Annotated in this window: 44 protein-coding genes (2 of these 44 cut by a window edge); 18 read left to right on the top strand and 26 right to left on the bottom strand. The window is 65.5% G+C overall.

Annotation, left to right across the window (positions count from 1 at the left end; translation table 11 throughout):
* Positions 1–3,135, bottom strand: partial view of a vitamin B12-dependent ribonucleotide reductase gene (locus ABIA90_RS39995; RefSeq protein ID WP_354121597.1) — the 5' portion only. Its footprint begins 633 nt before the window's first position; only the first 3,135 of its 3,768 coding nucleotides appear in the window; the start codon lies at positions 3,133–3,135; its stop codon lies beyond the left edge, outside the window.
* 745 nt (positions 3,136–3,880) lie between these two features.
* On the opposite strand from ABIA90_RS39995, the gene ABIA90_RS39990 reads away from it, so the two are divergent.
* Complete coding sequence (locus tag ABIA90_RS39990; RefSeq protein WP_063983567.1) at positions 3,881–4,777, top strand: DMT family transporter; 897 nt, start codon at positions 3,881–3,883, stop codon at positions 4,775–4,777.
* 15 nt (positions 4,778–4,792) lie between these two features.
* Here ABIA90_RS39990 and ABIA90_RS39985 read toward each other — a convergent pair whose 3' ends face one another.
* The 4 genes from ABIA90_RS39985 to ABIA90_RS39970 all read right to left on the bottom strand — a co-directional run bounded on the left by ABIA90_RS39985 (position 4,793) and on the right by ABIA90_RS39970 (position 13,026).
* Entirely contained in the window at positions 4,793–9,154 is a 4,362-nt protein-coding gene (locus ABIA90_RS39985; RefSeq protein WP_354121598.1) for an autotransporter family protein, read from the bottom strand.
* A 336-nt stretch (positions 9,155–9,490) separates the two neighbouring features.
* Positions 9,491–11,749: a CHASE3 domain-containing protein gene (locus ABIA90_RS39980; RefSeq protein WP_354121599.1), complete on the bottom strand. Its 2,259-nt coding sequence runs from the start codon at positions 11,747–11,749 to the stop codon at positions 9,491–9,493.
* A complete protein-coding gene (locus ABIA90_RS39975) occupies positions 11,746–12,159 on the bottom strand; it encodes a response regulator (RefSeq protein WP_028148724.1) in 414 nt (137 codons plus the stop codon). Before ABIA90_RS39975 ends, ABIA90_RS39980 begins: the two co-directional genes overlap by 4 nt.
* 246 nt (positions 12,160–12,405) lie before the next feature.
* Positions 12,406–13,026: a BA14K family protein gene (locus ABIA90_RS39970; RefSeq protein ID WP_354121600.1), complete on the bottom strand. Its 621-nt coding sequence runs from the start codon at positions 13,024–13,026 to the stop codon at positions 12,406–12,408.
* A 247-nt stretch (positions 13,027–13,273) separates the two neighbouring features.
* Here ABIA90_RS39970 and ABIA90_RS39965 point away from each other — a divergent pair, with 247 nt between their 5' ends.
* A complete protein-coding gene (locus tag ABIA90_RS39965) occupies positions 13,274–13,681 on the top strand; it encodes an NADH:ubiquinone oxidoreductase subunit NDUFA12 (RefSeq protein ID WP_135216159.1) in 408 nt (135 codons plus the stop codon).
* 355 nt (positions 13,682–14,036) lie between these two features.
* Here the strand turns inward: ABIA90_RS39965 and ABIA90_RS39960 are convergent, their stop codons facing one another.
* On the bottom strand, positions 14,037–14,684 hold the full coding sequence (locus ABIA90_RS39960) for a glutathione S-transferase family protein (protein WP_354121601.1): 648 nt from the start codon (positions 14,682–14,684) through the stop codon (positions 14,037–14,039).
* A gap of 178 nt (positions 14,685–14,862) precedes the next feature.
* Positions 14,863–15,546: a DJ-1/PfpI family protein gene (locus ABIA90_RS39955; RefSeq protein WP_085401104.1), complete on the bottom strand. Its 684-nt coding sequence runs from the start codon at positions 15,544–15,546 to the stop codon at positions 14,863–14,865.
* A gap of 94 nt (positions 15,547–15,640) precedes the next feature.
* Here ABIA90_RS39955 and ABIA90_RS39950 point away from each other — a divergent pair, with 94 nt between their 5' ends.
* A complete protein-coding gene (locus ABIA90_RS39950) occupies positions 15,641–16,582 on the top strand; it encodes a GlxA family transcriptional regulator (protein WP_085401111.1) in 942 nt (313 codons plus the stop codon).
* A 35-nt stretch (positions 16,583–16,617) separates the two neighbouring features.
* Positions 16,618–17,412 carry a methyltransferase domain-containing protein gene (locus ABIA90_RS39945; RefSeq protein WP_354121602.1) on the top strand — a complete coding sequence of 265 codons (795 nt, stop codon included), beginning with the start codon at positions 16,618–16,620 and terminating at the stop codon, positions 17,410–17,412.
* A 7-nt stretch (positions 17,413–17,419) separates the two neighbouring features.
* Here ABIA90_RS39945 and ABIA90_RS39940 read toward each other — a convergent pair whose 3' ends face one another.
* Both ABIA90_RS39940 and lipP1 read right to left on the bottom strand, forming a co-directional pair.
* Positions 17,420–18,427 (bottom strand): Na+-dependent transporter, encoded by a 1,008-nt coding sequence (locus ABIA90_RS39940; RefSeq protein WP_166096383.1) that lies wholly within the window; start codon positions 18,425–18,427, stop codon positions 17,420–17,422.
* 8 nt (positions 18,428–18,435) lie between these two features.
* Positions 18,436–19,383: a LipP1 family hormone-sensitive lipase gene (gene lipP1, locus ABIA90_RS39935; protein WP_354121603.1), complete on the bottom strand. Its 948-nt coding sequence runs from the start codon at positions 19,381–19,383 to the stop codon at positions 18,436–18,438.
* Between the two features lie 203 nt (positions 19,384–19,586).
* On the opposite strand from lipP1, the gene ABIA90_RS39930 reads away from it, so the two are divergent.
* A complete protein-coding gene (locus tag ABIA90_RS39930) occupies positions 19,587–20,648 on the top strand; it encodes a DUF2155 domain-containing protein (RefSeq protein ID WP_354121604.1) in 1,062 nt (353 codons plus the stop codon).
* A gap of 40 nt (positions 20,649–20,688) precedes the next feature.
* Here the strand turns inward: ABIA90_RS39930 and aat are convergent, their stop codons facing one another.
* The 10 genes from aat to ABIA90_RS39880 form a co-directional block, all read right to left on the bottom strand.
* Positions 20,689–21,369, bottom strand: a complete 681-nt coding sequence (aat, locus tag ABIA90_RS39925; protein WP_085401100.1) for a leucyl/phenylalanyl-tRNA--protein transferase — start codon at positions 21,367–21,369, stop codon at positions 20,689–20,691.
* A gap of 47 nt (positions 21,370–21,416) precedes the next feature.
* Complete coding sequence (locus ABIA90_RS39920; protein WP_085401099.1) at positions 21,417–22,532, bottom strand: sensor histidine kinase; 1,116 nt, start codon at positions 22,530–22,532, stop codon at positions 21,417–21,419.
* Complete coding sequence (locus tag ABIA90_RS39915) at positions 22,529–22,969, bottom strand: response regulator (protein ID WP_063983554.1); 441 nt, start codon at positions 22,967–22,969, stop codon at positions 22,529–22,531. Before ABIA90_RS39915 ends, ABIA90_RS39920 begins: the two co-directional genes overlap by 4 nt.
* The gene (locus tag ABIA90_RS39910; RefSeq protein WP_094184055.1) at positions 22,966–24,483 is read right to left on the bottom strand and encodes a sensor histidine kinase; all 1,518 of its coding nucleotides are present in this window, start codon (positions 24,481–24,483) and stop codon (positions 22,966–22,968) included. The genes ABIA90_RS39915 and ABIA90_RS39910 overlap by 4 nt, the downstream gene beginning before the upstream one ends.
* A 103-nt stretch (positions 24,484–24,586) precedes the next feature.
* Positions 24,587–25,942, bottom strand: coding sequence for an acetyl-CoA carboxylase biotin carboxylase subunit (gene accC / locus ABIA90_RS39905; RefSeq protein WP_135213476.1), 1,356 nt, complete (start codon positions 25,940–25,942; stop codon positions 24,587–24,589).
* Between the two features lie 59 nt (positions 25,943–26,001).
* Positions 26,002–26,490, bottom strand: a complete 489-nt coding sequence (gene accB / locus ABIA90_RS39900; RefSeq protein ID WP_354121605.1) for an acetyl-CoA carboxylase biotin carboxyl carrier protein — start codon at positions 26,488–26,490, stop codon at positions 26,002–26,004.
* A 35-nt stretch (positions 26,491–26,525) separates the two neighbouring features.
* Positions 26,526–26,993: a type II 3-dehydroquinate dehydratase gene (gene aroQ / locus ABIA90_RS39895; RefSeq protein WP_354121606.1), complete on the bottom strand. Its 468-nt coding sequence runs from the start codon at positions 26,991–26,993 to the stop codon at positions 26,526–26,528.
* A 257-nt stretch (positions 26,994–27,250) separates the two neighbouring features.
* Positions 27,251–28,045, bottom strand: coding sequence for a DUF1236 domain-containing protein (locus ABIA90_RS39890; protein WP_063983551.1), 795 nt, complete (start codon positions 28,043–28,045; stop codon positions 27,251–27,253).
* 237 nt (positions 28,046–28,282) lie between these two features.
* Positions 28,283–29,050 (bottom strand): DsbA family protein, encoded by a 768-nt coding sequence (locus ABIA90_RS39885; protein ID WP_063983550.1) that lies wholly within the window; start codon positions 29,048–29,050, stop codon positions 28,283–28,285.
* 98 nt (positions 29,051–29,148) lie between these two features.
* The gene (locus tag ABIA90_RS39880; protein WP_071914367.1) at positions 29,149–30,552 is read right to left on the bottom strand and encodes a M48 family metalloprotease; all 1,404 of its coding nucleotides are present in this window, start codon (positions 30,550–30,552) and stop codon (positions 29,149–29,151) included.
* A gap of 178 nt (positions 30,553–30,730) precedes the next feature.
* Here ABIA90_RS39880 and ABIA90_RS39875 point away from each other — a divergent pair, with 178 nt between their 5' ends.
* The 3 genes from ABIA90_RS39875 to ABIA90_RS39865 all read left to right on the top strand — a co-directional run bounded on the left by ABIA90_RS39875 (position 30,731) and on the right by ABIA90_RS39865 (position 34,000).
* Positions 30,731–31,918, top strand: a complete 1,188-nt coding sequence (locus ABIA90_RS39875; protein WP_354121607.1) for a pyridoxal phosphate-dependent aminotransferase — start codon at positions 30,731–30,733, stop codon at positions 31,916–31,918.
* 106 nt (positions 31,919–32,024) lie between these two features.
* Entirely contained in the window at positions 32,025–32,582 is a 558-nt protein-coding gene (locus ABIA90_RS39870; protein ID WP_063983547.1) for a biotin transporter BioY, read from the top strand.
* An 83-nt stretch (positions 32,583–32,665) separates the two neighbouring features.
* On the top strand, positions 32,666–34,000 hold the full coding sequence (locus tag ABIA90_RS39865; RefSeq protein WP_135213481.1) for a dicarboxylate/amino acid:cation symporter: 1,335 nt from the start codon (positions 32,666–32,668) through the stop codon (positions 33,998–34,000).
* A gap of 26 nt (positions 34,001–34,026) precedes the next feature.
* On the opposite strand, the gene ABIA90_RS39860 is transcribed toward ABIA90_RS39865, so the two are convergent.
* Positions 34,027–34,911 carry an SDR family oxidoreductase gene (locus ABIA90_RS39860; RefSeq protein ID WP_354121608.1) on the bottom strand — a complete coding sequence of 295 codons (885 nt, stop codon included), beginning with the start codon at positions 34,909–34,911 and terminating at the stop codon, positions 34,027–34,029.
* A 91-nt stretch (positions 34,912–35,002) separates the two neighbouring features.
* Between ABIA90_RS39860 and ABIA90_RS39855 the strand changes: the two genes are divergently transcribed.
* Positions 35,003–35,839: a helix-turn-helix transcriptional regulator gene (locus tag ABIA90_RS39855; protein WP_354121609.1), complete on the top strand. Its 837-nt coding sequence runs from the start codon at positions 35,003–35,005 to the stop codon at positions 35,837–35,839.
* A 61-nt stretch (positions 35,840–35,900) separates the two neighbouring features.
* Here ABIA90_RS39855 and ABIA90_RS39850 read toward each other — a convergent pair whose 3' ends face one another.
* Together ABIA90_RS39850 and ABIA90_RS39845 are read right to left on the bottom strand one after the other, a co-directional pair.
* Positions 35,901–37,133 carry an NAD(P)/FAD-dependent oxidoreductase gene (locus ABIA90_RS39850; RefSeq protein WP_354121610.1) on the bottom strand — a complete coding sequence of 411 codons (1,233 nt, stop codon included), beginning with the start codon at positions 37,131–37,133 and terminating at the stop codon, positions 35,901–35,903.
* Between the two features lie 64 nt (positions 37,134–37,197).
* Positions 37,198–40,305: an Rne/Rng family ribonuclease gene (locus ABIA90_RS39845; RefSeq protein WP_502916676.1), complete on the bottom strand. Its 3,108-nt coding sequence runs from the start codon at positions 40,303–40,305 to the stop codon at positions 37,198–37,200.
* A gap of 705 nt (positions 40,306–41,010) precedes the next feature.
* Here ABIA90_RS39845 and ABIA90_RS39835 point away from each other — a divergent pair.
* The 9 genes from ABIA90_RS39835 to ABIA90_RS39795 all read left to right on the top strand — a co-directional run bounded on the left by ABIA90_RS39835 (position 41,011) and on the right by ABIA90_RS39795 (position 53,328).
* Complete coding sequence (locus ABIA90_RS39835; RefSeq protein WP_283018753.1) at positions 41,011–42,306, top strand: N-acetylmuramoyl-L-alanine amidase; 1,296 nt, start codon at positions 41,011–41,013, stop codon at positions 42,304–42,306.
* 262 nt (positions 42,307–42,568) lie between these two features.
* Entirely contained in the window at positions 42,569–45,079 is a 2,511-nt protein-coding gene (locus ABIA90_RS39830; protein ID WP_071914354.1) for a penicillin-binding protein 1A, read from the top strand.
* 103 nt (positions 45,080–45,182) lie between these two features.
* A protein-coding gene (prfB, locus tag ABIA90_RS39825; protein ID WP_100213929.1) for a peptide chain release factor 2 occupies positions 45,183–46,314 on the top strand; the annotation gives its coding sequence in 2 pieces (ribosomal slippage) (positions 45,183–45,251 and positions 45,253–46,314; 1,131 coding nt in all).
* The gene (locus tag ABIA90_RS39820; RefSeq protein WP_283018754.1) at positions 46,314–47,195 is read left to right on the top strand and encodes an NAD(P)-dependent oxidoreductase; all 882 of its coding nucleotides are present in this window, start codon (positions 46,314–46,316) and stop codon (positions 47,193–47,195) included. The genes prfB and ABIA90_RS39820 overlap by 1 nt, the downstream gene beginning before the upstream one ends.
* 14 nt (positions 47,196–47,209) lie before the next feature.
* Complete coding sequence (locus ABIA90_RS39815; RefSeq protein ID WP_354121613.1) at positions 47,210–48,085, top strand: DMT family transporter; 876 nt, start codon at positions 47,210–47,212, stop codon at positions 48,083–48,085.
* Positions 48,086–48,094: 9 nt separating this feature from the next.
* Entirely contained in the window at positions 48,095–48,550 is a 456-nt protein-coding gene (locus ABIA90_RS39810) for a hypothetical protein (RefSeq protein ID WP_354121614.1), read from the top strand.
* Positions 48,551–48,641: 91 nt separating this feature from the next.
* Complete coding sequence (locus ABIA90_RS39805) at positions 48,642–49,553, top strand: DMT family transporter (RefSeq protein WP_354121615.1); 912 nt, start codon at positions 48,642–48,644, stop codon at positions 49,551–49,553.
* 109 nt (positions 49,554–49,662) lie between these two features.
* Positions 49,663–50,898, top strand: coding sequence for an ABC transporter substrate-binding protein (locus tag ABIA90_RS39800; protein ID WP_354121616.1), 1,236 nt, complete (start codon positions 49,663–49,665; stop codon positions 50,896–50,898).
* A gap of 246 nt (positions 50,899–51,144) precedes the next feature.
* Positions 51,145–53,328 carry a hypothetical protein gene (locus ABIA90_RS39795; RefSeq protein WP_354121617.1) on the top strand — a complete coding sequence of 728 codons (2,184 nt, stop codon included), beginning with the start codon at positions 51,145–51,147 and terminating at the stop codon, positions 53,326–53,328.
* A 5-nt stretch (positions 53,329–53,333) separates the two neighbouring features.
* On the opposite strand, the gene ABIA90_RS39790 is transcribed toward ABIA90_RS39795, so the two are convergent.
* The 4 genes in view from ABIA90_RS39790 to ABIA90_RS39775 are tightly spaced (at most 12 nt apart) and all read right to left on the bottom strand, a layout consistent with a single transcriptional unit that may run on beyond the window.
* Positions 53,334–54,692, bottom strand: a complete 1,359-nt coding sequence (locus tag ABIA90_RS39790) for an O-antigen ligase family protein (RefSeq protein ID WP_354121618.1) — start codon at positions 54,690–54,692, stop codon at positions 53,334–53,336.
* Positions 54,693–54,704: 12 nt separating this feature from the next.
* The gene (locus ABIA90_RS39785; protein WP_354121619.1) at positions 54,705–56,084 is read right to left on the bottom strand and encodes a glycosyltransferase family 4 protein; all 1,380 of its coding nucleotides are present in this window, start codon (positions 56,082–56,084) and stop codon (positions 54,705–54,707) included.
* Positions 56,081–56,821 (bottom strand): ABC transporter ATP-binding protein, encoded by a 741-nt coding sequence (locus ABIA90_RS39780; protein ID WP_354121620.1) that lies wholly within the window; start codon positions 56,819–56,821, stop codon positions 56,081–56,083. The genes ABIA90_RS39785 and ABIA90_RS39780 overlap by 4 nt, the downstream gene beginning before the upstream one ends.
* 3 nt (positions 56,822–56,824) lie before the next feature.
* Positions 56,825–57,671, bottom strand: the 3' end of a protein-coding gene (locus ABIA90_RS39775) for a glycosyltransferase (protein ID WP_354121621.1). It continues 1,082 nt past the right edge of the window; the window shows 847 of its 1,929 coding nt (coding positions 1,083–1,929); the start codon falls outside the window, past its right edge; the stop codon is at positions 56,825–56,827.

Below are 57,671 nucleotides of genomic sequence, written 5' to 3'. Positions count from 1 at the left end.
GGCGTCGACATATTCGTCGAGCGGCACGCCGTACTGGAGGCCCAGCGACACCGCGATGGCGAAGTTGTTGATGAAGGAGCGCAGCGCCGCACCTTCCTTGTGCATGTCGATGAAGATCTCGCCGAGACGGCCGTCGTCATATTCGCCGGTTCGGAGATAGACCTTGTGGCCGCCGACGACCGCCTTCTGGGTGTAGCCCTTGCGGCGATCCGGCATCTTCTCGCGCTCGCGCATCACGATGATGCGCTCGACCAGCTTCTCGACGATCTTTTCCGAGACCTGGGTGGCACGCGCCGCCATCGGCTTCTCGTAGAGGCTCTCGACCGCATCCTCCTCGTCCTCATCGTCGGCGATGAGCTGCGAGTTGAGCGGCTGGGAGAGCTTGGAGCCGTCGCGATAGAGCGCGTTGGCCTTCAGCGCGAGTTTCCACGACAGCATGTAGGCGGACTTGCAGTCCTCCACCGTGGCGTCGTTCGGCATGTTGATGGTCTTGGAGATCGCACCCGAGATGAAGGGCTGCGCCGCCGCCATCATGCGGATGTGGCTCTCGACCGACAGATAGCGCTTGCCGATCTTGCCGCAGGGATTGGCGCAGTCGAACACCGAATAGTGCTCGGCCTTCAGGTGCGGAGCACCTTCCACCGTCATCGCGCCGCAGATGTGGACGTTGGCCGCCTCGATCTCGCGCTTGGTGAAGCCCACGGCCTGGAGCAGGTCGAAGCCGGGGGCCGCGATCGCCTCGGCACCGATGCCGAGCTGGTCGCGGATGAAGTCCTCGCCAAAGGTCCACTTGTTGAAGGCGAACTTGATGTCGAAGGCGGTCGGCAGGGCCTTTTCGACCTTGGCGATGGCTTCATCGGTAAAGCCCTTGGCCTTCAGCGTCGAGGCGTTGATGGCCGGCGCGTTGGAGAGCGAGCCGTGGCCGACGGCGTAGGCCTCGATCTCCGCGATCTCGCTCTCGCGATAGCCGAGCGCGCGCAGCGCCGCGGGGACCGCGCGGTTGATGATCTTGAAGTAGCCGCCGCCGGCGAGCTTCTTGAACTTCACCAGCGCGAAGTCGGGCTCGATGCCGGTGGTGTCGCAATCCATCACGAGGCCGATCGTGCCGGTGGGCGCGATCACCGTGGTCTGGGCGTTGCGATAGCCGTGCTTCTCGCCGAGCTCGAGCGCCGCATCCCAGGCGGCCTGCGCGTGGCTGACGATGTCAGCCTGCGGGCAGGAGACGAGGTCCATCGGCACCGGGTTCACCGAGAGCGCCTCGTAGCCGTTGGACTGGCCGTGGGCGGCGCGGCGGTGGTTGCGGATCACGCGCAGCATGTGCGCGGCGTTCTTCTTGTAGCCGGGGAAGGTGCCGAGCTCGGCCGCCATCTCCGCTGAGGTCTTGTAGGTGATGCCGGTCATCACAGCGGTCAGGGCACCGCAGAGCGCGCGGCCTTCCTTGCTGTCATAGGAGAGACCCATGGTCATCAGCAGGCCGCCGATGTTGGCATAGCCGAGGCCGAGCGTGCGGAACTCGTAGGAGAGCTCGGCGATCGCGCGCGACGGGAACTGCGCCATCATCACGGAGATTTCGAGCACGATGGTCCAGAGCTGGCAGAGGTGCTCGTAGCCCGCGACGTCGAACTGCTTCGTGGTGGTGTTGTAGAACGTCAGCAGGTTGGCGGAGGCGAGGTTGCACGCCGTGTCGTCCAGGAACATGTATTCCGAGCACGGATTGGACGCGCGGATGTCGCCGGACGCCTTGCAGGTGTGCCAGTCGTTCATGGTGGTGTTGAAGTGCAGGCCCGGGTCGGCCGACGCCCAGGCGGCGTAGCCGATCTTTTCCCAGAGGTCGCGCGCCTTCAGTGTCTTGGTGATCTTCTTCGTGGTGCGGCCGACGAGATTCCAGTCGCCATCCGTTTCCACGGCGCGGAGGAAGTCGTCCTTCAGCGAGACCGAGTTGTTGGAGTTCTGGCCTGATACCGTGAGGTAGGCTTCCGAATCCCAGTCGGTGTCGTAGACGTCGAACTGGATGTCCTTGTAGCCCTGCTTGGCGAACTGCATCACGCGCTTGATGTAATTGTCGGGCACGAGGCTGCGGCGCGCGAGCTTGATCTCGCGGCGGAGCGCCGGGTTCTTCTCAGGGTCGAAGCAGTCGTCGCCCGAACCTTCGCAGTTCACGCAGGCCTTCAGCACCGCCTTGAGGTGCTTCTGGTTGATCTTGGATCCGGTGACGAGAGCGGCGACCTTCTGCTCCTCCTTCACCTTCCAGTCGATATAGGTCTCGATATCGGGGTGATCGACGTCGACCACGACCATCTTGGCCGCGCGGCGCGTGGTGCCGCCCGACTTGATCGCGCCGGCTGCGCGGTCGCCGATCTTGAGGAAGCTCATCAGGCCGGACGAGCGGCCGCCGCCCGAGAGCTTTTCGCCTTCGCCGCGCAGGCGGGAGAAGTTGGAGCCGGTGCCGGAGCCGTATTTGAACAGGCGGGCTTCGCGGACCCAGAGGTCCATGATGCCGCCCTCGTTGACGAGGTCGTCACCGACGCCCTGGATGAAGCAGGCGTGCGGCTGCGGGTGCTCGTAGGCCGACTTGGACTTGGTCAGCTTGCCGGTGAAGGGGTCGACGTAATAGTGGCCCTGGCCGGGGCCGTCGATGCCATAGGCCCAGTGCAGACCGGTGTTGAACCATTGCGGCGAGTTCGGCGCGACCATCTGCATGGCGAGCATGTAGCGGATCTCGTCGTAGAAGGTCTGGGCGTCCTCGTCGGAGGAGAAGTAGTTGCCCTTCCAGCCCCAATAGGTCCAGCAGCCGGCCAGCCGGTCGAACACCTGCTTTGCGCTGAGCTCGCTGACGAAGCGCTCTTTCTCAGGGAGACCGGCGAGCGCCTCGGTGTCGGGCACGGAGCGCCACAGGAAGGAGGGGACGGACTCCTCCTCGACCTTCTTCAGGCGCGCGGCGACGCCGGCCTTGCGGAAATACTTCTGGGCGAGCACGTCGGAGGCGACCTGCGACCACTCGGTCGGCACCTCGACGTTCTCAAGCTTGAACACGACCGAGCCGTCGGGATTCCGGATCTCCGACGTGGTCAGCCGGAAATCGATCCCGGCGTAAGGTGACTGTCCCGAAGTGGTGTGGCGCCGCTCAATCCGCATGGTCTTGCCCCGTCCTTTTATCTGCCGGACTGCCTCCGCAAGGCGCCCGGGTCGCTATTTCGGTTCGCGATTCCTCCAAGGGCCTCATCGGCCCAAAGGCTTCGCAGTTCAGCCGGTGGATCCGGCCCAGTTTCTCCCGGCGCGATGGTTTTCATCCGCCGGCATGTCCACACCCATCCGCCCCCAAGGGGATGTGCGCGACATGCGTTCAACGCCCCACACGCCACTTCAACCAATGCCATCCGAGCCTGTTGCCGGCCCGTTCTGGCGCCCGAAGGTCTGCATTTCGAGGGCAGACAAGCCCTCATCCGCGGCCTTTGGCTGGCTTGGCGGAGTGGCGATTTGCGAGACCCTTTGGGGGAGTGCCGGCGGGACGCAAACTCACTCGCGCCGAACGGACCGAAAGCTAGGACTCTCCGTTGCGCCCGTCAAGAACTAGTGCGAGTTCCTGAATCAAATACTAAATATGGTGGATTGCGGGGGATAACAGGGGGCAAGCCCGCGCCTGTTGTTGAGCCAAGTATCAGTGAGTCCTCAGGGATTCCCAACCAAAAAAATTTGCATCCCGTGACGATACGGACCCTTCACCCCGCTGTTCACAGGGCAGGTATATTTTTCGGGACCGGGGTTGCCTCAGCGGGACTCACGTAGGGCTACGGAAGGTGAGGGCAGGCATGCCCGCCGGGGTGGTGGTGGCGCGTGCGAATCCGCGCCAAGCTGACCGCGATTTCGCCGGGTACCCCACATGCTTGATTCGACTCGCCGGGATGCGCGACCGCGCATCGCCCCGGCCGGCCTGATGTTCCTCGCCATTACCTCGATCGGCTGGGGCTTCAACTGGCCGGTGACGAAGTTCCTGCTGTCCGAGCTGCCGCCGCTGACGCTGCGCGGGGTGACCGGCGTGCTGGGCGCGGTGCTGCTCGCCGCCCTCGCGCTGATCCGCCGGCAGAGCCTCAAGGTGGGGCCGGGGATCTGGCCGCGCTTACTGACCGCCGCCGTCCTCAACGTCACCGGCTGGATGGTGCTGATGGGCCTGGCGCTGCTCTGGCTGCCGGCCAGCGAGGCGGCGCTGATCGCCTACACCATGCCGGTCTGGGCCTCGCTGATCGCCTGGCCGGTGCTGGGCGAGCGGCCGACCGTGCTGCGCACGCTGGGGCTGGTGATGGCCTTCGTGGGCCTGGCCTCGATCATGGGCGGCAACGGCTTTGCGGCGAGCGTGGAGAAGCTGCCTGGAATCATCATGGCCCTGGGCGGCGCGCTCGGCTTCGCCGTCGGCACGGTGTTCTCGAAGAAGTACCCGATCCATCTGCCGCCGATCACGGCTGCGGCCTGGCAGATCGGGATCGGCTGCCTGCCGATCTCGATCATCGGCCTCTTGGTCGAGACCACGCATCTTTCGCTGGTGACGCCGGTCGGCTGGTGGCTGCTGGTCTATTCCACCGTGGTGCAGTTCTGCATTGCCTATGTCAGCTGGTTCGCAGCACTTGCGCGGCTGCCGGCCTCGGTCGCCGCGATCGGCACCATGGCGGTGCCTGTCATTGGCGTGGTCGCCTCCGCGCTGGCGCTGGGCGAGCCGCTTGGGCCGGGCCAGATCGCCGCGCTGATCTTTACGCTTGCGGCCGTGGTGCTGGCGACGCGCTAGCTCGAGAACCAGGCATTACCATGCGTAGCGGATCGCGCCCTTGCCGGCATAGCTTTGCGTGACATTCGAGAACTCGCCCTCGAACGTCGCGGCGGCAGACCAGCCGTTGGTCCACTGCCATTCGGCCGAGGCCGTGGTCAGCGCGGAGTCGGGCGCCTGCGCCGCACCGTTGACGACGAAGCTTGCGCCCGGCAGCGACTGGAAGGTCGGGGCAATCGAACGATCCGGATTAAAATCATGCGCCCATGCAAGGCGGCCGCGCAGCGTGACGATGCCATTCTGCATGGCGAATGATCTGTCGGTGCGAATGCCGAGCTCGCTGCGCGTGTCGGTCACGCTCTTCGCGGCATAGGTCTGTGCAAACAACAGCGAACCGGCGACGACATTTTCGGCATAGGCCGGCAGGTCGAATGTGGTGAATTGCCCTGCGGCGTAAGGGGTGATGCCGAGACCGCCCAGCGTCGGCATGACGAAGCGGTAGCCACTCTCCAGGCGACCCGAATACGCGTTCGCATTGAACTCGGCGCGCAGGTGGTCGATGCCGGCGACCGTGACGATGCGGTTGGTCGTGATGTCCTGCCAGCCATAAGCCAGCGCAGCAGTGATGTAGGCCGCACCGATATTATGGCGAACGAAGGCGCCGGCCTGGAACAGGTCGGAGCTGCCATAGCCGAGGCCGTTGACGTTGAAGCCGGTGCGGCCGCCCGCCAGCGCAAATCCCACGAGCGTGTCCGGCGAGACCCGATAGTCCGCACCGACCGCGATGCCGTAGATGCTGCTCGCGCTGTTGTTCGAGCCGATGATGGCGTTGCCGGCCGTGGTCTGCGACCCGCCGAAGCCGGCGGCCCACACGCTCCAACGTTGTTCGAAGGTCGGAGCTGCCAGCGCCTTGGTGGACATCGCCGCATAAGCGTCGCGCTCGCCAACAGTTCGACCGCGTGCCGCGTAGGCCGAGCTGTCCTCGGCATACGCATTCGGCGGGCCGCCGGCGCTGACGGGACCTCCGCGACCGGAGATGAATGGATCCGTCATCAGGCCCATGAACTGGTTCATCGCGTTGAACGTCGTCTGCTGAGAGCCGGTGGCGCTCTCGCCGGAGACCTGGGTCAAGCCGGCGGGATCGAGCCCGAAGAAGCCCATCGGAAGGCCGCCGTTATTGTTGAATGCGTAGGTCAGCGCGTTGGCGACGTTCTGCTGGTTGACGTTGAGGCCGGTGTAATTGGTGAAGGCGGCCGTCAGGTTCAGATAGGCGTTGTTGGCGTCATAGCTCAGCGTATCGCTCGCGCCCGTCGGCAGTCCGACATTGGTGATGCCCGCGAACGTCGTGCCGCCACGTCCGCCGGCTGCGGTCAGGATCGTGTATGTCTTCGAGACATAGCTCCCGGGCAGGAAATTCGCGACCACGGTCGCGCCCGTCAACGTCGCCGCGCCGGTGACATTGGCGAAGCTCGACGTCGATGGATTGACCGCAACGACGTAGAGCGCGCCCGATTGGAAGGCCAGATTGCCGGCGACCATCGTCGACGTCCCGGGCGTGTTGACGGCTCCAGGCATGAACGTGCCACCGGCATTGATCGTCGCTGCGCCGATAGTGCCCGTGCCGCCAAGCGTGCCGCCGGCGTTCACGGTCATGGTCGAATTGGCCAGCGAGCCGTTCACCAGCAGCGTGCCGGCGGCGATCGACCACGGCAATGCAGCGCTATTGGTGCCGCTTAGCGTCCAGGTCGAAGCGCCCGTCTTCTCGAAGCTCGCGAAGCCCCGATACTGCGCAGCGGCGCCGATCAGCGAAACGTCGAAAGAAGCAGTGGGGTTGGTGTTGCCGCCGAACTGCAAGGCGCCGTTGCCCGTCTGATCGACGACGTTGCCGCTGAAGCTGTAGCCGGCCTGAAGCTGTAGCGTGTTCGCGCCGCCGGTGAAGGTGATGGCGTTGGCACGCGTGACGCCGTCGCCGGCGAGACCGCCTGAAATCGATCCGCTGTTGATGATGCTGAGATTGGTGCCGATGACGCCGGCGCCGCCTGCACCGACCGCGCCGGAGACCCCGGCGGTGACGGTGCTGCTGCCGGAGCTACCGCTCGCGCCGGCGCTGCCGCTCACGCCGGAGAAGCCGTTCGTCCCTGTGGTGCCGTTCGTGCCGCCGCTGGCGGCCAAGGCCCCGGCACCGCCGACGCCGCCGGAGCCGCCGACACCACCGCTGCCGGCGCTGCCCGCGGTGCCGCCGAGGCCACCCATGCCCGCGGCCCCGGCGATGCCGCCATTGCCGCCGGTGATCGTGCCGCGATTGATCAGCGTGCCGCCGTTGGAGAAGGCGGCGCCAACGCCGCCGGTGCCACCATAGCCGCCATCGCCGCCGCGGCTCGAGGCGCTGCCACCGGTGCCGGCATTGCCGCCGGCACCGCCAAATCCGCCGGTCCCGCCGTTGCCGCCATTGCCGCCATCGGTCGAGCCGACCACGTTGACGCCAGCGGTGCCGTTGCCGCCAGCGCCGCCAACGCCGCCGACACCGCCGTTGCCCGCATTGCCACCGGCGCCGCCGTTGCCGCCACTGCCTGCGGTGCCGCCGCGGCCGCCATCGCCGCCGGTGATGATGCCTTGATTGGTCAGCGTGCCACCGTTTGAAATGGTCGCGCCGGCGCCGCCGGCGCCGCCATGACCACCTACGCCGGCATCGCCGGCGCTTCCTCCGCTCCCGCCGTTGCCACCCATTCCGCCGGCGGCGCCGCTGCCGCCGCTGCCGCCAGCGACGGCCGGGAGAAGGGCACTCGCGCCAGCACCGCCGGTGCCCGCTGTGCCGGCGTCACTGCCGTTGCCCCCGGCGGCGCCGTTGCCGGCATTGCCGCCGGAGCCGCCAATCCCGCCGGCGCCACCAGCGATGTTGCCCGAAACTGTAACGGTCCCGCCGTTCGTGAGCTGGACACCATCGCCGCCGCTGGATCCGCTACCGCCAATGCCGCCATTTCCGCCGGCGCCACCATTCCCGCCGTTGCCGCCAGCGCCACCAACCAGACCGTTGTTGCCATTGAGAAAGCCGGAGCCGGAGGACCCGTTGGCGCCATTGTCGCCTGTGCCGCCGGCGCCGCCGATCCCGCTTGCGCCGCCATTGGCGCCGTTGCCGCCAGCGCCGCCATTGCCACCGGCGCCTCCCATGATCGTTTGGGAAATTGAGAGCGTGCCACCGCTCGTCACCTGCAGACCAACGCCACCGCCGGCACCATTGGCGCCATCGCCTGCGTGGGCGCTGGCGCTCCCGCCGGTGCCACCATTGCCACCGCGCCCGCCGGCTACGCCGAGCCCGATGCTGGATCCCGCGTTGCCGCCGTTGCCGGCCATGCCGCCGGCGCTGCCTGCACCGCCAGCGCCACCGCTGCCGCCGGTACCTGCCGTGACGCTTTGCAAAATCGTCACGGTGCCGCCACCCGTGACCTGGATGCCGTCGCCACCGCTGCCGCCGATCGCACCATTGCCGCCGGCACCAACCCCGCTATTGCCGCCGTTTCCACCGGTCCCGCCATCGAGCGCGCCGAGAACATTGGCGCCGGAAGCGCCCGCACCACCGCTCCCGCCGTGACCCGCTGTACCGCCGCGCCCGCCGCTGCCGCCATCGCCGCCGGCGACCGTTTGCTGGACCGTCGTGGTGCCTGCGCTGGTGACCTGCACGGCGGTGCCGCCATTGCCGCCGCCGCCGGCAGCGCCCCCGCTGCCGAGGACGTTGCCACCGGTCCCGCCGGTCACACCAGCGACGCCCAGGGAGAGAGCACTGGCTCCATTGCCGCCGCTCCCGCCGGCGCCGCCACTGCCACCAACCCCACCCGCGCCGCCGGTCACCGCTATCGAAAGCGTGCTGCCGCCGACGCTGACCTCTACGCCGGTGCCACCCCCACCGCCGCCGCCACCGATGCCGCCGCTGCCCCCTCCCGCGCTCGCATCAAGGCCGCCAATGACAGCAGAACCATCGGCGCCGCTCGCACTGGCGCCGCCGTGACCGCCGGCGCCACCCGCTCCACCGGAGCCGGCACCGAGCGCACCTTCGCCGCCACCGCCGCCGCCACCGCCACTACCCGCAGTGAGGGCTGAGTTGCCGTTGCCGCCGTTTCCGCCGTTGCCACCGACAACGCTGCCGCCGTCACCGCCCAGTCCGCCGTTGCCGCCTGAGGTGGCCGTGCCCCCGGAGCCTCCGGTGCCGCCTGCGGCAGCGCCGCCGCCGCCGCCCGCGCCTTGTCCGGTCGCGTTGTCACGGCCATTCCCACCGTTAGGAGAGGCGCTGGTACCGGCCGCGCCACCGCCGCCGCCCGTGCCATTGCCACCGGCTCCGCCAGCGCCGCCGTCGGCGCGCACCGACACGATCGTCAGCGCCAGTGCGACAGCCGTGCTCGCCAACAATGTGGGGAGCCTGAAACGGCGCCGGGTCGGACAAGAACCAATTCTCGATTCAATTATCAATTGTATTACCGGCAGACTTGGCACCGACCCGCAGGCCATTCCGAGGTGAAATCCTCAGAAACAGACCGCAACATATTCGCTCGCCGAAACGGCTCAACGAGAATGGTCTTGCCTGCCAGAAATACCGCTTGATTTCGGTCGCCTGTCACCCGGAAACAACATCGACACCCGCCGCGAGACCGCGGATGACGTCAGTGAGCATTCGTCATTCAGTGCAGTTCTCAGCCGAGCGCACAGACAATCCGCGCGCTTTCGAAGCCGTGAGAAAATGCTCTAGCCCGCCGTCATCCCGCCGCCGTTCAGCGCCTTCCTGATCATCTCGGCGAGCTGGTTGCGGCGGTAGGGTTTTGTCAGCAGCAGCACGCCGTCGTCGAGCTTGCCGTGGTGGACGATGGCGTTGTCGGTGTAGCCGGAGGTGTAGAGCACCCTCACGCCCGGCCGGCGCTTGGCCACCTCTTCGGCGAGCTCACGCCCGCTCATGCCGCCGGGGATGACGACGTCGGTGAACAGGAGGTCGAAGTCCTGGCCGGCCTCGATCATGTCCAGCGCGGCCCGGCTGTCGGGCGCGGCGACCGTGTCGTAGCCGAGGCTCTGCAGCTGCGCGGTGACGAAGTTGCGCACCAGCGTGTCGTCCTCGACCACGAAAATGGTCTCGGCGCCGCCTTCGGCCTGGGGCGCCACTGGGGCCGCCGCATCCGTCATGCCGTCGCCTGGCGGCAGATAGAGCTTGATCGTGGTGCCGTGGCCTTCCTCACTGTAGATCTTGATGTGGCCGCCGGACTGCTTGACGAAGCCGTAGACCATGGAGAGGCCGAGGCCCGAGCCCTTGCCGACCTCCTTGGTGGTGAAGAACGGCTCGAAGGCCTTCTGCTGGATGTCCGCCGTCATGCCGGTGCCGGTGTCGCTGACCGCGAGCATCACGTAGGGGCCGGGCTGCACCTCCGCGTGGGCCTGCGCATAGGCCTCGTCGAGCACGACATGGTGGGTCTCGAGCAACAGCTTGCCGCCGTTCGGCATGGCGTCGCGGGCGTTGATCGCCATGTTGAGCACGGCATTGGTGAGGCGGGACGGATCGATGTGCGCGGTCATCGGTCCCTGTTCCAGCACGGTCTCGATCTGGATCTGCTCGCCGAGGGTGGGGCGCAGCAGCTTGGCGATATCGGCGATCGCGCCGTTGATCTCGACATTGCGCGGCTGGAGCGGCTGCCTTCGTGCAAAGGCGAGCAGATGCTGGATCAGCTCGGCGCACCGCTCGGCGGCATCGTCGATCAGCCGCGCCACGCGCTGGAGCTCAGGCTGCTGCTTCAGGCTCGCCACCAGCGTCTCGGTATTGCCTGATATCACCGTGAGCATGTTGTTGAAGTCGTGCGCGACGCCGCCCGTCAGCTTGCCGATCGCATCCAGCTTCTGCGACTGGTGCAGCTGCCGCTCGGTTTCGCGCGACGTGGTCGCGTCGTGATAGACCAGCACGGCGCCGGAGACGTTGCCTTGTCCGTCGCGCATCGGCCGGCCGCTGATCATCAGATGGCGGGGATCGTTGCCGTTATGCGGGCGGACGATCATCTCCAGATTCTCGAACTGCTCGCCGCGCAGCACGCGCGTCGAGGGCAGTTCGTCCGCCCTGAGCGGCGTGACGCCGTCGCCGTGAAACACGTCGGACAGGGCGCGCAGATTGCGCAGGCTCATGCCGGCGCGATGCAGCAAGATGCGCTCCGCGGCCGGATTGGACAGAAGGACAGTGCCCTCGGCGTCGATCACCAGCACAGCCTCGGCCATGCTGTGGAACGTGCTCTGGAGCACGTTCACCGACAGCCGCAGCTCGTCATGCGCGTTGACGAGATGCTCGGTGCGCTCGGCGACGGCCGCCTCGAGTTGCTCCTTCGCCGCCGTGGTCTCCAGCAGGGTGCTCTTCAGCGCGACCGTGGTGCGCTGGCTCTCGCGCATCAGCATCGCGACCAGCAGCAGGATCACCAGCGCGCCGATCACGTCGATGCCGAGCAGGACGATGCCGGTGCGGCGGGAACTTAGGGCGCGGGCGGCGAGCAATCGCTCTTCCTCCGCGCTCAGCTGATCGAGATTGCCCATCACCGTGTCCATCAGGCCGCGGCCCTCGCCCTTGCCCTGGAGCGCGGCAACGCCGGCCTGGTCGTTCTCGGCGCGCAGGCGCATCACCTCTGCGGCGATCTCGACCCGTCGCAGCGCCAGCGGCTCGGTGCCATCGATGAGCGCGACCTGATCCGGATTGTCACGCAGGCTGCGCTTGAGGTCGGCGAGCGCCGGCGCGAGCTGGGCGTGCACCGCCTGAAACTCGTCGCTGAAGCTCGGGTTGCGATAGATCTCGTAGCCGCGCGCGGCGCTCTCGGCGTGGCGCATCAGCACGCGCAGATCGGAGATCTTCTTCTGCGTCTCGATAGTGTGATTGACCCAGGCGGCATCGTACCGCGACTTGACGTCGAGTCCGATCGAGGCGGCGGTGATGATCAGGAGGATTGCAAGTCCAGCACCGAGAATGACGCGCTGCGTTGGGATCAAGGGGCTTCTTTCTTGTCCTTCGGCTGCGCGGCCTCGCCGAGGCATTCCCGGATCGTGGTCAGGAGCGCGTCCGGCGTGAACGGCTTGCGCAGGCAGCGTGTCGCGCCGAGTTCCAGTGCCATGCGGAGGAAATCGGGGGAGGGCGACGCAGACGAGGCGAAGGCGTAGCCGGACATCGCGATGAGAGGGATCGCCGGGGCGCGCTCGTGAAAGATGCGGATGGATTCGAAGCCGCGCATGTGCGGCATGAAGATGTCGACCAGCATCACGTCAAACGTCTGCGCTTCGAGCGCAGCCAGTCCCGTTTCGCCGCCGTCAGCCATCGTGACATCGAAGCCCTGACGCTGGAGCAGAACCTCGATGGTCGCGCCGACCATCGGATCGTCATCTACCACGAGGATACGCGGCATGACATTTCCCAGTAGATCGAAGTCCCAACATTCATCGGTGATATAGGCGAATCGCGGGACGGGTCAATTTGGGATTGGATCATTGTAGATATGCACGGTGCGGTGAATAAAGGTCCCTCGCGCTCGCGTGCATAGATCCTCCCGCGCGATGCGCGGGCTGCGCGCGAAACAGGCGATGAGCGCGCGACAAACGAAAGAGGCGCCGCACCGATGCGACGCCTCTTCCGTCAAGCGTTGTCGATCTGCTTACGGGCAGGGATGACGCTGGCCGTCATAGCCAAGATACGTGCCCGAGGCCGGATCGTAGGACTTGTAGCGCTGCGCGCAATAAGCCGACGAGTCACCACCGCTGTCCGGCACCACCGCGACCGACGGTTCGTCATAATAGCTGTCGTCGCCATAGTAGTAGGGATCGTTGTAGTACCCGCCACCGTAGTAGGCGTAGGAGCCGAGCCCGCCGATCGCAGCACCGGCTGCGACGCCGGGCCAGAAACCGCCACCGTGACGACGCCAGCCGCCACCGTGCCAGTTGCCACCGCCACCGCGCCAGTTGTTACCCGCGACTGCGAGGGGACGGCCGCCGCCACCACTAAACGTGGCTCCTGCGGTCGGACGCATGGCTAGGCCGGCGCTCGGGCGCATGGCTCCGGCTGCGAAATTGCCGCCGCCGCCACCGAAACGCGCGCCGCCAAAGCTGCCGCCGCCCATGCGGGCGCCGCCACCGCCGAAATGGGCGCCGCCACCACCGCCAAAATGACCACCGCCGCCACCGCCGTGGCCGCCACGGCCCTGGGCGAAGCTCGGCGTCGCCAACGGAAGGACCAACGCGACCGCTGCCGCGACGCTCAAAATTCTCAGACTTTTCATGTTCAAACTCCTTATTCCCTGAAGCAAACCTCTTGAAGGGCCCGCGGTTCCAGGGTTCACGCCGGTGTGCGCGTGTGGCGCAGATTTCCATGTGGCCGCTGTACCCGGCATGAACGGATCGCGTCCGATTTGCGGCAGTGCTTGCGCCGGGCACCACATTTTGCGGGGGGCACCGCCGCCCCCCGCGGAACTGGACATTTCGCCGCCCGGATGGCATCAGGGCCTCACGAAGCAGGGCCCTAGCCGTATGAAACAGTTCTTCCTCAAGTTCTTCACCTGGTGGAGTGGCCAGACCTTTGGCACCCAGCTATGGACCAAGCGGTACGGCGAGCTGGTCGGCCAGGACGAGCAGGGAAACCGCTATTATCGGACCCGCGGCGGCGTGATCGATCCGACGCTCGGATTCGAGCGGCGCTGGGTCATCTATAACGGCTACGCCGAAGCGAGCCGCATTCCGACGGGTTGGCACGGCTGGATGCATCACGTCGTCGATGTGCCGCCGACTGAAGAGAACTACCAGCCGCGCGAATGGCAAAAGCCGCACCAGCCGAACCCCACCGGCACGCCGAACGCCTATCGGCCCTCCGGCTCGACGCTTGCCAGCGGCAAGCGTCCCAAGGCGACCGGCGACTACCAGCCCTGGACGCCCGGCTAGCTTTCCGATCTCAGTCCGAATCCTTGCCGTGGGGGTGGATGCACCAGCATCCGCCTCACCTTGCTGTGGACAACGGGAACAGCGGGGACAGCGCCTGCGCGGGCGTTGCAGCTACGCGAGAGATGCGGCTCAATGGTCCCATCTTACGGAGATGGGAGACCATCGCGTTCGGTTCGGGCAACAGTTCGCGACTGTCCCGAGATGCAGCGGCCGCCGACGAGGACTCGATCGGGAGATAGGCCCCCGGTCTGGAAGTTCGAAATCGCCCGATGGAATGTGCAGCCACCGTAAGACAGGAAAGGCCGCTTGGGAAACCGAGCGGCCTTTTTCTTTGATCTGTTGCTCTGCTCGCTTCTCAGAGATGGAGCGTCGGCGAGTTGCCGACCGGCATCATCTCATAGGGCGGCTTCCAGCCCGGCAGTTCGGCGACACCCCGGCGCCAGGCATCAATGGCCGGGAAAGTCGCGGCGAGATCGAAACCCGTCTCCTCGGTCGGATAGTACAGATAGCCCAACATTGAGAAATCGATGATCGTCGGACGGTCGCCCAGCATGAAGCTGCGGTCGGAGAGGTGTCTGTCGACGATCGAGAAGGCGCTGTCGGTCCGCGCGCGCAAGTAAGCGAGCACAGCGGGATGGGCGGGCTCCGGCATGAAGCAGCGTTGAAACCGGTGCTGGGCAAAGTTCGCGGTGAACTTGTGGTTGTCGAACAGCAGCCAGCGCGTGGCTTCGAACGTCTCCTCGGGCGTCGGACGGAACACGCCGTGAGTCTCGGCGAGCCACAGCAGGATCGCACCGGACTGGCTCATGTGCCGGCCATCGACCTCGAGGACGGGGACCTCGCCCATGACATTGGTGGCGGCCCGCCAGTCAGGCGTGCGGGTCTCGCCGCCGGCGAAGTCGAGGCCGACCGGCTCCCAGTCGAGCCCGGCGCAGTTGAGGAACAGCGCGACCTTGAACGAATTGCCGGAAGCTCCGATGCAATGCAGCCGGTATCGCGCCATGGTGAGACCCTCCTGTGCGCACGCGACCGGGAAGCGTCCGTGGGTGTTGGGCGCGACACGGATTGTCGCGACAGGCTCCTGACAGCGTCATGTCAGCAGTGCGGAGCTTCCGGACGATGCTTTGCATTGCCCGGGAAGTGCTGCGCTGCGTTCGGGGCGCGTGAGCAAAGCCTCTGCTCTACACCCGCTCAGCCGCGCGCTTGACCGCCTCGAGGCGGCGGGCCTGGTTTGCGGCGCCGCGCTCTCTCAGCAAGGCCAGCACTTCGGCCGGCGCGGTGTCGGGCGAGCCGGAAGTGAACGGTGGTGCCGGGTTGTATTCGATCTGGAGCTGGATCGCTTCCGCCGTGGTGCGGTCGACCAGGATCGACACCAGCGTCAGCGCGAAATCGATCCCGGCGGTGACGCCACCGCCGGTGACGCGGTTGCGGTCGATGCAGACGCGCGTCTTGGTCGGCGTCGCGCCGAACTGGCCGAGCATCTCCATCGCGCTCCAATGGGTGGCAGCGCGGTAGCCCTTGAGCAGGCCGGCAGCGCCGAGTGCCAGCGCCCCCGTGCAGACCGAGGTGACGTACTTGGCGCCCTCGGCCTGCCTGCGCAGGAAATCCAGCACCTCTTCGTCATTGAGCAGGTCGTTGGTGCCGCCGCCGCCGGGCACGCAGATCACGTCGAGCTGCGGACAGTCGGCGAATGTCGTGGTTGGCGTCAGCGTCAGCACGGAATCGCTCGGCACCGGCTCGATCCTTTTCCAGATCAGGTGCAGCTTCGCGCCGGGGACGGAGGAGAACACCTGCAAGGGACCGGTGAAATCGAGCTGGGTGACGCGCGGAAACACCAAAAGACCGATCTGGAGCGGTGACGACATGGGCAGGTCCTCCAAAGATGAGCTTGACGGACGCAGCCTCTCATGATGCCATTCCGTCCAAAATGGCGTATTTCCCTCACTTTCGGACATGACCATGATCGGCATCCTGATCTTCCCGGATTTCCAGTTGCTCGATGCGGCCGGCCCGATCTCGGTGTTCGAGATCGCGGCGCGCTGCACGGGCAAGACGACCACCGGAATCCGCGTGCTGGCACTGAACGCGGGGCCCGTGCGCAGCTCGTCAGGCGTCGAAATGATGGCGCGCGACTTCAGGTCGGCGAACGCGATCACGACACTGGTCATCGCGGGTGGGGCAGGCGTAACGGACGCCGCACGCTGCGAGGTCACGCGCGCCTTCGTGCAGCGGCTGGCGCGGCGCGGTGTGCGTGTCGCCAGCGTCTGCTCGGGCGCCTATGTGCTGGCCGAGGCGGGTCTGCTCGACGGGCGCCGCGCCACCACGCATTGGGGCCGCACACGGGATTTCGTCGCGCGCTATCCCAAGGTGAAGTTCGAGCCGGACCAGATCTTCACGCATGACGGCAATGTGTGGACGTCGGCGGGCATCACCGCGGGTATCGATCTCGCGCTCGCGATGGTCACCGAGGACCATGGTGAGGAGATCGCGCAACAGGCCGCCCGCCAGCTCGTGCTGTATCATCGCCGCAGCGGCGGCCAGTCGCAGTTCTCCTCACTGCTTGAATTGAAGACACCGAACGGCCGGTTCGGCGCGCTGCTGTCCTGGGCGCGCGAGAACCTCGATGCCCGGCTGACGGTCGAAGATCTCGCCGATCGTGCCGGCATGAGCGCGCGGCATTTTGCCCGCGCCTTTGCCGCGGAGACCGGCACGACACCGTCGAAGGCGATCGAGCGCTTACGGATCGAGGTCGCGCGCGAGCGCGTGCAGTCCTCGCGCGAGGCGATCGAGCTCGTCGCGGAGGCGACGGGATTTGGCGACCCCGAGCGCATGCGGCGCGCCTTCATCCGCGCCTTCGGCCAGCCGCCGCAGGCGCTGCGGCGCGCGGCGCGGGCGGGTTAGGAAATCTCACCTGGCACTCGAGCGTGGAGGCGAAGATGAGCGGGATGGAGTACAGCAACGAGAACGCGAAACGGCTCCAAAGACTTTATCTCACAGGGGACGTGACCGCCCAGCGCGCGGAGACCATTCGGCAGCTCAATCTGTCTGCCGGCGAGAGCGTTCTCGATATCGGATGTGGTCCCGGCTATCTCTGCGAAAGCATGGCGCAGATCGTTGGGCCTGATGGTGCTGTCGTCGGTATCGATGTGTCGACTGACCTGATCGAGGTCTGCAACCGGCAAAAGGCTTCCGCCTGGATTTCATATGCGATCGGCAACGCCACGGAATTGGGTCAACCCCATGCGTCGTTCGATGTCGTCGTGTGCACGCAGGTTGCCGAGTACGTGCCCGATGTTGACCGCGTCCTCGCAGAGACATTTCGCGTGCTCAAGCCAGGTGGCCGTACGATTTTTGTCGCAACGGATTGGGACGCGGTGGTGTGGCATTCCGAAAGCCCGGAACGTATGGCCGCGGTGATGAAATCATGGGAAGCGCACTGCGCTCACCCGCGTCTCCCGAGGTCGATGGCCCGCAGATTGGCGGATGCACGACTTCACCTGGACGGTGCGTCGGTCTTTCCAATCCTGAATTTGCAGTACGATGACGATAGCTACAGCAAGGGGCTGGCCCAGGGCATTCGGGACTTCGTCGCCCGCAGGAACGACGTTTCAGCCGATGATCTCGAAGCATGGCACAGCGAATTCGAGCGTCTCAGCGGGGCGGGGCAATACTTCTTCAGCACCAACCGCTATCTCTTCAGGGCCTCAAAGCCGGCTGCGACGCCGCTATGATTGCGTCCTAGGTCGCCTTGCCTGCAGCGGCCTCGCCGTTGCCATCCGCGCGGGCCACCAGGCGGCGTGCGATCGGCGTCAGCATGTAGGGCGCAAGGTGGATCGGAAATTGCGTCATCGCGAAATAGAGCCAGGTGGTAGGCGGCAGCGCGCCGGCGGTCGCCGCCAGCATCAGGCCCAGATTGCGCTGTGACACCATCAGCCCGAGCGCCAGCGCGCGCTCATAGCCGATGCGGCGGAACAGCAGCGTGGTCACGGCGAGCAGCGTGAAATAGATCGCGAAGGACAGAGCCGCAAGGCTGATGGTGAACACCGGCTGCGCCACCAGATCGTTCACAACATCGCCCATGATCGCGGCGGCGAAGATCAGGAGGATGATGATGTTGAAGCCGTCGATCGGCTTCCTGTGGCGTTGGATCGCTTTTGCGCCGAACACCCAACGGATGATGGTTGCGGCCAGCAGCGACGCCGCGAGGATGCCGAGCAGCTTCAGGCCGAGCGTCGCCGGCGTGACGCTGAGCATGCCGTCGAGGAATAGGCTTGCGAACAGTGACGCTGTGAAGGGGACCAGCGCGGTGGAGGTCACCAGCGTGACCAGCACGAGCGTGGCATCGAGCCCCATCAGGGCGGCGAGCGCCGGCGAGGCCATCATCGGCGAGGCCATGCTCTGGAGCATCAGGGCAACGGAAAGGCCGGGCGAGCGGTCGTTGAGCCCTGTTGCATAGATGATCAGTCCGACGATCAGCGGCACGCCCATCGTAGTCCAGGCGGTTGCGGTCGCAATCAGCGCCGGGCGGCGTAGGTGACCGTACAGCGCCGCGAGATCGACTCGCATGAAGGAGATGCAGAGCAGGACGAGGATCGCTTCGGTGATGTAGGGCCGCAGCAGCGCGCCAAGCGGCGGCACGGCGGCGGCGACGAACACGACCGCCGCGACCCCGCGGGTGCCCTGGCTGCCGAGCCATGTCAGCGCGCGCAGGGGGAGGGCGAAGACGGTTTGAAGAACGAAGGGCATGGGAGGCGTCAGCCCAGCTCCTTCAACCAGGCGCCGATCTCGCGCACCGCGACATTGGCTTGCTGCAGCAATTTGCCCATCGTGAAGAAGCCGTGGAATTGGCCGGGATAGTGCCTGTACGTGACGGGCACGCCGGCCTGCCTGAGGCGCTCGGCATAGTCGTCGCCTTCGTCGCGCAGCGGATCGGCGCCGGCCGTGAGCACATAGGCCGGCGGCAGCCCGGCAAGGCTCTTCGCGCGCGCCGGCGAGGCACGCAAGTCGTGGATGTCGGCTGTGCCGTTCAGATAGTGATCGCGGAACCAGCGGATCACCGAATGCGTCAGCAGCACGCTGGTCTCGGGCTCGCTGTGGGAGCCGTGCGTCATGGCGAAATCGGTCGCGGGGTAGATCAGGACCTGGCCCGCGATCTTCGGACCATTGCCGTCGCGTGCGGTGAGCGCGACCACGGCGGCAAGATTGCCGCCGGCGCTGTCGCCGCCGATCGAAAGGCGCGCAGCGTCGATGCCGAGTTCGCGCCCATTCGCGGCAATCCATTTCGTGGCGGCGATCGCGTCATCGGCGGCGGCGGGAAACTTGTGCTCGGGCGCGAGGTGGTAATCGACCGAGATCACGATCAGCGCGCCTGAAACGGCGAGCTGGCGGCAGACGACGTCGTGGGAGTCGAGATCGCCGATCACCCAGCCGCCGCCATGGAAGAACACCAGCGCCGGCGACAGGCCGTTCTGAACGCGCGGCTGCTTCGGGACGTAGATGCGGGCGGGGATTTCGCCGTGCGGCGCCGGGATCGCCAGCGCGGCGACGCGCTCCAGTTCCGGCGGCTCGGGGTTGGTGGCGAAGCGGGCCTGCCCGTAATAGGCGCGGGCTTCCGCTGCCGTCAGCGTCTCATAGGCGGGGCGGCCGGCCTCCTGGAACGCCTTGTAGACGGCGGCGGCATCGGGATCGAGCACGACGGGCATGGGAGCGACCTTGGGCTTTCTGTTGTCGTTGGACGTCGTTTCGGGGGCGCTGCCCGCCTCGGCCCCGGGGAGGGGCGGGTCAACTATCCCATCCGGTCGCCGGTCTGGCCAGCCGGCGGCGGGCAGGGCAGGGATGCCGCCCTTCCCCCGCCGTATTCGCCGTGTTAACCGGATGGCCTGCGAGCGGCGGTATCCCCTGTAGAATGTCCAGCAAGCCCGATTCGCTGTTGAAGCCGCGCGAGAAGATGGTTCGAACCTTTACCCTTACAAGACTTGCCCTGCCAGGTCTTGCGGCGCTTCTGGCCGCCACCGCATTGACGGTTGCGACGCCCGCGCAGGCGCAGATCGGCACGATCTTCTCGGACCCGCCGCCGCGGCCGCCGGGTTCGATTCCGCGTGGTCAGCCGCAGCCTCAGATCCCCGATGACGATGAAGAGGTCCCCGAGCTGCCGCCGCAGGGCCGCGTGCTGCCGTCGCGCCCGATGGCGCCGCCGCCGGGCCGGCAGGGTAACGTGATGCCGGGGCCGGTCGAATCCCAGCCCCTGGCGCCGCCGCCGGGCTCAACCGTCGCTCCGCCAAACCAGCCGCCGTCCGTGGCGGTCGCTCCGCCCAATCCGCAAGCCGCCCCGGGTGCGCCCGGTCAGCGCCAGCCCCAGCAGAAGGGCGGGCCGGGCGGCACTGTCCCGCAGACCCCGGCGAGCCTCCAGCCGGGCGACGAGGTCGTGACCGAGCCGCCGGCCCAGAAGATCGTGAACAAGAAGGCGACCTTCTCCGGCCTCGACAAGATCACCGGGCGCATCATCAATTTCGACGAGGACATCGGCGAGACCGTCCAGTTCGGCGCGCTGCGGGTCAAGACCGACGCCTGCTATACGCGGCCGGCGACGGAAGCCACCAATACCGACGCCTTCGTCGAGGTCGACGAGATCACCTTGCAGGGCGAGGTGAAGCGCATCTTCTCAGGCTGGATGTATGCGGCGAGCCCCGGCCTGCACGGCGTCGAGCATCCGATCTACGACATCTGGCTCACCGACTGCAAAGAGCCGCAGCAGACCATTGCGACCGCGGCGCCCGATCCGACCGCAGCAAAGCCGGCGGCTCCGCCGCCCGCGCAGAAGAAGGCGGCGCCACCCAAGCAGGCCGTGCAGCAGCGCCCGCCGCAGCCCTTGCCGCCGATCCAGCAGCAGCAGCAGCCGGCGCCGCCACCCCCGCCGCCGCCGGAGCAGCGGCCGGGCCTGTTCGGTATCCCGGGGTTTGGGCGTTAGACCAAATCCCCCGGGTTCGGGCGCTAGGCCCCATTACCGATCATGGACGGGAGGCGATGATATCGAGCGCGCGTGCGCCCGGGATCGCGTCGCCGGTTGACAACCGCAGGAAATCACCGGGGTCGCCGGCGAGCGCCTTGTCGAGCAGCGCGGTGTAGCGCCGCCGCGAAATCTCGACCGCGCCAAAACTCTTCAAATGATCAGTGACGTATTGCGTGTCGAGCAGCTCGAAGCCGCCATGGATCAGCCGCGCGACCAGGTGCACCAGCGCGACCTTCGAGGCATCGCGCGCGGTGTGAAACATGCTCTCGCCGAAGAAGGCGCGTCCGAGGCTGACGCCGTAGAGCCCGCCGACGAGGTCGTCGCCCTGCCAGGCCTCGACGCTGTGGCAATGGCCGAGCTCGTAGAGGCCGCCATAGAGGTCGCGAATCCGCTTGTTGATCCAGGTGTCCTCGCGCCCCGCCTGCGGCGCGGCGCAGCCGGCGATCGTTGCCTTGAACGCCGTGTTGACGGTGACGCGAAAGGCGTCCGTACGGACGGTGCGCGCGAGCCGCGAGGCCACGCGAAATCCCTCGAGCGGGATCACGCCGCGCAATTCCGGCTCGACCCAGAACAGGGTCGGATCGTCGGCGCTCTCGGCCATCGGAAAAATGCCGCAGGCATAGGCACGCAACAGCACGGCCGGCGTGATTTCAGACGAAGCGGAGTCGCGCGAAGTCATGGCGCAACAATAGCAGGATCGTGGAGGTGTTGCGAAGGGGGCGAGGGTCAGCCTGCGGCGGCGTTGTTGGTCTTGTCGGGGGCTGCGGGCGTGCGGCGGAACCTCAGCATGACGCGAGTTCCGGAATGGGCGGGGTCGCGCTCGACAGTGGCGTCGAGCTTGGTGGCCATCGCCGCGACGATGCGCTGGCCCATGCCGGTCGAGCGCGGATCCGCCTTGACCTTGTCACCGACGCCGTCGTCGGTGATCGCCAGCAGCAGATCCTCGCCATGCGAGGTCAGCTCGACATGGATGGGGCCGGCGCCGTCGGGATAGGCGTATTTCACCGCGTTCATCACCAGCTCGTTGACGATGATGCCGACGGCGACGGCGCGGTCCGGATCGATCTCGATCGGCTCGGCCTTCACCGTCAGGCGCGACATCCGGTTGCCTTCGGCCGAGCGCCTGAGATCCTCGAGCAGCGAATCCAGATACTGGTTCAGCACCACGCTCTTCAGGTCCTGCGAAGTGTAGAGCCGGCGGTGCACCTGCGCGACCGCGGCGACGCGGCCCATCGCGTTGGTCAGCGCCGCCTTGACCTCTTCCTGGCCCGCCGAGTTCGCCTGGAGATGCAGCAGCGAAGCGATGATCTGGAGCGAGTTGCCGACGCGGTGATTGACCTCGCGCAGCAGCAGCTCGCGTTCGGCGGCGAGCGCGGCGTAGCGGTCGCGCGATGCGTGGATCTCGGCCTCGGCTTCCTCGCGCGCCTTCTGCAATTCGGCCTGGCGCAGCGCGCCGTCGGCGGCGACGTGGAGCAGGGGGATGAAATCGCCCTTGACGTCCTTGACGAGATAATCGGCCGCGCCTGCCTTCAGCGCGGTGACCGCGATGCTGGAATCCTGCGACGCGGTGACGAACACCACGGGCGGCGCGCCTGGTATCGCCATGATCTGCTCGAGCGTCTCCAGCCCGTCGAGGCCGGGCATGTACTGGTCGAGCGCCACGACGTCGATGCAGCTGTCGGCGCTGTTTTGGGTCCCCGCGCGACGGATACGCTCCAGGCCTTCCTCGCCGCTCGCGGCATGAATGACCTTGTAGCCGCGTCGCGTCAGGCCGCGCTCGACCAGGCGGGCCAAGGCCGCGTCGTCGTCGATGTAGAGCAGTGTAGGCGGGTGCTGGTTCATGAGGCGGCGGGCGGGACCTGGATGACCGAGAAGAACAGGCCGAGCTGCCGGATGGCATTGGCGAAATTCTCGTAGTTCACGGGCTTGGTGATGTAGACGTTGCAGCCGAGTTCGTAGCAGCGCTTGATTTCCTGGCTGTCGTCGGTGGTGGTCAGCACCACCACGGGCGAGGCCTTCAGGTATTTGTTCTCCTTGATCTGCTTCAGGATGTCGATCCCGGTCATGTCGGGGAGATTGAGATCGAGCAGGATCAGGAGCGCATTGCCCTTCTGCACGAGCCCGCTGCCGTCTGAGCCGAACAGGTGCTTCACCGCGTCCGTGCCGTTGGCGAAGGGGATGATCTCGTTGTTGACGCCGGATCGGCGGATGTTGCGCTCGATCAGCCGGGCGTGGCCCTCGTCGTCCTCGATCATGATGATGGTGACGGGTTGAGTCATTGGTCGGCGTTCCGGTTGCTTGCGTTCCAGGTGATGGGCAGCGTGATGGTGAAGGTGCTGCCCGTATTCAGTTCCGATGATACCGACATGGTACCGCCGAGGCGGCGCACAAGTGCGCGCACATGCGCAAGACCAATGCCCTGACCAGGCTTGTCCTGGGTTCCCGCCCGGCGAAACAGGTCGAAAATCCGCTGGTGATCTTTCGGATCGATCCCGCGGCCATTATCGCTGATCTCGAAGATAGCGTAGCCAAGCTTGGTGCGCCCGCGGATTCTGATCTCGCCGGGGGCGCCGGCCTTGAGATATTTGATGGCGTTGTCGATCAGATTGGAGAAGATCTGCTCCAGCGCAAGGCGGTCGCTGACGAGATCCGGCAGCGGCGCGACATGGATCTCGGCCTGCGCTTCGGCGGACTGATGCGCCAGCGTCGAGACGATGGCTTCGATCAGCTCGCGGGTGTCGATCTTCTCGGGCACGAATTCGCGCCGGCCCTCGCGGGTGAGGTTGAGGATCGCCGAGATCAGGCGGTCCATCTTGGCGATCGACGACTTGATGAAGCCGAGCGCTTCGGAAAAATCCGTTGAAAGCTGCTTGTCGGGGCCTTCGAGCGTGACCTCGCCGTCAGCTAGCGGCGGGCCATCGGCCGGGACATGGGTAAGGCCGCCGATACGGCGGAAAATGTCGCCGCTGAGCTCTTCGAGTTCGCTGGTGAAGCCCATGATGTTGACGAGTGGCGAGCGAAGATCGTGACTGACGATATAGGCAAAGCGCTGAATCTCGTTGTTGGCCTCGCGCAGGTCTGCCGTGCGTTCGTCGACCACGGTCTCGAGGTTGGCGTAGGCGTCGCGCAGGCGCGTCTCGGCCTCGTCGCGGGCCAGCACCGAGCGCCGCACCAGCCAGATCGAGATCAGGGTCAGCAGCACCACGAGGCCCGAACCGATGCCGGTCATCGAGGCCGCCAGCGTCTGGCTGCGGTCGGAATTGGCCGATCGGAGCCGGAACAGACGCTCCTCCTCCTGGATCATGGAGACGGCGACTTTGCTGATCTCGGCCGTGGTGTCGGTGGAGGCGGCCTCGCGGACCTGCGCTATGGCCTTGTCCGGCCGATTCTGGCCGATGAAGTCCAACTCCTGCTTGAATTGCCCCAGCCGGATTTCGATCGCCGCGCTCAGCTTCTCGATGTTGCCGCGTTGGTCCGGATTATCGCGGGTCAGGCGCGTGAGCTTGTCGAGGGCAGGTATGATCGCTGCCACGGCTTTCTCATGGTCGGCCTTGAAATCCGCCCCTTGGGTCAGGAGATAGCCGCGGGCGGCGCTCTCGGCACGCCGGATTTCCAGCAGCAGAGCGTTGATCTGGTTCTCCGCCTCGATGGTGTGGATCACCCATTTGCTATCGTCTCTGGCCTTGTTGACCAGGTAGACGGAGCCGGCGCTGATCACGGTCAACACCAGAAGACCCGCCGAGAACAGCAGGATCTGCCACATGGAGCGCCGTCGTTGCGCTTCAGTCGTCACGACGGTCTCGCTTCGTCACGTCAACGGAACTCAAAAGGCCCCCTTGGAACTGTCCCCGTCCAGAACGCGATGGGGGCCAAAGGGTTCCATGGGAGGAGAGGGGTCACCCCGCGACCGGTTCCTTGCCCGCGAGGTACTGTTCCAGCCAGTGGATGTGATAGTCGCCGTTGATGATGTCGTCCTGGCGCACCAGGTCGCGGAACAGCGGCAGCGTCGTCTCGATACCCTCGACCACCATCTCGTCCAGTGCCCGGCGCAGCCGCATCAGGCATTCGGCGCGAGTCTTGCCGTGGACGATGAGCTTGCCGACGAGGGAGTCGTAATAGGGCGGGATGGTGTAGCCCTGATAGACCGCAGAATCGATGCGCACGCCGAGCCCGCCGGGCTGGTGATATTGCGTGATGCGGCCCGGCGAGGGACGGAAGCTCTGCGGGTTCTCGGCGTTGATACGGCACTCGATCGCGTGGCCGATGATCTGAATCTCGCTTTGCTTGGCCGGCAGATCGCCGCCGGCAGCGATGCGGATCTGCTCCAGCACGAGGTCGATGTCGGTGATGCTCTCGGTGACGGGATGCTCGACCTGGATGCGGGTATTCATCTCGATGAAGTAGAACTCGCCGTCCTCGAAAAGGAATTCGATGGTGCCGACGCCGAGATATTTCATCTCGCGCATCGCCTTGGCGCAGGTTTCGCCGATCTTGGCGCGTGCAGCGGCAGCAAGGACGGGCGAGGGACCTTCCTCCCAGACCTTCTGGTGGCGGCGCTGCAGCGAGCAATCGCGCTCGCCGAGATGGATCGCGCCGCCGCGGCCGTCACCGAGGATCTGGATTTCGATATGACGCGGCTTCTGGAGGTATTTTTCGAGATAGACGGACGCGTCACCGAAGGCGGACTTGGCCTCGTTGGCTGCCGTCGACAGCGCCACCTGGAGGTCGGCCTCGCTCTGCGCGACCTTCATGCCGCGGCCGCCGCCGCCGGCGGCTGCCTTGACCAGCACGGGGAAGCCGATCTTCCTGGCGATCGCCATCGCGTCGTCCTCGGGGCCGACCGCGCCGTCCGAGCCGGGCACCACGGGAATGCCGAGCTTCCTGGCCGTCTTCTTGGCCTCGATCTTGTCGCCCATCAGGCGGATGTGCTCAGCCTTGGGGCCGATGAAATGCAGATTGTGCTCGGAAAGGATTTCGGCGAAGCGCGCGTTCTCGGAGAGGAAGCCGTAGCCGGGATGCACGGCATCCGCGCCGGTGATCTCGCAGGCCGCGAGCAGCGCGGGCACGTTGAGATAGCTGTCCTTGGACGGCGGCGGCCCGATGCAGACGCTCTCGTCCGACAGGCGCACATGCATGGCGTCGGCGTCGGCGGTGGAGTGCACGGCGACGGTCGCGATGCCGAGCTCCTTGCAGGCGCGCAGGATGCGAAGGGCGATCTCGCCGCGATTGGCTATGAGGATCTTGTCGAACATGGTGTCCTTAAGGGACTGGCGCGCGGGAAGCGGCTAGGGCGGCTGACCGCCCACGACCATTACTCAATGATGACGAGCGGCTCGCCGTACTCGACCGGCTGGCCGTCTTCGACCAGAATCTGCGTCACCGTGCCGGCGCGCGGCGAGGGGATCTGGTTCATGGTCTTCATGGCTTCGATGATCAGCAGCGTCTGGCCGACCGAGACCTTGCTGCCGACCTCGATGAACGGCTTGGCGCCGGGCTCCGGCGCCCAGTAGGCGGTGCCGACCATCGGCGAGATCACCGCGCCCGGATGCTTCGACAGGTCGGCCGCGGCCGGCGCGGCGGCAGCTGCAGCCGCCGGCAGGATGGCGGGACCGGCCGCCATCTGCATCGGCATGGTGGCGGCGACGCTGATGTTGCGGGCGACGCGGAGGCGAAGGCCGGCCCGTTCGATCTCGATCTCGGTGAGGCTGGTCTCATCGAGCAGAAGTGCGAGCTCGCGGACGAGCGCGGAATCCTCGCTGGAAAACTTTACGGCTGCTTTGTCGTCTGGCTGGCGCGCCATGTTCTGATCCGAATGTTCTGTGTGAAGAGGGAGCGTCAGGCTTTGGGCTTGATGCCGAGCTTGGCGGCAAGGCCCTGGATCGCGAGGCGGTAGCCCTCGATGCCGAAACCGCAGAGCGAGGCGAAGGCCGCGCGCGCGGTGTAGGAATGGTGACGGAAGCTCTCGCGGGCGTGGATGTTGGTCATGTGCACTTCGACGGTCGGGATCTGCACCGCGAGCAGCGCGTCGTGCAGCGCGATCGAGGTGTGCGAATAGCCGCCGGCATTGATGATGATGCCCTTCATCTTGCGGGCGTGCGCCTCGTGGATGAAGTCGATCAACTCGCCTTCGCGGTTGGACTGCCGGCAGTCGGCCTTGAGGCCGAATGCCGCCGCCGCTTCGCGGCACAGCGTTTCGACGTCGGCCAGCGTCGCATGGCCATACTTCTCGGGCTCGCGCGTCCCCAACATGTTGAGGTTCGGCCCGTTGAGAACGAGGATCGTGTCGGTTGCTGGTTCGGCCATTCCAATCCCGCAAGAGGTGCTTCGGCGTGGCGGGGGTTATAGGTAACAAAGCGCCCTAGGGGAAGCCTTGAAGGACCTCCCAGGGGGCTTCAAACAGCTCATCCGGGGTGCAAAAACCTGTGCGGAAGTTACGGAAATTGCTTGTTAACCAGTTCTAATCGTGGCTGCCGGGCGGGATAGGCAGGGGAGGCCGCCCAATAGACCAAAAGCCCCTGCCGATCTCTCGGCAAGGGCTTATCGGGCGTCAGCCAAGCGGCTTAGCCTTCGATGATGTACACGATCTCGCGCGTCTGCGGACGGACGATGATGTACTGTCCGCGGACGTAGATCACGTCATAGCCGCGCCACTCCGGATAGATTTCCACGATCCGGGGCGGCAGCGGATGGAAGCGAACGGACGCCGGGATCGCGGCGCCGACCGAGATGTTGAAGTTGACGTTGGTGGTCTCTTCGATCTTGGTCGACTTGATCGCCGTTGAGATCTCGGTCCGCTTCTCGGCAGGCGGTGCCGCAGCGGTCGCAGGCGCGGCGCCGGTCGTGGTCTGAGACTTGGTGTCGGCAGCCTTGCTGTCCGCGCCCTTGGTCTGGGCGTTCATGTTGCCGCTCTTGGTGTCAGTCTCGGTGCTCTTGGACTTGTCCATCTGGGACTTGTCCATCGTGCTCTTGGACTTGTCCTGCGCGCCCTGGGCGTGCTCACCCTTGGTCGCGCCGGCCTTCTCGTCAGCCGCGTTCTTGTTCATCGTGCCGGATTTTTCCATCCCGCCTGACTTTTCCATCGCACCGGATTTCTCCGTCGCGCCGGACGACTTCTCCTCGGCTGCTCCGCCGGGCTTCATGGCGCCGCCAGCTTGGCCGACGGTGCCCCTCTCGGGAGCGGCTTCCTTGCCCATCGCACCACGTTCAGCTGCGCCGCCGGCGGGTTGCGAATGTTGCGTCGGCTGCGCACCGGCGCCACCACCGCTGTCGCGGTTCATGGTGCCCTGTGCGTTCGCCAGACCGGTGCCCGCCACGAGCGCGAGTGCGGCAACCGAGATCATAAAGCGGTTAGACATCAAATTTCTCCTCACGTGTTTCTTTGCGTCATTGCCCGCGCCACCAACGAAAGGAGATTTGAGTTGTTCCGGAACATCGGCGGTTCCGGGGTATTTGTTTCTTAAACGCGAGATGAATGCGCGCGCCGGATTCGCGCCAGAATTCGCGCAGAGCTGCGGTCAACGAAAAAGGCCGGCTGTTCAGCCGGCCTCGTCGCATGCGCAGATTGTGAAATGCGGGATCAGCAGGTCGCCTTGTTAGCAGGTCGCCTTGCCGCAACGGGCAACGCCGATCTTTTCCTTCAGGCCTTCGAGGCCGACGGCGCCGATCACGATCTGCTTGCCGATCACGTAGCTCGGCGTGCCGTTCATGCCCATCGCTTCGGCGAGCTTGAAATTCTCCTCGATGGTGGCGCGCACCTCGGGGCTGCCGATGTCCTTCTCGATCTTCGCGGTGTCGAGGCCGGCTTCCTTGGCCGCCTGAAGCGCGCGCGCCTTGTCGGCGGCGCCACGGCCGCCGAGCAGCTTCTGGTGGAAGTCGAGATACTTCTTGCCGGTGGGATCCTGCATGCGCACGGCGACCGCGACCTGCGCCGCTTCGACCGAGCCCTGGCTCAGCACCGGAAACTCCTTCAGCACGACCTTCAGCTTCGGATCGGCCTTCATGAGGTCGAGCATATCGCCCATCGCGCGCTTGCAGTAGCCGCAATTGTAATCGAAGAACTCGACGAAGGTGACGTCGCCGTCCTTGTTGCCGAGCACGACCTGGCGCGGCGAGTTGAAGATCGCATCGGAGTTCTGCGCGATGCTGGCTTCGTGCTTCTGCGTTTCGGCCGCGGCCTGGCGCTTGGTGAGTTCGGTCATCGCTTCCTCGAGCACCTCGGGATGGGTGACGAGATAATTCTTGATGATCGCCTCGATGTCGGTGCGCTGGGCATCCGAGAAGCTGTCGGCCGACGCGGGAACGGCTGCGCCGAAGATGGCGAGCGCGAACAGCGCGGGAGCAAGCAGGCGCAGCGAAGGCATAGGCAAATCCTCTTATCGAAAGCTGGTTTCGGAAAACGTCCCGGCGGACTTAAGCTCGGTGTCGTGACGTCGTGGTGTCAGGCGTCGTCTTGGTCGCGTTAGTTGCGCGGCGGCTTGGCCGCCACGATATCGTCGGCCTTGACCCATCCGGGCGTGCCGACGGCGAAACGGGTTTTCGCGCGCGTGGCGAGCTCGCGGGCGGTCTTGTTGTCGCCGCGCAGATAAGCGGCCTGCGCCGACGCCAGATCCGCCTCGGCATAGTCGCCCTTCCGGCCATAAGCCATCGCGAGTTGCATATAGCCGAGCGCAGCCTCCGGTTCCCGTGCCACCGCGGCCCGGAGAATCCGAACGGCATCATCGGTGTAGGCCTTATTATCCGATCCAACCAGAGCCTGCCCAAGTAACATCTCGATGAGGGGGGCGTTGTTGGACAGCTGCACCGCCTTGCGCAGGGCGGGGATCGCCTCGGCCGGCTTGCCGCCCTCCAGCAGTGCCTGGCCGCGCACCTCGTAGAAATACGGGTTGTTCGGCTGGACCTGGATCAGCGCGTCGATCTGGGCCAGGGCGCTGCGTAAATCGCCGTGCAGATAGGTGCTGATGGCGCGGGCATAGCGCGCCGGCATGCTGTCGTTCGTCTGGGGATAGCGGCGGTAGACCGTCTCCGGCCGCTCCATGAACGCGGAAATCTTGGCGCGCGCCATGTCGTGGCGGAGCTGGAGCGCGGGATCGTCCTTCTTGTCCCAATAGGGGCTGGAACTGGCGAATTCCTGAAGCGATGCGACACGCTCGGCGGGCATCGGATGCGACTGGAGATAGGGATCGGCGCCGCGGGACGCGAACAGGCTCTCGCTGGTGAAGCGCTTGAAGGTCTCGTACATGCCCTTCGGCGACTGCTGGGTCGCGGTCAGGAATTTCACGCCGGCGCGGTCGGCGTTCTCCTCCTGCTGGCGCTGATAGGACAGCAGCGTGCGGCGGATCATCTCCTGCGGTCCGGCGATGGCGGCGGCACCGGCATTGGCGAGGCCGTTGTTGCCGGCGCTGTTGCTGCCTCGGGTGCTACCCACGGCAATCGCGCCGGCCCCGAGCAGCATGGCGATGATCATCTGGGTCTGTGCGTTGGCGAGCTGTTCGCGCAGCTTGGACAGATGGCCGCCGGCCAGATGCCCGGTCTCGTGCGCGAGCACGCCGATGATCTGGTTCGGCGTCTCCGACTGCATGATCGCGCCGTAATTGACAAAGATGCGGCGGCCGTCCGCGACGAACGCGTTGAACGAGCTTTCGTTGATGATCACCATCTGGATGTTCTGCTTTTCCAGACCGGCAACGCGCAGGATCGGGCGCGTGTATTCGCGCAGCAGCTGCTCGGTCTCGGTGTCGCGCAGGATCGGCGGCCCCTTGGCCTGCGCATGCGCGGCCGGCGTCGGCAACAGCGCGATCGCCGCTGCAGTGACGAGGGCGGTGAGGGTGGAGGCCTTCTTGCGCAATGCGATCTGGAGCAACATCAGGCGGTCTGGGTCAAACGGTCTTGATCAAGCAGTTTCGTGATTGGTTTTTGGCGATTGGCGGCGGACCGGATACGAGATATGCCCTTATGAGCCGTACAATGCGGCCAGTCTGGGGCGCAAGCGCCCCGTTTCCCGGACCGAACCGACCGGTTCGCCAGCGAAATAGCAGAATTCGATGCACGATGCGACATTGAGGAACCGGGTGGGGCAGTGGCTCGAGCCCTCCCGCCGCAGCGATGTTCCCCCGTTCATGGTGATGGACGTGATGGCCGCCGCGGCCCGAATCGAGGCGGCAGGCGGCCATGTCATCCACATGGAGGTCGGCCAGCCCGCAACCGGCGCCCCAAAGACCGCGATCGCGGCCGCCCATGCGGCGCTCGAGGCGGGGCGGATCGATTACACCTCCGCTCTCGGCATCCCCTCATTGCGCGAACGCATCGCGCGCCACTATCGGGATGCCTATGGCTGCGATGTCAGCCCCGAGCGGATCGTGGTGACGACAGGCTCCTCCGGCGGTTTCATCCTGGCCTTCCTGTCGATGTTCGCGCCCGGCGACCGGGTGGCCGTGACGGTGCCGGGCTATCCGCCCTACCGTCACATCCTCACCGCGCTTGGTTGCGAGCCGGTGCTGATCGAGACCACCAATGACACGCGCCATGCGCTGACCGGCGAGGCGCTGCTGGCCGCGCATCGCAAGGCGCCGCTGAAGGGCGTGCTGGTCGGCAGCCCGGCCAATCCGACCGGGACGATGATGTCCCGCGAGGCGCTCGCCGGCCTGATCGCTGCGGCGGAAGACGCCGGCATCCGCTTCATCTCCGACGAGATCTATCACGGGCTCGACTACGCGTTTCCGGCGGCGACCGCGGCGGCGCTGTCGGAGCACGCACTCGTGATCAACTCGTTCTCGAAATATTTTTGCATGACGGGCTGGCGCGTCGGCTGGATGGTCGTGCCCGAGATACTGGTGCGGCCGATCGAGCGGCTGCAGCAGAACCTCTCGATCTCGGTGCCTTCGCTATCGCAGATCGCGGCCGAGGCCGCCTTCGACGGCGCGGCCGAGATGGAGGAGATCAAGCACGGCTATCAGGAAAACCGGCGCATCCTGATCGAGGGATTGCCCAAGGCGGGCCTCAGCAAGTTCCTGCCTGCCGACGGCGCCTTTTATCTCTATGCCGACGTCTCGGACTTCACCTCGGACAGTTTCGAGTTCGCCAAGCAGATGCTGGAGCAGGCGCACGTTGCGGCCACGCCGGGTCTCGATTTCGATCCCATCCATGGTCGTTCGTTCATACGGCTTTCCTATGCGCGTTCGGAAGCGGAGATGCGGGAGGCAGTTGACCGGATCGCTCACTGGCTTAAATAGCCGCCAGTTTTCGACAGCCGTCTCGACACCAGCCCTGCGGAGTTCAACTTTGTCTGACCGTTCCCTCCCGTCCGTCGCCAGGCCGCATTCTCCTCTCGCCGCATTGATGTGGCCGACCCGTCCGGGTGAAACCGTCGGCGCACTTCGCGCCGTCGTGCTGATTGCGCTCGGCACCGCCTTGATGGCGCTATCAGCCAAGGTGAATCTGCCACTGCCTTACGTGCCCATGACCCTGCAGACGCTGGTCGTGCTGATGATCGGCGCCGCCTATGGCTGGCGCCTTGGCAGCGCAACCATGATCGCCTACCTCGCCGAAGGCGCGATGGGGCTGCCGGTGTTCGCCGGCCCGGTCGGTGGAATTGCACCGCTGGTCGGCCCGACTGCCGGCTACCTGTATGGCTTCGTGCTGGCTGCCTTCATCACCGGCTGGCTGGCCGAGCGCGGCTGGGATCGCAACGTCGTGTTCCTGTTTGGAGCAATGGCGCTCGCCCATGTCGTCATCTTCATCGCCGGCTTCGGCTGGCTGGCCTACGTCATCGGCCTTGGCGCAACCAAGGCTTGGGCGGTCGGCGTCGCGCCGTTCATTGCGGCATCGGTGGTCAAGAACGCGCTGGGCGCCGCGCTGATGCCGGCGGCCCGCCGGATCGTCGATCGACGCGGGTAAAGCGCACCATTCCGAGCAGTTCCGATTGACAGAGCCGGCCAAGTTGATCTTGGCTGGCTCTGAGTTTGAGGGGGAGTGAAACAATGACGACGACAACGATGGCGGGGGCGCCGGTCGCGCCGGCCGCCGCCAAGCCTTGGTACAAGGTTCTCTACGTCCAGGTGCTGATCGCCATCGTGCTCGGCGCCTTGGTCGGCTGGCTGTGGCCGTCGCTCGCCACCAACGAGTGGATCAAGGCGATGGGCGACGGCTTCATCAAGCTGATCAAGATGGTGATTGCGCCGATCATCTTCTGCACCGTGGTCTCCGGCATCGCGCATATCCAGGACGCCAAGAAGGTCGGCCGCATCGGCGTCAAGGCGCTGGTCTATTTCGAGGTCGTCTCGACCTTCGCGCTGGTGATCGGACTCATCATCGGCAACCTGGTGAAGCCGGGTGCGGGCTTCGGCAGCGCCGCCGCCAACGCGCAGGCCGTCGCCAACTACGCCAAGCAGGCCGAGGGCCAGAGGTCGGTCGACTTCATCCTGCACATCATCCCCGACACCGTGGTCGGCGCCTTCGCGCAAGGCGAGATCCTGCAGGTGTTGCTGTTCTCGGTGCTGTTCGGCTTCGCCATCATGGGCCTCGGCGAGCGCGGCCATACCATCCGCAGCTTCATCGATGACGCCGCGCATGCGGTGTTCGGAGTCATCTCCATCGTGATGCGCGCGGCGCCGATCGGCGCCTTCGGCGCAATGGCCTACACCATCGGCAAGTTCGGCACCGGGGCGATCCTCAACCTGGTCGGCCTGATCGCGACGTTCTACGTCACCGCGGCGCTGTTCGTATTCGTCGTGCTCGGAACCATCGCGCGCCTCGCCGGCTTCTCCATCTTCAAGTTCCTCGCCTACATCAAGGACGAGCTGCTGATCGTGCTCGGCACCTCGTCCTCGGAAAGCGCGCTGCCTTCCTTGATGGAGAAACTCGAGCGCCTCGGCTGCTCGAAGTCGGTGGTCGGCCTCGTGGTGCCCACGGGCTATTCGTTCAATCTCGACGGCACCAACATTTACATGACGCTGGCGACGCTGTTCATCGCGCAGGCGCTCGGCTTCGATCTCACCTTCGGCCAGCAGCTCACCATCCTGGTGGTGGCGATGCTGACCTCGAAGGGGGCCTCCGGCATCACCGGCGCGGGCTTCATCACGCTGGCCGCGACGCTCGCCGTGGTCGATCCGCGCCTCGTGCCGGGCATGGCAATCGTGCTCGGCATCGACAAGTTCATGAGCGAGTGCCGCGCGCTGACCAACCTCTGTGGCAACGGCGTGGCCTGCGTGATCGTCGCCTGGTGGGAAGGTGAGCTCGACCGCGACAAGCTCAACGCCAACCTCGCCAGGCAGATCGATCCGACCGACTTGGAGACGGCCGTCACGACGGACTGATCTGCCGGTGGCGGCGCGGCGCGCCGTCAGACCTTGAAGTAACAGGGCTGGTCGAGATCCTCGATCAGCCCTTTTTCTTTGGGCGCCCAGCTGAGCGAAGCGCGCGTCTTGGCGCTTGAGGTCGGAACGTCGATGCCGGCGAATTGTGCGAACCAGCCGAAATGCGCGGCCGCTTCCTCAGGCGATTTGGATACGACGGGGACGCCGAGCCGTCGGCCGATCACCTCTGCGATCGCCTTGAACGGCACACCTTCCTCGGCGATCGCATGATAGCGCCGCGCGGTTGTGCCTTGCTCCAGCGCGAGACGATAGACGCGCGCGGCGTCGAGGCGGTGCGCGGCCGGCCAGCGGTTTTGGCCTTCGCCGATATAGGCAGCGGCACCTTTCTCCCGGGCGAGCGCGATCAGGCGCGGCACGAAGCCGTGGTCGCCCTCACCGTGGGTCGTGGGCGGCAGCCGCACGATGCCGGTGCGGACGCCGCGCTCTGCGAGGTCTTCGGCAGTGGCTTCCGAGACGCGCGGAAAGTGGCGGGCCGCCGCATCGTCTTCGGTCGCGAGCCGTCCGGGCGCCAGCAGCGCTACACCGGATGTGACGATGAGAGGGCGGTCGGAGCCTTTGAGCTCCTCACCGAGCGCGAGGATCGCGCGGCGGTCGAGCTCGCAATTGTCGGCGAATTTCGAGAAGTCGTGGTTGAAGCCGAGATGCAGCACACCGTCCGAAGCGGCGGCGCCGCCGCGTAAGGAGGCATGATCCTCCAGCGACCCACGATGGACCTCGGCGCCCATCGCGGTGAGCGCTGCGGCGCCGGCATCGGAGCGGGCGAGGCCGAGTACGCTATGGCCGGCGGCCATCAGGTCTCGAACGACGGCGGAACCGACGAAGCCGGTGGCACCGGTAACGAAAACACGCATGCGAAATCTCCTGGTGTTGGAGGAGAGAACCATCTGCGCTACAGTTATCCGGGTAAAGTAGTGATCTTATCAGGGTATAATAGCTAACAGGATGAGTGAGAGCGCTGCCGCCGAGAACTTGCTTGGGGGCTATCTGAAGGACCGTCGCACCCGGCTCGATGCAGCCGCGTTCGGCTTCTCCGGCAGCCGCAGGCGCACGCCGGGTCTGCGCCGGGAGGAAGTGGCCCAGCGCGCCAATATCAGCTCGACCTGGTACACCTGGCTGGAGCAGGGCCGCGGCGGGGCGCCATCGGCCGACGTGCTCGACCGGATCGCGCGCGCGTTGATGCTGACCGATGTCGAGCGCGAGCACCTGTTCCTGATCGGCCTCGGCCGCCCGCCCGAGGTGCGCTACCAGGCGAGCGAAGGCGTCTCGCTGCGGCTGCAACGCGTGCTCGATGCGCTCTCATTCAGCCCGGCGTTGGTACGCACCGCGACCTGGGACGTCGTCGCCTGGAATCGCGCCGCAAGCGTCGTGCTGACCGACTACGGCGCGATCCCTCCGGGACAGCGCAACATCCTGCGCTTCATCTTCTGCGATCCGCGCGTGCGCGCCGCGCAATATGACTGGGACAGTGTGGCACGCTTCGTGGTGGCCGCATTCAGGGCAGACGCGGCGCGAGCAGGTGCCGTCTCGCATGTCGCCGATTTCGTCGACGAGCTCTGTCGGACAAGTCCGGAATTCGCGGCGCTCTGGCGCGACAATGACGTGCGCCATCATGGCGACGGAACCAAGCGGCTGCGGCATCCCGTTCACGGCACGATGTCGTTCGAATATTCGAGCTTCAATGTCGAGGGCCGCTCCGATCTCAGCATGATCGTCTACAATCCGGCGACGCCCGAAGATGCCGACCGCATCAGGAAGCTGCTGGCCGAGCGCGCCGACTGACGGAATTTGCCGGCTCGCGCATCTCAGTCGCGCTCGCGGTGCGCGCCGCGGACGCCGACAGCTAGAAGCGCTCAGGCCGGTATGGCGTCGGATCGATCGCCGGCGTCTCGCCGCTCATCATCTCGGCGAGCAGGCGGCCGGTCGCGGGCCCGAGCGTAAAGCCCTGGTGGCCGTGGCCGAAATTCATCCAGAGGCCGGGGTGACGCGGAGCTTGCCCGAGCACCGGCAGCATGTCGGGCGTGCAGGGGCGGGTGCCGAACCACGGGGCGGGCTCGACCCGCTTGCCGAGATCGATCAGCTGTCGCGCGGAAGCTTCGGCACTGGCGAGCTGCACGGGCGTGGCGAGCGCGTCCATGCCGGTCAATTCAGCGCCCGTGGTGATGCGGATGCCCTTGGCCATCGGACCCATGGCGTAGCCGCCGGCCTTGTCGACCAGCGGCAGATCGAGTGATGCGCCGCCGCTGTAATGCATGTGGTAGCCGCGCTTGCGCACCAGCGGAATGCGGTATCCGAATTTGTGCAGGAGATTGGGCGACCAGGGCCCGAGCGTCACGACGGCGGCCGCAGCGTCGATGGTTCCCTGGTCCGTATCGACCGACCAGCCGGTCGCGGTCTGCCGCAAGGTCTGGGCATCACCGAGCACGATGGTGCCGCCGAGGCGCTCGAACAGCTCGGCATAGGCCGTAACCAGTGCGCCGGGATCGGACACGGTCCAGGTGTCGAGCCAATGGATCGCACCGGGCAGGTCGTCGCGCAGGATCGGTTCGGCCTTGGCGAGCTCGGCCCCGGAGAGCGCGCGAAACCTCACGCCGAATTCGCGCTGGTCTTCTTCCGCCGCCTTGACGGCGAGATCAAAGGACGCTGCGTCGCGATGCAGGTGCCGGTAGCCCGCGCGGCGGATCAGATTGTCGGCATGGGCTTCGCGAATGAGGATGTCGTGCTCCGCCGTCGCGTAGGCGATCAGCCGCGCCCAGGCGTCGATCGCCTCGCGATGCCGCTTCGGCGCCGAGTGCCACCAGTAGCGCAGCAGGGGCTCGATATGGAGATGAAGCGACGACAGGCTGTAGCGCACGTCATTGGTGCGGCCGGTCGCGATCTTCAGGAGCGAAGCGAGGTCGCGCGGCATCGGATAGGGGCGCACGGCTTCGGCCTGGATCATCCCGGCATTGCCGTAGCTGGTCTCGCGGCCCGGCTCCCTGCGGTCGACAAGCGTGACCGACCAGCCGCGCTGCCGGAGGTGCAGCGCCGCGCTCACGCCGATCATGCCGCCGCCGAGAACAATCGCGCTTTGCATCGTACTGACCTTGCCAAATCAAAACCGCCCGGTTTGGCCGGGCGGTCTCAACTGATTTGTTCGCCTACTCGCCGCCGCCGAACCGGCGAGACCACCAGCCGGCGCGACGCGGGGCGGCCGGAGTTTCGGTTGCCGCTTCCGGCGCGGGTTCAGCCGCTGGTGCGGGCGGGGCAACCGGCTCTGGCGCTGCCACAACCGGTGTTGCCGGCTCGCTCGCGCTGCTCGACAGGAAGCTCACCTTTTCCCGGACCGTGGAGCGGCGACGCGCAGCCTTGTCGTCGGCCGGCTCTTCGTCCGCGGCGGCAGGAGCGGGCTCAGGCTGGGCCGGCGCCTCAATCTGCACCTCGGCGCGCGGCTCGGGCTCGCTGACCTCAGGCTCGGCGGTGGTGTGTTCGGCCTGCGCGATCGAGGGCGCAGTCTCGCCGCCAAAGCTGTCGAAATCGGCGACGGCGTCGGTCACTTCCGACGGTGCATTGGCTGCGAGCTCGTCGCCGATGGAGCCGGCGAGACCTTCCTCGTTGCCACCGCGACGGCGGCGTCCACCGCGACGACCACGCCGGCGACGGCGATCGCCGTTGCCCTGCTGCTCGCTGCGGGCCGCCTGGTCCTCACCTTCCTCGCCGTCCTGTTCGGACTCGGAATCCTCTTCACCTTCGCTGGCCGCCACGGCCGCTTCGGACGACGCTGGAGCGCCATCCTCGCGCAACTCGCCGTCGCGCGGGGCACCGCGGCCGCGCCGACGCCGGCGGCGCTTGCGGCGCTGGCCATCCTGGTCGGAAGCCGCTTCGCCGCCAGCCTGCTCCTCGGCGAGGCCTTCGGTTTCTTCGGTCTCGACCTCGGATTCCAGCTCCGGATCGAATTCCTCGTCGTCATAGACTTCTTCGGCTACGGGCGGCGGGCTTGCGGCGGCCTGTGCCGCCAGCAGCGCCTTCGCTGCTTCCAGCGTATGCACCTGCTCGCCGCGGTCGATGAGATAGGCCTGCGGTCCGCTGACGCTGGGGTCGGCGATGACGGCCAGCGTGACCTTGAAGCCATTCTCGAGGTCGCGCAGATGGCCGCGCTTGTGGTTCAGCACATAGAGCGCGACGTCGGTGCGGGTGCGGACCACGAGATTGTGGGTCGCGCCCTTCATCAGGATCTCTTCGAGGCCGCGCAGCAGCTGGAGCGCAACCGAGGAGACCGAGCGGACATGGCCGGTGCCGCCGCAATGCGGGCAGGGATCGGTCGAGGATTCCAGCACGCTGGCGCGGATGCGCTGGCGCGACATCTCGAGCAGGCCGAAATGCGAGATGCGGCCGACCTGGATGCGGGCGCGGTCCTGCCGCAGGCAATCGGACAGCTTGCGCTCGACCGCGCGGTTGTTGCGCTTCTCGTCCATGTCGATGAAGTCGATGACGATCAGGCCGGCGAGGTCGCGCAGACGGAGCTGGCGGGCAACCTCTTCGGCCGCTTCCAGATTGGTCTTGAGCGCGGTGTCCTCGATATGGTGCTCGCGGGTCGATCGTCCGGAGTTGACGTCGATCGAGACCAGCGCCTCGGTCTGGTTGATCACGATGTAGCCGCCGGAGCGCAACTGCACGGTCGGAGAAAACATCGCGTCCAGCTGGCTCTCGACGCCCATGCGCGAGAACAGCGGCTGGCCGTCGCGATACTGCTTCACCGCGCTGACATTGGCGGGCATCAGCATCTTCATGAAATCGCGCGCTTCGCGGTAGCCGGACTCACCGGCAACCGAAATCTCGTCGATCTCCTTGTTGTAGAGGTCGCGCAGCGAGCGCTTGATCAGCGAGCCTTCCTCGTAGACCAGGGTCGGGGCCTGCGACTTCAGCGTCAGGTCGCGCACCGTCTCCCACATCCGGATCAAATATTCGAAGTCGCGCTTGATCTCGGGCTTGGTACGGGCGGCGCCGGCGGTGCGCAGGATGATGCCCATGCCCTCGGGCACGTCGAGATCCTGCACAACTTCCTTCAGGCGGGAACGATCCTGGGCGCTGGTGATCTTGCGGCTGATGCCGCCGCCGCGCGCGGTGTTCGGCATCAACACGGCATAGCGGCCGGCGAGCGAGAGATAGGTGGTCAGCGCCGCGCCCTTGTTGCCGCGCTCTTCCTTGACGACCTGCACCAGCATCACCTGGCGGCGCTTGATGACTTCCTGGATCTTGTACTGGCGGCGCGGGCGGAAGGTGCGCTCCGGCACCTCCTCCATCACGTCGTCGCCGCCGACGGATTCGACGTGTTCCTCTTCGGCTTCCTCGCCGTCCTCGTCCTCGTCGTCTTCCTCCTCGGACTCCTGATGGCGAGCATCAGTGCTTTCGCCGGCAGCGTAGACGGCGTCGGCCGGTTCGGCGGAGGCGGTCACGGCTTCGGCGAGAGCCTCGGCATGGGCCTCGGATGCGATAGCCTCCTGCGGTTCGGCAGCGGTCTCGGTCGCGACCACGAGCTCGGCGCCGAAGGCTGCGACAGGCGCGGGCGTCTCGTCGGCATGATCATGGTCGTGATGATCGTGCTCGTCATGACCATGGTCGTCATGACCGTGGGCGTGATGGTGATCGTCATCATTGGCATGATGATGGTCGTGACCATGTCCTTCGTGGTCATGATCGTGATGATCATGGTCGCCATGATCGTGGTCGTGGTGGTCGTGGCCTTCGTGCTCGCCGCGATGTTCCGCATCGGCGTGCAGATGCTCGCCCTCGTGCGACGCACCCTCGGTGTGCAGGGCGTCGCTCTCGACCGGCTGGGCCGCTGGATCGGCGCCGGCCTCGAGGCCCTCAACGATGTCGCTGCGGACGCGTTCGCCTTGACTGCGGCGGCGGGAATTGCGGTGGCGCGACCGGCGGCGGCCGTGGGAGCGGTTCTCGCTCTCTTCCTCAGCCTCGCGATGGGCCTGTTCCTCGGCCTCGATCAGCGCCTGCCGGTCGGCGACCGGGATCTGGTAGTAATCGGGATGGATTTCGCTGAAGGCGAGGAAGCCGTGGCGGTTGCCGCCATATTCGACAAAGGCGGCCTGGAGCGAAGGCTCCACCCGGGTGACCTTGGCGAGGTAGATATTCCCGCGCAGTTGCTTGCGTTGTGCGGTCTCGAAATCAAACTCTTCGACGCGATTGCCGCGGACCACGACGACCCGGGTCTCCTCCGGGTGGGTGGCATCGATCAACATCTTGTTGGGCATGTCTTAACTCTTGGCGGCGGCGGGCGCGATTCACCGTGGGCGCGATCTGCGCTGCCGGGTGACGCGACGGTCCACCTGATTCGGGGGTGAGGGGAAGGCCGAAACGCCGTCTCTCGCGCCTTGCCGAAACGGAAGCTGGAGGGCCGAAGCGGCGCGCGGGATTGTCACTCCGCAGCGTCGCGAACGGTCCTTCAGAATTCGTCGGCACAGTCTGGCGCATCAAGCGTCGGCCCGTATGAAACATTGGGCGGCGGGGCCGCCCCTCAATCAGTTGCTGCTGGCCAGGCATGGCGCGAGCGCGCTCGCCTTGGGGATTACGAACCGCTCCCTTGGGATTAAGGGACCGGGTAACGAGTCACGTCGCTGTCAAAACCGTCCCGGAAACGCGGTGGTAACCAGGGACCGTCCGCCACCGGGGCTTGACCCGCTCCACCTCGCTGCCGCGCACCGCGCTGGTCTTTGAGGGGAACGGAAAAACGCTGGAATTCCCAAACCTTGAGAGTTCCGGCGCTGCACCGGGAGGCTGAACGCGACACAACCGGAAATATCGGCCGTCAGCACTCCGTACATACGTGGAATGGACCAACCGTGCAAGGGAGCGTCGCACGGCGGTCACAGTCGGGGAGTTTCGTATATCTGTCATTAAGCGACGATTAACCCTGTGGTTCTATTGCGTTAGAAGGGCCGCTCGGAGGCACTGAATCGGTGACGAGCCGCACAAATCAAAGGGTTTTGCTGGGATGCGCGCTTCTGTGCGCCGCAGCATTGGTATGCGCTGATTCCTGGCGCCTGAGCGCGGCGGAAAGCCAACCGCAACCCTCTGTTGCGGTAGCGAATTTTCCAACCGCGTCCGCCGCCCGGCTGGCCGGCGATGGCAAGCAGACCCGTTTCATCCTCGACATCGATCAGGCCGTCACATTCCGCGCCGTGACGCTCGCCGACCCGTATCGGGTGGTGGTCGATGTGCCCCAGGTCAATTTTCAACTGCCCGCGGGCACCGGGGTCGAGGGGCGGGGACTGGTCAAGGCCTTCCGCTACGGGCTGGTCATGCCCGGCGGCTCGCGAATCGTGTTCGATCTGACAGGCCCGGCCAAGATCGCCAAGTCCTACGTGCTGGAGGCCGCCAATGGCCAGCCGGCCCGGCTCGTGCTCGAGCTGGAGGAGGTCGACCGGACCGCCTTCGTGCAGTCGCTCGTCCCCGAGAAACGCCCCGAACTGCGGCCCGCAATCGCCGACGCGCCGCCGGCAACGGTTCCGGCCGCCGCAACTCCGGAAGCCGGGCAGCAAAAGGTCGACGGCCGCCCGATCGTCGTGATCGATCCTGGCCATGGCGGCATCGACAACGGCACGCAGTCGGGCGGCGAGAGCGAGAAGAACCTGGTGCTGGCCTTCGGCCTGGCGCTGCGCGACCGGCTGGACAAGACCGGCAAATTCCGCGTGGTGATGACACGGGACGACGACACCTTCATTCCGCTCAACGACCGGGTCAAAGTCGCCCGCGGGCTCAAGGCCGCCTTGTTCGTCTCCATCCACGCAGACGCCCTTCCGAAGGCCGAGGGCGATGCGCAGGGCGCGACCATCTACACGCTGTCCGACAAGGCCTCCGACGCCGAGGCGCAGCGGCTGGCGGATGCGGAAAACCGGGCGGACGCGATCGCCGGTTTCAACCTCGCGGAAGAGCCGACCGACGTCGCGGACATCCTGATCGACCTCACCCAGCGAGAAACTCGTACCTTTTCAAGCCGTTTTGCCCGCCTGTTGATGGGCGAAATGAAGTCGTCGGTGCGGATGCACAAGCATCCCCTGAAGTCGGCCGGCTTCCGGGTCCTCAAGGCGCCAGACGTGCCGTCGGTGCTGGTCGAGATCGGCTATGTCTCCAACAAGGGCGACCTCGAGCATCTGGTCTCCGAGGGCTGGCGGTCCAAGGCCGTGGGCTCGATGGCGCAGGCGATCGACGGGTTCCTGACCAAGCGGATGGCCACGGCCGGATCGTCAAATTGACGACCGGGGGATCGTCGAATTGACGACCGGGAGGCGTCGAATTGAGAGGGATTTTCCGTCCCGTTGCAAAAGCCCTAGTTTGGCCACAGCGGGCGCTTTATAAAAATGCCGCAGGGGGTTCCGGAATCGGCGAGAATCCCGTTCGGCAAGCGTCTTGGTCCGGCACTGATGTAATTGAGTAGGCCGGTGAATTCGCGACGTGGAGTTGGCGCCTGTTTTGGGTGCCTTGAGCTGATCCAGAGTTTGAACGGATAAACATATAATGCGCTTGCTGGTGCGGTTCATGGGCTTCCTGTTCGCCGCGGGAACGGTGGTGTTCCTTGTCGGTGTCGGGGCCGTGGCAGGCCTGATCTGGCATTTCTCCAAGGACTTGCCGGACTACTCTCAGCTTCAGGATTACGAGCCGCCGGTGATGACCCGCGTGCACGCGGTCGACGGCTCGCTGCTCGGCGAATACGCCAAGGAGCGGCGGCTGTATCTGCCGATCCAGGCGGTGCCGAAGCTGGTGATCAACGCCTTCCTCGCGGCCGAGGACAAGAATTTCTACGAGCATGGCGGCATCGACTACACCGGCATGGCGCGCGCCGGCGTGCTCTTCATCCAGAACTACGGCTCGAACCGGCGTCCGCAGGGCGCCTCCACGATCACCCAGCAGGTCGCCAAGAACTTCCTTCTGACCAACGAGGTCTCCTTCGCCCGCAAGATCAAGGAAGCCTTGCTGGCGATGCGCATCGAGAAGACCTATTCGAAGGACAAGATCCTCGAGCTGTATCTGAACGAGATCTATCTCGGCCTCGGCGCCTACGGCATCGCGGCCGCTTCGCTGGTGTATTTCGACAAGTCGGTGAACGAGCTGACGGTCGCGGAAGCGTCCTATCTGGCCGCGTTGCCGAAGATGCCCGCGACGCTGCATCCGGTGCGCAACCGCGATCGCGCCATCGAGCGCCGCAACTACGTGATCGACCGTCTGCTGGAGAACGGCTGGATCAAGCAGGCCGACGCCGACAAGGCGCGCAAGGAGCCGCTGGCCGTTACCAACCGATCCAACGGTGCCCACACCTTCGCCGGCGAATATTTCGCCGAGGAAGTCCGCCGCGACATCTTCGAGCGCTACGGCGAGAAGAAGCTCTACGAAGGCGGTCTGTCCGTCCGCACCACGCTCGATCCGAAGATCCAGGTCATGGCGCGCAAGGCCATGGTCGCCGGCCTCGTGAATTATGACGAGCAGCAAGGCTATCGCGGCGCCATGAGCAAGCTCGATATTTCGGGCGATTGGGGCGTGAAGCTCGCCGAGATCAAGTCGCTGTCCGACATCTCGCCATGGCGCATGGCGGTGGTGCTGGAGACCAGCGACCAGTCGGCGCGCATCGGCTTCCAGCCGAACCGCGAACTCGGCGGCGCCATCAGCAAGCAGCGCGAGACCGGCATCGTCACGGTCGACGGCGTACGCTGGGCGAGGGCGGCCCAGGGCAATGCCAAGGGGAAGACTCCGACGTCCGTCGCGCAGGTGTTGCAGCCCGGCGACGTGATCTATGCCGATCCGCTCTACACCAAGGAGGGACAGCCGGTCGAAGGCCAGTACCGCCTGCGCCAGATCCCCGAAGTGTCCGGTGCGATGGTGGCGATGGATCCCTGGACCGGCCGCGTGCTCGCGATGGTCGGCGGCTTCTCGTTCGACCAGAGCCAGTTCAACCGCGCCACCCAGGCCTACCGGCAGCCGGGCTCGTCGTTCAAGCCGATCGTCTATTCGGCCGCGCTCGACAACGGCTATACGCCCTCGACCGTCGTGCTCGACGCGCCCATCGAGATCGACCAGGGCCAGGGCGCCGGCGTGTGGCGGCCCGAGAACTTCTCGTCCGGCAAATTCCAGGGGCCCGTCACGCTGCGCAACGCGCTGCGGCAGTCGCTGAACACCGTGACGGTGCGCCTCGCGCAGGACATCGGCATGCCCCTGATCGGCGAATATGCGCGCCGCTTCGGCGTCTATGACGAATTGCCGAACTATCTATCCTACGCGCTCGGCGCCGGCGAGACCACGGCGATGCGCATGGTCACGGCCTATTCGATGCTCGCCAATGGCGGTCGCCGGGTGAAGCCGACCTTGATCGACCGCATCCAGGACCGTTACGGCCGCACTATCTTCAAGCACGACCAGCGCGAATGCCGCGGCTGCGACGCGCCGGGCGGCTGGAAGAATCAGGTCGAGCCGCAGCTGATCGACCGCCGCGAGCAGGTGCTGGATTCCATGACCGCCTATCAGATCACCGAGCTGATGGAAGGCGTGGTCCAGGCCGGTACCGCAACCGTGGTCAAGGAGGTCGGCAAGCCGATCGCCGGCAAGACCGGCACCACCAACGAGGCCAAGGACGCCTGGTTCGTCGGCTTCTCGCCCGACGTCGCCGTCGCGATCTATATGGGCTACGACAAGCCGCGCGCGCTCGGTAGGGGCAACGCCGCGACCGGCGGCCATCTGGCCGCACCCATCGCGCGCGACTTCCTCAAGCTTGCACTCGCCGACAAGCCCGCCGTTCCATTCAAGGTACCGGCCGGCATCAAGCTCGTACGCGTCGTCTCCAAGACCGGTATGCGCGCCGGTCCCGGCGAGACCGGCGGAACCATCCTCGAAGCCTTCAAGCCGGGCACGGCGCCGCCGGACAATTATTCGGTGATCGGCGTTGCCGATGCCGACGGGCGCGGCGGCGTGCCGGCGTCGCAGCAGCAGCAGCCGGATTCCGGCTTCTTCATGCGGCCGGGCACCGGCGGGCTGTACTAGCGGATAAGACAGACGATCGCGGTTCCGGCGGTTGCGCTTTGCAGCCGCCGCCGCTACATCCCAGCTCCAATGCACGCGGGCTTCCGCGAGATCAGAGAACGACATGCGCGCCGAAATCGAACGGTTGGTAGAAGAGATCAAGCAGTCAGTCGGGCTGCTGAGGAGGCATCTTTGACGTCGAGAAATCGACGGCGCGCCTCGCTGAGCTGAACAAGCTCGCTGAAGATCCCAACCTCTGGAACGATCCCCAGAAAGCCCAGAAGCTGATGCAGGAGCGCACCTCGCTTGAGGATTCGCTCTCCGGCATCGGCAAGGTCGAGCAGGAGCTCGAAGACGACATCGGCATGATCGAGCTCGGCGAGGCCGAGGGCGATGCCGGCGTCGTCACTGAGGCTGAAACCGCGCTGAAGAACCTCAAGAAGGAAGTCGCGCGGCGCGAGCTCGAGGCGCTGCTGTCGGGCGAGGCCGATCGTTTCGATTCTTATCTCGAAGTCCATGCCGGCGCCGGCGGCACCGAGAGCCAGGACTGGGCGCAGATGCTGCTGCGCATGTATACGCGCTGGGCCGAGACGCACGGCTTCAAGGTCGAATTCCTCGAAGAGTCCGAGGGCGAAGAGGCCGGCATCAAGTCCGCGACGATCCAGGTCTCGGGCCACAACGCCTATGGCTGGCTGAAGACGGAGGCGGGCGTGCACCGGTTGGTGCGCATCTCGCCGTTCGATTCCAATGCGCGGCGGCACACCTCGTTTTCGAGCGTGCAGGTGTTCCCCGTCATCGACGACAGCATCAAGATCGACATCAAGGAAGCCGACGTCCGCGTCGACACCATGCGCTCGGGCGGCGCCGGCGGCCAGCACGTCAACAAGACCGAATCCGCGGTGCGCCTGACGCATATTCCGACCGGCGTTGCCGTGGTCTGCCAGGCCGGCCGCTCCCAGCACAAGAACCGGGCGCAGGCCTGGGACATGCTGCGCGCACGGCTTTACGAGATCGAGCTGAAGAAGCGCGAGGAGAAGGCTGCCGCCGACCAGGCCGCCAAGACCGATATCGGCTGGGGCCACCAGATCCGCTCCTACGTGCTGCAGCCCTACCAGATGGTGAAGGACCTGCGCACCGGCGTGCAGACCTCCGACACCTCGGGCGTTCTGAACGGCGAGCTCGACGACTTCATGGCCGCGACGCTGGCGCAGCGTGCCTTCGGCACCACCGGCGCTGATATCGAGGACGTCGACTGATGTCCCGCGTCGCCTTCATCGGGTTGGGGCGGATGGGCCACGGCATGGCCGGGCGCTATCTCGATGCCGGCTTCACGGTGACGCTGTGGAATCGCAGCAAGGCAAAAGCGGACGACCTGATCGCGCGCGGTGCGCATTGGGCGACGTCGCCTGAGGATGCCGCGATCGATGCCGATGCGGTCGTGACCATGGTCGCTGATGACGAAGCCTCGCGCGCGGTCTGGCTCGGGCCTGAGGGCGCGGCCAAGACGGCAAAGGCCGGCACCATTGCGATCGAGTGCTCCACCGTCTCCTATGACCACGCCCGCGAGATGGGCCGCGAACTGAACGCGCGCGGGCTGATCTACATCGACTGCCCCGTGACGGGATTGCCGGATGCGGCAGCGGCCGGAAAGCTGACGCTGCTCGCCGGCGCTGACGCAGCTGATCTCGAACGTGCGCGGCCGTTTCTCGAACCGATCGGCTCGACCATCCGCCATTTCGGCGCGGTCGGCTCCGGCACCGTCTACAAGCTCATCAACAATCTCCTGGGCGCGATCCAGATCGCGGGCCTTGCCGAAGGCCTCGCCATCGCCGAGCAGGCCGGGCTCGACATGAACCTGGTGCTGGAATCGATCCAGGCCGGCGTCGCGGCAAGCCCGCAGGTGCAGCGTCATTCCAAGCGCATGGTCGCCCGCGATTTCAGCGGCGCGACGTTTACGGCGGCGCTGCGGCACAAGGATGCCGCCTATGCGGTGAAGCTCGCCGAAAGCCTGCTGGCCGACAAGCCGCTGGTCTCGCGCGCTGCGGTCGAGTCCTACGCGCAGGCGAAGGCCGCAATGCCCGACGACGATGAAGGCAAGATGATCGAGCTGGTGTCGCGGCCGAAGAAGCCGACCTAGCTGGACGCATCAACATGGGGCAGCCTCGTTCGGATCGCGGTCTCGGCATTGCCCTCGTCATCGCTGCCGCAGTTGCCTGGAGCACGGCGCCGTTCTTCACGCGCCTCTTGCCGTTCGATCCCTGGACGATCCTGTTCTGGCGCGGCCTGTTCGCGGGCAGCCTGATCAGCGTGTTTCTTGTCGTGATGCAGGGCCGCGCTGCGCTGTGGCAATTGGTCGTGCCGGGGAAGGGCGGCCTGCTCGTCGCGTCCTTGTCCGCGGTCGGCATGGTCTCGTTCATTCCCGCGCTTCAGATGACCAAGGTCATGAATGTGGCGGTGCTGATCGCCACCCAGCCCTTCGTTGCGGCTGCGCTGGCGTGGCTGTGGCTCGGCGAAGCCGCGACATGGCGTACGCTGACCGCGAGCCTGATCGCCTTTGCCGGCGTGGTCATCACGGTCGGCGGTGTGCAAGCCGGCGCCGATCTCGGCGGCGTCGCGCTGAGCTGCCTGATGGTGCTCGCCATCTCCGCCATGACGGTCGTGGTCCGGCGTCATCGCGAGACGTCGATGGTGGCCGCGGCAGCGCTGTCGAACTTCATGGGGAGCCTCGTCAGTCTTCCCTTTGCCCACGACATCGCCCATGTCGGCGGCAACAGCCTTGCGATCCTCGCGATGTTCGGCTGCCTCCAGGTCGCGCTCGGCCTGACCTTCTACATGCTCGGCTCGCGCTTGTTGCCTTCGGGGCAGGCCTCATTGATCGCGACGCTGGAAACGCCGCTGATGCCGTTCTGGATCTGGGTCGCCTTCCGGGAGTTGCCCGCCGTCCACGCGCTCATCGGCGGCGCGCTGGTGATTGGAGCGGTAGTTGCTGATATCGTTGGGGATGCGCGGAAGCGCGAAAAGACCTAACAGGCCGACATGTCGGGGCAGTTGTCATTTCGGAAGCTGAACGAGGGGTGGAATGCCGAGCCCAATGCGCCGTACCCGCGAGTGGGCCTATCAAACCATGACGTCCTTCTGCGCTTTTTGCTGAACCCTTTTCTTTTCAAGGCCTTTTCGGAGGAGGATGAGGGCCTCCTTCGTTTCGAGAATTGTGTCCGATATCGTCTTGGGGCAACCAACGATGAGGGATGGTTTCGTGGGCAATGCCGATACAGCAAGCTGGCACCAGATTGGGGGGAGTTCTACGAAATCTCAGGTCCCGATCCCCATCTGATGGAGCCGATCGATTGGAAGATTGCGGGTGGAGCTTCGACGTCGTCGCGTCACTTCCTGTTCTATCTTCGCGATGAGACGTTTGAGTGCATCGCCGACGACTGGAGTTTCGAACCTGTTCCGGAAAATGCGCTGATCCACAAGCTGCGCGCCGGCTGAGGCGAGCCGCGCCTTCCCGGTCTCCGTCTCATCGGAAATCGGGTGGCGCTATCTGGCGACCTGGACTAGGTCGGCTGCCGAGGTGAAGCGCATGCCCCCAAACGACAACCGGATCGACGCGCGAGACTGGTCGCTGCTTGCGGTGCTCTCGATCCTCTGGGGCGGCTCGTTCTTCTTCAACGGCGCGGCCTTGCGGGAATTGCCGCCGCTGACACTGGTGTTTTTGCGCGTTGCGCTCGGCGCGGCCATTCTGCTGCCATTGCTCCGGATGCAGGGCATCGGGCTTCCCAAGGGAGTGACGGGCTGGAAGCCGTTCGTCGCCATCGGGCTGCTCAACAACGTCATCCCGTTCTCGCTGATCGTGCTCGGCCAGACCTTCATTCCGAGCGGACTGGCCTCGATCCTGAACGCGACCACGCCGCTCTTCACGGTGATGGTGATGGCGGCGGCCGGCGAAGAGGCCCTGCAGATGCGTCGGGTGGCCGGCGTGGCGCTCGGCCTCGCCGGCGTGATCATCCTGCGGGGATGGGGCATCGAGACGCGGCCGGGTCAGGGGCTCGGCATCCTGCTCTGCCTGGGCGGCGCGTTCAGCTATGGCTTTGCGGCGCTGGCCGCGCGGCGGTTGCTGAAGGACACGCCTCCGCTGGGAACGGCGACGTTTCAGCTGATGGCATCGACGGTGATGATGGCGATCGTTGCCGGCGCCATGGAGCAGCCGTGGCACCTTTCGATGCCGGGCCTGACGACCTGGCTCGCGGTGCTTGGCCTTGCCGCCCTCTCGACGGCGCTCGCCTACATCGTCTTCTTTCAGATCCTGCGACGTTCAGGCGCGACCAATGTGATGCTGGTGACGTTGCTCATTCCCGTCACCGCCATCCTGCTGGGATGGCTGGTGCTGGGTGAGCCGATCTCCGCGCGCGAGATCGTAGGCGCCATCGTCATCGGCAGCGCATTGCTCGTGATCGACGGGCGCGCTGAAAGGCTGCTGCGGCGCGTGCCGTAAGTTCTCGATCCGGCGTTTCACGCCACGGAAAATCGCGGCGCTTGCCAGCGGCGAACGGCCTTGCGACACTCTCCGCAAAACAAGACTACAAAACATAGGGGAGAGAACGATGCCGGGTCGTCGCGAAAGCCTTGCTGCCCTCGCCATTCTTGCTGCCGGCGTGCTCGTCACGGCACCGGCCTTGGCGCAGAAGAAATACGATCTCGGCGCCACCGACACCGAAGTCAAGATCGGCAACATCATGCCCTATAGCGGGCCGGCGTCGTCCTATGGCGTGATCGGCAAAACCGAGGCCGCCTATTTCAGGATGATCAACGACCAGGGCGGAATCAACGGCCGCAAGATCAACTTCATCAGCTATGACGACGCCTATTCGCCGCCGAAGGCGATCGAGCAGGCGCGCAAGCTGGTCGAAAGCGACGAGGTGCTGCTGATCTTCCAGCCGCTCGGCACGCCCTCGAACTCCGCGATCATGAAATACATGAACGCCAAGAAGGTGCCGCAGCTGTTCGTCGCTTCCGGCGGCACCAAGTTCGGCGACCCCAAGAATTTCCCGTGGACCATGGGTTTCCAGCCGAATTACCAGAGCGAGGGGCGGATCTACGCAAAATACATCCGCGATCATTTCCCCAACAGCAAGATCGCGGTGTTCTGGCAGAACGACGACGCCGGCAAGGACCAGTTCAAGGGCCTGAAGGACGGGCTCGGCGACAAGGCGGGCATGATCATCGCCGACAAGTCCTATGAGGTCAGCGATCCCTCGATCGACTCGCAGATCGTGGCGCTGCACGACTCGGGCGCCGACATCTTCTTCTCATGGGCCGCCCCGAAGGGATCGGCGCAAGCGATCCGCAAGGTCGGAGAGCTCGGCTGGAAACCAAAGTTCTTCCTCGCCAATACCGCGACCTCGGTCGCTTCAGTGCTCAAGCCCGCCGGGCTCGACTATTCCAAGGATATCATCTCGACCGTCTATCTGAAGGATCCGACCGACCCAACCTGGGACAAGGACCCGGCGGTGGTGAAGTGGCGCGAATTCATGGACAAATATTATCCCGATGGCGACAAGGCCAACAGCAACAACATCTACGGCTATGTGCAGGCCGAGGCGATGGCGCAGGTGTTGAAACAGTGCGGCGACAACCTCACGCGTGACAACGTGATGAAGCAGGCCACCAGCCTGAAGAACTTTCACACCGACCTGATGCTGCCCGGGATCATGGTGAACACCTCCGCCGACGACTACTTTCCGATCGAGCAGATGCAGCTGATGCGCTTCAACGGACAGGCCTGGGAGCTGTTCGGCGACGTCATCACCGGCGAGGTCGGCCACGAGCGGAGTCCGTAGTTCGGTTGTATGTGACGGACAGCGGTCGCGGTGCCCAACTCCGCCAAAGAAATGTCCTCCCGGGTGTGTTCTACTTCACATTGTAGCCGGGTCGGCCAGCGTAGTCTTCCCTATTGTTCCTTTTGTTCGGGCACCTGGGTCGACGCGCGCTGCGTCTCCACGATGTCCCTGATCTGAATTGTGCCCTGCCTCGGCGAGGGCAGAGCCAATCATGCAAGCGTCGCCTGCTATGTGGGAGCGCGTAACATGGACATCATTGAAGCGATCGTTACGAAGAGCCAATGGATTATTGCGATCTTGGCACTCTTTGTCGTGGCCTGGGCTCGCTTCAACTCTCCGCCCACCAATCGGTCCGGTACGACCTTCGCGCTGTTCTTCTGGGGGGTGATATTCTACTACGCCCTGATGATACCGCTCTGGCTGGTCGTCATGATCGGACTCGTCCAGGGCAGCATCGGGTTCGACTTCATCGTCGGCCAGGTGAAGGCGGTAGATCCAAAGGCGCAGGCGCAACTGGCTCAATATGCTCCGATCGTGGCCGTGCTCATCATCGTCGTCGCTTCGCAATTCCGGCAGGTGGCACGGATCGACCGGGCCGCGCGCGCATTTTGTGTCAGATTGGCCGCCATTCCGCGTGAAGCCGACCGACTCGCATTTGAACTCGCGCAAACCACGGGTTTCGTCCCGCGCGACGACCTTCGAAGCAAGGTGACCAAAATCGTTTCGGAGAATATCGGTCCGCAAGCGTTGAGTTTCAGCAGGGACGGTACTCTTCCCGACCGCTTCACAAGAGCCATCGGCCTTTACAACCTGTTCGTCGGACCCCGGCAGAATGCCGCGGCACTCGACTTCACCGGAAATGGCTATGGCCGATCCGCCTACGCCATGATCATGCAATTGGGCGACGCGGTGGCGGCTCGTGCGGATGCCCGTTACGAAGAGATGATGCACGCCGGTCTTGCCTTTTTCACGTCGTCGCTTCCAACCCCGGAATTGAAGGACGCTTTGAACCGCAACATTGCTGAGGTTACCAACCTCACTTGCGGCCTCGTGTCTCGCTATGTCCTGTTTTGCGAACGGACCCATAGCGGCCGATTGCAGCGGCTAGCGAGGATGGGCTTCGCCTACAGTCCGGGGCCGACCTTTGGGCTGGATCAATGGGCGACGACGATCTTCCTCGTGACGGCCTGGAGCATTGGCATGATGGTGTTCATGCCGGGAACACTTCCGATCGACGTCGGCAAGGTGCTGACGATTGCGGTCACGTTCGGCGCTTCGATCGGCTTCGCAGTCCTGGGCGCGATCGTCGTGGCGCAACGCTTCATCGGACGCAAGGAAGGCAACACACCCGGATATCCGCCTATCGCCGAGTTGGTTGTCGCCGGTCTCGTCGTCGTGGGGCTGTCGATTGGGCTCCGGATCGGCATTCCACTAGTGTCCGCCCTGATGCAGGGAGGAGGATATCAGGACGTTCTTAGGCAGTTCATCGAGCGGCTATACGGCGTCATCACGCCTTTCATCTGTACGATTTCCCTCGGGCTCATTTGTTCCTACATGGGATGTTCGCGGATGAGCTGGTACCGCGTGGCGGCCCTCGGGGCTCTCGCGAACGGCGCCGCGCTGACCTGTGCGGGGTGGCTGGTCGCGCATATGATCGGCCAGCAAGTACTGGCTCTGTTCTATGTACATCCGCAGGATGCGATCCAACTGGTGGCGTTAAGCACTGGCTTAACCGGCTTCATCGTCGGCGGCATGGTCCTCGCGGTCTTCAATGAGTCCGAGCGCATACGCAACGTCACTGCTGAGCGGATAGCCACCAGTCCGCACAAGGAGTTTCCATTGCATGATGCGCCGTCGATTGCCGGCGGACTCGAACCTCCGCCAGCGACGTCTAGGTTCGACGTCGCCGATGATCTTGGCTACCGCGATCGCGCGGGAGTGGAGGCCTTCGAGGGGGACTACGTCTGCTTCAGGCCCGCGTTCTCCAACCCCGAGATCATCAGTGCCTACATCATCGGCATTCATTGGGACGAAACCGAGTCCTGTCTCATGTTCGAGGAACGCGAACGTGTTGATGCCGGGCACACGCAGAGGGGCCGTGTCTACATCCCGGATGGACGCCCGTTCCTGAACTTCGTCACCCTCGAAAAGGGAGCGATACGTCTGATCATGGTGTCACGTCCCGATAAGAGAAACGAGCCCGCACGCGGTCTGATCACGACGCTGTCCAATCCCGGTGGCGCCCAGTTTACGCCGGCGAGCGCTCCGATCGTTCTCAGGCGTGTGGTCGATCACACGCTTCAACTCGGCTTCATTCGGCCGGGAGCGCTCAGCTACGAAAGCTATCGCCGCGAACTCGAAATGGTGGTGCCCGATTTCGGCGTCTTTGCGCTGGCTCCCCCCCAGGCGGCTTGCGTGGCGGCGGAGTAAAAGGCCTAGTCGGCGCTGAGCCGCACGCCGGCGCGCAGAAATTTCTGCGAATCGACCGCTTCACCCTCGATGCGGGTCTCATAATGCAAATGCGGTCCGGCTTTCGCTTTCAGCACCATGCCGCCGGCGACGCCGACGCCGAGCACATACATCCACCCCGCGTGGAAGTCGAACAAATGCGAGTTCAGAAGCGAGCTCGCGATGTTCTGTACGACGGCGACGGGCCCGATCCAGGCCGCAAGGCCTTCGTCCAGGAACAGGCGAAGGTGGGCGATCCACATGGCGTAGAGCAGGACGACGCCGAGTACGCCCCATTGCATCGCGACATTGAGGGTCTGGTTGTGGGGATTGCTGACGATCTCCGCATCGAGGCGGCTTCCACCGGTGGCGGCGTGCTCGAACTGGCGCTTGATCGACCCGGTGCCGTGACCGGTCAGGGGCGCCTCGGCAAAGGCGTGAAGCGCCTTGCGCCAATAGGTCAGGCGTTGGGCGGTCGAGGCTCGGCTGATGTCCTCATGGCCGTGGCGGTATTCGACGGCGATGTCTGCAATGCGGTGGCGCAGATAGGGCGAGGTCGTCCAGGCCAGCGCGCTCGCGGTTATTGTGCCCGCGAGCAGGACCAGCGCCGCGCGCCGGCTCAAATGCCTCCAGGCGAGCAGTCCAAGCAGCACCGCGATGCACAGCAGCGCCGTGCGCGCGAAGGCGACGAACACCATGTTGGTGACGAACAGCAGGATCAATGCCAGACAGATGGCTGTCGCGACCACGCTTCCGCCACGCCAGAAGGTCAACGCCGGCAGCGCGAGCGCAAAGGCGCACAGCGTGAATTCCTGGCTCTGGTCGATGTAGTTCTTGACGGGAACGCCGGCCGACGCGGTCGCGGTGAGTTTCCAGGCGGGATCGTGCAGCACGATCCAGGAGTAGACTGCAAGCAGCGCGCAGGATGCGAGAAAGCCAAGGAAAACCCAGAAACCGCGTTCGGATCGGCTGAAGTGATAGAGCAGTGCTGGAATGAGCACGAGCTTTGCGACCGGCTTGATCGCATGCAACCGGTCGGCCCACGCGCCGTCCGACCAGAGCGTGCCGAGAAGCGCGAGCAGCAGGAAGGCAAGGGGCAGGGCGAACGCAGGCCGTGCGAGCTGGCGTCCATAGTCGCGCCAGTCGATGGTCGGCGTCACCACAAGCAGCCAGAGCCCGACGAAGATCGAAGGCGCTGTGGTCGACCAGGGCAGCGACGCCGCGATCAGCACGGCGAGCACATCGGCGGCCCCGATCAGAGTGGGCGATTTGCCCATGGCTTGCCATCGGGCGTGCAAGGCTTTTCGACCGGCCGGGCCGGACGATACCGCGGTTTCAGCAGTCATGTGCAACGACGCTTATTGCGCGGCGGCCAGGCTTTCCCTGGGCCTCTCATGCCCGAGGAAGTCGCGCGCCTGGGTCTCGTAGCCGAAGCGCTCGGCGAGCTCGTGTCGCCTCGCGCGGATACGGCCGCGGCATTCCTCCTGCCGCATCAGCACGCGGGTGATTGAAGCTGCGATCGCATCGGTCGAGAACGGATCGAAATAGTCGGCGAGCTCGCCTGCGACCTCACGGAACACCGCGATATCGGAGCACAGCACCGGCGTGTTCGCGGCCAGCGCCTCGATGATCGGTATGCCGAAGCCTTCGGCCAGGCTCGGCATGATCAGCCCGTGCGCCTCCGAGATCATGGCGGCCTTTTCATGCTCGTCGACATAGCCGGCGAAGCGGACATTTGGCGGCAGGTTGCGCATCCGGCTGATCTGGCCCGCATGACCGATCACCACGAGATCGGCCTGAGGGACGTTGCGGAAGGCGCGAATGACGGTGGCGACGTTCTTGCGCGGCTCGTTCGACACGATGATGACGAAGTTCGGCCGCCCCGGACGCCCCGACAGGGCTGGGAGGTGGAGGACATCCGGGGCGTCGAACCGGGTGCGGGGATACACGACCCGCGCCGGCAGGTGCGCAAATTGCGGCAACAGTTCCCTGAACCGCATCATGCTATAGTTTGAAACGAAGGCGAGCTCGTCAGCCTGGCGCAGGCTGGTGCCGATCCGCGCCAGGAACTGGCGCGTGGCGATGTCGCTGAGTTTGAGGTCGGTGAGCGGCAGTAAATCGTGGACGACGCAGATCACCTTGGCGTTCGGCTTGCGCCTGATCGCGACCCGCGTCGGGGTGTCCACAACGATGAGATCATAGTCACGCGCGTCGATCCGCGGCGGTGGCAGCAGGAAGAAGGCCGAGGAGTCCTGATAGTTGAAGAATCCGGGCTCGAGCTGGAATTCGCCGAACAGTTCGAGATGGCGCATATCCGGCGGAATGTATTCGAGCGCGGCGGTCCGGTTCTCGATCAGCCGGGCTTGCAGGCCAAGCAGGCCGATCGCGCGCAGGAGGCAGAGGATATTGTCCCGCGACAGCAGCATGGTGGCCTTGTGGCGGAGCCAGTCGAACCTGCGACGCGCGCCGCTGAGCATCACCGGCCCGCTCACGTTGACCTCGTCGAGGAAGCGATAAAGAGCGAGCAGCTCGATGTTGCGTGACTGCGCCGGAAACAGCTTCGTGCGTCGCTCGCGCCGACATAGCTTGCGGTAACGCTTTGAGGTTTCCACCAGCAACGTGAGTTCGTGACCTTCCGACGCGAGCGACCGTACCAATTCCCGGGTGAAGTGGAAGATGCCGCGCTTGTGATTGGGTTGTCCGAGCGACTCGGACACGACCAGGATGTTCTGTTTCATGCGCGTTTCTCTCGGAGCTCAAAGGTGTGCGTGACGGGCGGCTCGACCGCGATGGTCGAGGCGATGCGGCCGTGATCGAGGTTGACGATGCTGGAGCAGGTGCGGCGCAGCAGCGGCAGGTCGTGCGAGGCGATGATCACGATCGCTGCCTGCGAGACCAGGTTTTGCAGCCGCCTCTCGGCCTTCTCCGCAAAATGCTCGTCGACGACGCTGAGCCATTCGTCGAGCAGCAGGATGTCGGCCGGGAAAGCGGTGGCGGTCGCGAACAACACCCGCATCAGCATGCCCGAGGAGAACATCCGCAGGGGCAGGCGCTGCATGCGCGCTTCGAGCTCGGTGAAGGCCCAGATCTCGTCGATCACGCTGCGTGTGGGCTTGCGACCGCTGATCCGCAGCAGCAGTGCGATGTTGTCCTCCGCCACGAAGTCCAGATTGACCCCGGCGTTCAGGCCGAGCAGGGGCACGACGTTGCCCCGGACCGTGACGCGGCCACTGCTCGGCGGATAGACACCGGCGATCAGGCGCAGCAGCGTCGACTTGCCGGAGCCGTTGGGCCCGGCAAGCCCGATACGGGCGCCGGCTTCGGCCTCGATCGAGACGTTGTCGACGGCGCGGATGATCCGCATCTCGCCCGGTTCGCGGATGAGGTGGCCGAGCAGTCGCCGCTTCAGCGAGAAGTCGTAGGCGCCGTAGAGTGGATAGTCGAGACAGACGTCGTGCAGGCTGATCGAGACCATGCGTCAAATCCAGAATGCGGCTTTGCGCAGGTGGACCAGCGTCAGCACGCTCGCAAAGATCAGCAGCGCCAGCGTGATGAGGACGTAGACGATGCTGGCGGGATCGATATGGCCGCCTGCAAGTGGCTCGCGCCACACCGCGAACAGATGCGTCAGCGGATTGAGCCGCATCACCGTCGAGCGGTGATTGATCATCTCGGCGGACCAGATCACGGGCGAGGCGAGGAAGGCGAGCATCAGCGTGGATTCGATGATCGGCTTGAGGTCGCGATAGCGCGTTGCCGTCGCGCCGAGGACGAGGCTCAAGGCGAAGGTACAGGCTATGAACAGCAGCAGGCCGGGCAGCGCCGCCAGCGCGTGAGAGAGGTCGTGAGGCGAGAGGATCAGCCACAGCACCAGCGGCACGCAGGCGTTATGCAGCGCGAACAGCGCCTGGCGGAAGGTGCATTGCAGCAGGAAGATCACCGGCGGCAGCGCGCGGTCGCGGATCAGGCTCGCGGAATTCTGAAGTGCCGTGGTCGCATCGAGCACGACGCTGTTGAGGAAGGTCCAGGCCGTCATCGACAGCGCCAGCATCGGCAGGCGCGCCAGCATGTCGGCGTTCGACATCTGGCCGATCACCGAGCCCAATACTGCGACCACGATCGCCATCTGAAGCGACATCCAGAACGGGCCGAGCAGCGAACGCACGTAGCGGTGGCGCATGTCCGACCAGGCCAGTGCGGCCGCGATCCGGACGGTGTCCAGCCAGCCGGTCGCCTGCGGCGGCTCGGCGGCGGTTGCGGGTTCCGTGCACGACGCGGTGACGGCCTCGCGGTAGACGGCCTGCATGCCTTCCCTGAAGGCTGGG

Origin of the sequence: Bradyrhizobium sp. LA6.8 (assembly GCF_040547935.1) — a bacterium.
In the GTDB taxonomy this organism is placed as follows: domain Bacteria; phylum Pseudomonadota; class Alphaproteobacteria; order Rhizobiales; family Xanthobacteraceae; genus Bradyrhizobium; species Bradyrhizobium barranii.
This window is presented reverse-complemented; position numbering and strand designations above follow the sequence as displayed.

Excerpts from the sequence above, each read along its gene's own strand:
- ABIA90_RS39990 (WP_063983567.1), top strand. The coding sequence starts at position 3,881 with ATGCTTGATTCGACTCGCCGGGATGCGCGACCGCGCATCGCCCCGGCC.
- ABIA90_RS39975 (WP_028148724.1), bottom strand. The coding sequence starts at position 12,159 with ATGCCGCGTATCCTCGTGGTAGATGACGATCCGATGGTCGGCGCGACC.
- ABIA90_RS39970 (WP_354121600.1), bottom strand. The coding sequence starts at position 13,026 with ATGAAAAGTCTGAGAATTTTGAGCGTCGCGGCAGCGGTCGCGTTGGTC.
- ABIA90_RS39965 (WP_135216159.1), top strand. The coding sequence starts at position 13,274 with ATGAAACAGTTCTTCCTCAAGTTCTTCACCTGGTGGAGTGGCCAGACC.
- ABIA90_RS39960 (WP_354121601.1), bottom strand. The coding sequence starts at position 14,684 with ATGGCGCGATACCGGCTGCATTGCATCGGAGCTTCCGGCAATTCGTTC.
- ABIA90_RS39955 (WP_085401104.1), bottom strand. The coding sequence starts at position 15,546 with ATGTCGTCACCGCTCCAGATCGGTCTTTTGGTGTTTCCGCGCGTCACC.
- ABIA90_RS39950 (WP_085401111.1), top strand. The coding sequence starts at position 15,641 with ATGATCGGCATCCTGATCTTCCCGGATTTCCAGTTGCTCGATGCGGCC.
- ABIA90_RS39945 (WP_354121602.1), top strand. The coding sequence starts at position 16,618 with ATGAGCGGGATGGAGTACAGCAACGAGAACGCGAAACGGCTCCAAAGA.
- ABIA90_RS39940 (WP_166096383.1), bottom strand. The coding sequence starts at position 18,427 with ATGCCCTTCGTTCTTCAAACCGTCTTCGCCCTCCCCCTGCGCGCGCTG.
- lipP1 (WP_354121603.1), bottom strand. The coding sequence starts at position 19,383 with ATGCCCGTCGTGCTCGATCCCGATGCCGCCGCCGTCTACAAGGCGTTC.
- ABIA90_RS39930 (WP_354121604.1), top strand. The coding sequence starts at position 19,587 with ATGTCCAGCAAGCCCGATTCGCTGTTGAAGCCGCGCGAGAAGATGGTT.
- aat (WP_085401100.1), bottom strand. The coding sequence starts at position 21,369 with ATGACTTCGCGCGACTCCGCTTCGTCTGAAATCACGCCGGCCGTGCTG.
- ABIA90_RS39920 (WP_085401099.1), bottom strand. The coding sequence starts at position 22,532 with ATGAACCAGCACCCGCCTACACTGCTCTACATCGACGACGACGCGGCC.
- ABIA90_RS39915 (WP_063983554.1), bottom strand. The coding sequence starts at position 22,969 with ATGACTCAACCCGTCACCATCATCATGATCGAGGACGACGAGGGCCAC.
- accC (WP_135213476.1), bottom strand. The coding sequence starts at position 25,942 with ATGTTCGACAAGATCCTCATAGCCAATCGCGGCGAGATCGCCCTTCGC.
- accB (WP_354121605.1), bottom strand. The coding sequence starts at position 26,490 with ATGGCGCGCCAGCCAGACGACAAAGCAGCCGTAAAGTTTTCCAGCGAG.
- aroQ (WP_354121606.1), bottom strand. The coding sequence starts at position 26,993 with ATGGCCGAACCAGCAACCGACACGATCCTCGTTCTCAACGGGCCGAAC.
- ABIA90_RS39890 (WP_063983551.1), bottom strand. The coding sequence starts at position 28,045 with ATGTCTAACCGCTTTATGATCTCGGTTGCCGCACTCGCGCTCGTGGCG.
- ABIA90_RS39885 (WP_063983550.1), bottom strand. The coding sequence starts at position 29,050 with ATGCCTTCGCTGCGCCTGCTTGCTCCCGCGCTGTTCGCGCTCGCCATC.
- ABIA90_RS39880 (WP_071914367.1), bottom strand. The coding sequence starts at position 30,552 with ATGTTGCTCCAGATCGCATTGCGCAAGAAGGCCTCCACCCTCACCGCC.
- ABIA90_RS39875 (WP_354121607.1), top strand. The coding sequence starts at position 30,731 with ATGCACGATGCGACATTGAGGAACCGGGTGGGGCAGTGGCTCGAGCCC.
- ABIA90_RS39870 (WP_063983547.1), top strand. The coding sequence starts at position 32,025 with ATGTGGCCGACCCGTCCGGGTGAAACCGTCGGCGCACTTCGCGCCGTC.
- ABIA90_RS39865 (WP_135213481.1), top strand. The coding sequence starts at position 32,666 with ATGACGACGACAACGATGGCGGGGGCGCCGGTCGCGCCGGCCGCCGCC.
- ABIA90_RS39860 (WP_354121608.1), bottom strand. The coding sequence starts at position 34,911 with ATGCGTGTTTTCGTTACCGGTGCCACCGGCTTCGTCGGTTCCGCCGTC.
- ABIA90_RS39855 (WP_354121609.1), top strand. The coding sequence starts at position 35,003 with ATGAGTGAGAGCGCTGCCGCCGAGAACTTGCTTGGGGGCTATCTGAAG.
- ABIA90_RS39850 (WP_354121610.1), bottom strand. The coding sequence starts at position 37,133 with ATGCAAAGCGCGATTGTTCTCGGCGGCGGCATGATCGGCGTGAGCGCG.
- ABIA90_RS39845 (WP_502916676.1), bottom strand. The coding sequence starts at position 40,305 with ATGCCCAACAAGATGTTGATCGATGCCACCCACCCGGAGGAGACCCGG.
- ABIA90_RS39830 (WP_071914354.1), top strand. The coding sequence starts at position 42,569 with ATGCGCTTGCTGGTGCGGTTCATGGGCTTCCTGTTCGCCGCGGGAACG.
- ABIA90_RS39820 (WP_283018754.1), top strand. The coding sequence starts at position 46,314 with ATGTCCCGCGTCGCCTTCATCGGGTTGGGGCGGATGGGCCACGGCATG.
- ABIA90_RS39815 (WP_354121613.1), top strand. The coding sequence starts at position 47,210 with ATGGGGCAGCCTCGTTCGGATCGCGGTCTCGGCATTGCCCTCGTCATC.
- ABIA90_RS39810 (WP_354121614.1), top strand. The coding sequence starts at position 48,095 with ATGTCGGGGCAGTTGTCATTTCGGAAGCTGAACGAGGGGTGGAATGCC.
- ABIA90_RS39805 (WP_354121615.1), top strand. The coding sequence starts at position 48,642 with ATGCCCCCAAACGACAACCGGATCGACGCGCGAGACTGGTCGCTGCTT.
- ABIA90_RS39800 (WP_354121616.1), top strand. The coding sequence starts at position 49,663 with ATGCCGGGTCGTCGCGAAAGCCTTGCTGCCCTCGCCATTCTTGCTGCC.
- ABIA90_RS39795 (WP_354121617.1), top strand. The coding sequence starts at position 51,145 with ATGGACATCATTGAAGCGATCGTTACGAAGAGCCAATGGATTATTGCG.
- ABIA90_RS39790 (WP_354121618.1), bottom strand. The coding sequence starts at position 54,692 with ATGACTGCTGAAACCGCGGTATCGTCCGGCCCGGCCGGTCGAAAAGCC.
- ABIA90_RS39785 (WP_354121619.1), bottom strand. The coding sequence starts at position 56,084 with ATGAAACAGAACATCCTGGTCGTGTCCGAGTCGCTCGGACAACCCAAT.
- ABIA90_RS39780 (WP_354121620.1), bottom strand. The coding sequence starts at position 56,821 with ATGGTCTCGATCAGCCTGCACGACGTCTGTCTCGACTATCCACTCTAC.